The sequence below is a fragment of the Paraburkholderia sp. SOS3 genome, assembly GCF_001922345.1.
Taxonomy (GTDB): domain Bacteria; phylum Pseudomonadota; class Gammaproteobacteria; order Burkholderiales; family Burkholderiaceae; genus Paraburkholderia.
Map to the genome: position 1 here is coordinate 1,319,736 of NZ_CP018812.1, position 57,671 is coordinate 1,377,406.

General features: G+C 63.1%; 40 protein-coding genes (1 of these 40 only partly in view). 18 read left to right on the top strand and 22 right to left on the bottom strand.

Annotated features, from left to right (window positions below):
- Together BTO02_RS25915 and BTO02_RS25920 are read left to right on the top strand one after the other, a co-directional pair.
- A protein-coding gene (locus BTO02_RS25915; protein WP_075161389.1) for an aromatic ring-hydroxylating dioxygenase subunit alpha crosses the window boundary here: on the top strand, positions 1-924 show its 3' portion. It extends 189 nt beyond the left edge of the window; 924 of the gene's 1,113 nt are visible here — the last part of the coding sequence; its start codon lies beyond the left edge, outside the window; it ends in the stop codon at positions 922-924.
- A 105-nt stretch (positions 925-1,029) separates the two neighbouring features.
- The gene (locus tag BTO02_RS25920; protein WP_232243673.1) at positions 1,030-2,469 is read left to right on the top strand and encodes a short-chain fatty acid transporter; all 1,440 of its coding nucleotides are present in this window, start codon (positions 1,030-1,032) and stop codon (positions 2,467-2,469) included.
- Positions 2,470-2,526: 57 nt separating this feature from the next.
- Here the strand turns inward: BTO02_RS25920 and BTO02_RS25925 are convergent, their stop codons facing one another.
- Positions 2,527-3,636, bottom strand: coding sequence for an alkene reductase (locus BTO02_RS25925; protein WP_075160012.1), 1,110 nt, complete (start codon positions 3,634-3,636; stop codon positions 2,527-2,529).
- A gap of 205 nt (positions 3,637-3,841) precedes the next feature.
- Between BTO02_RS25925 and BTO02_RS25930 the strand changes: the two genes are divergently transcribed.
- Positions 3,842-4,873, top strand: a complete 1,032-nt coding sequence (locus BTO02_RS25930) for a LysR family transcriptional regulator (protein WP_232243674.1) — start codon at positions 3,842-3,844, stop codon at positions 4,871-4,873.
- Positions 4,874-4,910: 37 nt separating this feature from the next.
- Here the strand turns inward: BTO02_RS25930 and BTO02_RS25935 are convergent, their stop codons facing one another.
- Together BTO02_RS25935 and BTO02_RS25940 are read right to left on the bottom strand one after the other, a co-directional pair.
- Positions 4,911-6,650 (bottom strand): FAD-dependent oxidoreductase, encoded by a 1,740-nt coding sequence (locus BTO02_RS25935; protein WP_075160013.1) that lies wholly within the window; start codon positions 6,648-6,650, stop codon positions 4,911-4,913.
- A 351-nt stretch (positions 6,651-7,001) separates the two neighbouring features.
- Positions 7,002-8,057, bottom strand: coding sequence for an aldo/keto reductase (locus tag BTO02_RS25940; protein ID WP_075160014.1), 1,056 nt, complete (start codon positions 8,055-8,057; stop codon positions 7,002-7,004).
- Between the two features lie 206 nt (positions 8,058-8,263).
- Between BTO02_RS25940 and BTO02_RS25945 the strand changes: the two genes are divergently transcribed.
- Complete coding sequence (locus BTO02_RS25945) at positions 8,264-9,166, top strand: LysR family transcriptional regulator (protein ID WP_075160015.1); 903 nt, start codon at positions 8,264-8,266, stop codon at positions 9,164-9,166.
- Between the two features lie 62 nt (positions 9,167-9,228).
- Here BTO02_RS25945 and BTO02_RS25950 read toward each other — a convergent pair whose 3' ends face one another.
- Both BTO02_RS25950 and BTO02_RS25955 read right to left on the bottom strand, forming a co-directional pair.
- Positions 9,229-10,299 (bottom strand): SDR family oxidoreductase, encoded by a 1,071-nt coding sequence (locus BTO02_RS25950; protein WP_075160016.1) that lies wholly within the window; start codon positions 10,297-10,299, stop codon positions 9,229-9,231.
- Positions 10,300-10,495: 196 nt separating this feature from the next.
- Positions 10,496-11,362 carry a DMT family transporter gene (locus BTO02_RS25955; protein ID WP_075160017.1) on the bottom strand — a complete coding sequence of 289 codons (867 nt, stop codon included), beginning with the start codon at positions 11,360-11,362 and terminating at the stop codon, positions 10,496-10,498.
- 172 nt (positions 11,363-11,534) lie between these two features.
- Here BTO02_RS25955 and BTO02_RS25960 point away from each other — a divergent pair, with 172 nt between their 5' ends.
- Positions 11,535-13,136 (top strand): methyl-accepting chemotaxis protein, encoded by a 1,602-nt coding sequence (locus tag BTO02_RS25960; protein ID WP_075160018.1) that lies wholly within the window; start codon positions 11,535-11,537, stop codon positions 13,134-13,136.
- Positions 13,137-13,232: 96 nt separating this feature from the next.
- Here BTO02_RS25960 and BTO02_RS25965 read toward each other — a convergent pair whose 3' ends face one another.
- Complete coding sequence (locus BTO02_RS25965) at positions 13,233-14,213, bottom strand: GlxA family transcriptional regulator (RefSeq protein WP_198039321.1); 981 nt, start codon at positions 14,211-14,213, stop codon at positions 13,233-13,235.
- 124 nt (positions 14,214-14,337) lie between these two features.
- Between BTO02_RS25965 and BTO02_RS25970 the strand changes: the two genes are divergently transcribed.
- Entirely contained in the window at positions 14,338-15,018 is a 681-nt protein-coding gene (locus BTO02_RS25970) for a DJ-1/PfpI family protein (RefSeq protein ID WP_075160019.1), read from the top strand.
- 77 nt (positions 15,019-15,095) lie between these two features.
- On the opposite strand, the gene BTO02_RS25975 is transcribed toward BTO02_RS25970, so the two are convergent.
- The 4 genes from BTO02_RS25975 to BTO02_RS25990 all read right to left on the bottom strand — a co-directional run bounded on the left by BTO02_RS25975 (position 15,096) and on the right by BTO02_RS25990 (position 24,357).
- The gene (locus BTO02_RS25975) at positions 15,096-16,592 is read right to left on the bottom strand and encodes an efflux transporter outer membrane subunit (RefSeq protein ID WP_075160020.1); all 1,497 of its coding nucleotides are present in this window, start codon (positions 16,590-16,592) and stop codon (positions 15,096-15,098) included.
- The gene (locus BTO02_RS25980) at positions 16,589-19,942 is read right to left on the bottom strand and encodes an efflux RND transporter permease subunit (RefSeq protein WP_075160021.1); all 3,354 of its coding nucleotides are present in this window, start codon (positions 19,940-19,942) and stop codon (positions 16,589-16,591) included. The genes BTO02_RS25975 and BTO02_RS25980 overlap by 4 nt, the downstream gene beginning before the upstream one ends.
- Positions 19,939-23,058 carry an efflux RND transporter permease subunit gene (locus BTO02_RS25985; protein ID WP_075160022.1) on the bottom strand — a complete coding sequence of 1,040 codons (3,120 nt, stop codon included), beginning with the start codon at positions 23,056-23,058 and terminating at the stop codon, positions 19,939-19,941. The genes BTO02_RS25980 and BTO02_RS25985 overlap by 4 nt, the downstream gene beginning before the upstream one ends.
- Positions 23,059-23,142: 84 nt before the next feature.
- Positions 23,143-24,357, bottom strand: a complete 1,215-nt coding sequence (locus BTO02_RS25990; protein ID WP_075161393.1) for an efflux RND transporter periplasmic adaptor subunit — start codon at positions 24,355-24,357, stop codon at positions 23,143-23,145.
- 1,634 nt (positions 24,358-25,991) lie between these two features.
- Between BTO02_RS25990 and BTO02_RS25995 the strand changes: the two genes are divergently transcribed.
- Positions 25,992-31,814: an ESPR-type extended signal peptide-containing protein gene (locus BTO02_RS25995; RefSeq protein ID WP_075161394.1), complete on the top strand. Its 5,823-nt coding sequence runs from the start codon at positions 25,992-25,994 to the stop codon at positions 31,812-31,814.
- A gap of 169 nt (positions 31,815-31,983) precedes the next feature.
- Positions 31,984-32,403, top strand: coding sequence for an outer membrane protein assembly factor BamE (locus tag BTO02_RS26000; RefSeq protein ID WP_075160023.1), 420 nt, complete (start codon positions 31,984-31,986; stop codon positions 32,401-32,403).
- 87 nt (positions 32,404-32,490) lie between these two features.
- Here BTO02_RS26000 and BTO02_RS26005 read toward each other — a convergent pair whose 3' ends face one another.
- The 6 genes from BTO02_RS26005 to BTO02_RS26030 form a co-directional block, all read right to left on the bottom strand.
- Positions 32,491-32,985 (bottom strand): OmpA family protein, encoded by a 495-nt coding sequence (locus BTO02_RS26005; protein WP_232243675.1) that lies wholly within the window; start codon positions 32,983-32,985, stop codon positions 32,491-32,493.
- 153 nt (positions 32,986-33,138) lie between these two features.
- On the bottom strand, positions 33,139-34,353 hold the full coding sequence (locus BTO02_RS26010) for a diguanylate cyclase domain-containing protein (protein WP_075161396.1): 1,215 nt from the start codon (positions 34,351-34,353) through the stop codon (positions 33,139-33,141).
- 71 nt (positions 34,354-34,424) lie between these two features.
- Positions 34,425-34,931 carry a YfiR family protein gene (locus BTO02_RS26015; protein ID WP_083615382.1) on the bottom strand — a complete coding sequence of 169 codons (507 nt, stop codon included), beginning with the start codon at positions 34,929-34,931 and terminating at the stop codon, positions 34,425-34,427.
- 349 nt (positions 34,932-35,280) lie between these two features.
- Positions 35,281-36,513, bottom strand: a complete 1,233-nt coding sequence (locus BTO02_RS26020; RefSeq protein ID WP_075160024.1) for an NAD(P)/FAD-dependent oxidoreductase — start codon at positions 36,511-36,513, stop codon at positions 35,281-35,283.
- A 15-nt stretch (positions 36,514-36,528) separates the two neighbouring features.
- Positions 36,529-36,837, bottom strand: a complete 309-nt coding sequence (locus tag BTO02_RS26025; protein WP_075160025.1) for a non-heme iron oxygenase ferredoxin subunit — start codon at positions 36,835-36,837, stop codon at positions 36,529-36,531.
- A 56-nt stretch (positions 36,838-36,893) separates the two neighbouring features.
- On the bottom strand, positions 36,894-38,048 hold the full coding sequence (locus BTO02_RS26030; RefSeq protein WP_075160026.1) for a fatty acid desaturase family protein: 1,155 nt from the start codon (positions 38,046-38,048) through the stop codon (positions 36,894-36,896).
- A 101-nt stretch (positions 38,049-38,149) separates the two neighbouring features.
- Here BTO02_RS26030 and BTO02_RS26035 point away from each other — a divergent pair, with 101 nt between their 5' ends.
- On the top strand, positions 38,150-39,211 hold the full coding sequence (locus BTO02_RS26035) for a LacI family DNA-binding transcriptional regulator (protein ID WP_075160027.1): 1,062 nt from the start codon (positions 38,150-38,152) through the stop codon (positions 39,209-39,211).
- Between the two features lie 99 nt (positions 39,212-39,310).
- On the opposite strand, the gene BTO02_RS26040 is transcribed toward BTO02_RS26035, so the two are convergent.
- Entirely contained in the window at positions 39,311-39,637 is a 327-nt protein-coding gene (locus BTO02_RS26040) for an HdeA/HdeB family chaperone (RefSeq protein WP_075160028.1), read from the bottom strand.
- Positions 39,638-39,994: 357 nt separating this feature from the next.
- On the opposite strand from BTO02_RS26040, the gene BTO02_RS26045 reads away from it, so the two are divergent.
- The 4 genes from BTO02_RS26045 (at position 39,995) to BTO02_RS26060 (ending at position 44,290) form a co-directional block, all read left to right on the top strand.
- Positions 39,995-40,414, top strand: a complete 420-nt coding sequence (locus tag BTO02_RS26045) for a FecR family protein (RefSeq protein ID WP_232243676.1) — start codon at positions 39,995-39,997, stop codon at positions 40,412-40,414.
- Positions 40,414-41,037, top strand: a complete 624-nt coding sequence (locus BTO02_RS26050) for an OmpA family protein (protein ID WP_232243677.1) — start codon at positions 40,414-40,416, stop codon at positions 41,035-41,037. Before BTO02_RS26045 ends, BTO02_RS26050 begins: the two co-directional genes overlap by 1 nt.
- Before the next feature lie 136 nt (positions 41,038-41,173).
- On the top strand, positions 41,174-42,628 hold the full coding sequence (locus BTO02_RS26055) for a CHASE2 domain-containing protein (protein WP_232243678.1): 1,455 nt from the start codon (positions 41,174-41,176) through the stop codon (positions 42,626-42,628).
- A gap of 288 nt (positions 42,629-42,916) precedes the next feature.
- Positions 42,917-44,290: an MFS transporter gene (locus BTO02_RS26060; protein WP_075160031.1), complete on the top strand. Its 1,374-nt coding sequence runs from the start codon at positions 42,917-42,919 to the stop codon at positions 44,288-44,290.
- Positions 44,291-44,335: 45 nt separating this feature from the next.
- On the opposite strand, the gene BTO02_RS26065 is transcribed toward BTO02_RS26060, so the two are convergent.
- Positions 44,336-45,193, bottom strand: coding sequence for a DMT family transporter (locus tag BTO02_RS26065; RefSeq protein ID WP_232243679.1), 858 nt, complete (start codon positions 45,191-45,193; stop codon positions 44,336-44,338).
- Between the two features lie 154 nt (positions 45,194-45,347).
- On the opposite strand from BTO02_RS26065, the gene gcvA reads away from it, so the two are divergent.
- Entirely contained in the window at positions 45,348-46,283 is a 936-nt protein-coding gene (gcvA, locus tag BTO02_RS26070) for a transcriptional regulator GcvA (RefSeq protein WP_075160033.1), read from the top strand.
- Here the strand turns inward: gcvA and BTO02_RS26075 are convergent.
- Positions 46,235-47,185 (bottom strand): LysR family transcriptional regulator, encoded by a 951-nt coding sequence (locus BTO02_RS26075; RefSeq protein ID WP_075161399.1) that lies wholly within the window; start codon positions 47,183-47,185, stop codon positions 46,235-46,237. The two genes, gcvA and BTO02_RS26075, sit on opposite strands and share 49 nt — an antisense overlap.
- A gap of 108 nt (positions 47,186-47,293) precedes the next feature.
- Between BTO02_RS26075 and BTO02_RS26080 the strand changes: the two genes are divergently transcribed.
- The 3 genes from BTO02_RS26080 to BTO02_RS26090 all read left to right on the top strand — a co-directional run bounded on the left by BTO02_RS26080 (position 47,294) and on the right by BTO02_RS26090 (position 53,507).
- Entirely contained in the window at positions 47,294-48,805 is a 1,512-nt protein-coding gene (locus BTO02_RS26080) for a CoA-acylating methylmalonate-semialdehyde dehydrogenase (RefSeq protein WP_075160034.1), read from the top strand.
- A gap of 469 nt (positions 48,806-49,274) precedes the next feature.
- On the top strand, positions 49,275-52,310 hold the full coding sequence (locus BTO02_RS26085; protein ID WP_075160035.1) for an enterotoxin A family protein: 3,036 nt from the start codon (positions 49,275-49,277) through the stop codon (positions 52,308-52,310).
- A 96-nt stretch (positions 52,311-52,406) separates the two neighbouring features.
- Positions 52,407-53,507: an NAD(P)H-dependent flavin oxidoreductase gene (locus BTO02_RS26090; protein WP_075160036.1), complete on the top strand. Its 1,101-nt coding sequence runs from the start codon at positions 52,407-52,409 to the stop codon at positions 53,505-53,507.
- A gap of 124 nt (positions 53,508-53,631) precedes the next feature.
- Here the strand turns inward: BTO02_RS26090 and BTO02_RS26095 are convergent, their stop codons facing one another.
- Together BTO02_RS26095 and BTO02_RS26100 are read right to left on the bottom strand one after the other, a co-directional pair.
- A complete protein-coding gene (locus BTO02_RS26095; RefSeq protein ID WP_075161400.1) occupies positions 53,632-53,868 on the bottom strand; it encodes a tautomerase family protein in 237 nt (78 codons plus the stop codon).
- A gap of 105 nt (positions 53,869-53,973) precedes the next feature.
- Complete coding sequence (locus BTO02_RS26100) at positions 53,974-54,684, bottom strand: SDR family NAD(P)-dependent oxidoreductase (RefSeq protein WP_075160037.1); 711 nt, start codon at positions 54,682-54,684, stop codon at positions 53,974-53,976.
- Between the two features lie 380 nt (positions 54,685-55,064).
- Here BTO02_RS26100 and BTO02_RS26105 point away from each other — a divergent pair, with 380 nt between their 5' ends.
- A complete protein-coding gene (locus tag BTO02_RS26105) occupies positions 55,065-56,024 on the top strand; it encodes a LysR family transcriptional regulator (RefSeq protein ID WP_075160038.1) in 960 nt (319 codons plus the stop codon).
- 56 nt (positions 56,025-56,080) lie between these two features.
- On the opposite strand, the gene BTO02_RS26110 is transcribed toward BTO02_RS26105, so the two are convergent.
- A complete protein-coding gene (locus tag BTO02_RS26110) occupies positions 56,081-57,301 on the bottom strand; it encodes a YbfB/YjiJ family MFS transporter (RefSeq protein WP_156883985.1) in 1,221 nt (406 codons plus the stop codon).
- Positions 57,302-57,671: the final 370 nt, after the last annotated feature.

Sequence of the window (57,671 nt, forward strand, 5' to 3'; positions counted from 1 at the left end):
CTGCTCGACGATGGACATCTCGAATGTGCATATCACGGTTTGTGCTACGACACGTCGGGTCGCTGCGTGGCGATTCCGTCCGCACCGGACAAGCCAGTTCCGCCTCAGGCACGGCTCAGTGTCGTGCCGGTTTGCGAGCAGGACGGCGTGGTATGGGTTTGGCCCGGCAATCCCGCCGGCGCGCAGCGATTTGCGCCGCCGCGCACGCCCGAGGTCAGCGCCGCCGACAATCTGTCGATCGGCTCGCCGGGGCCGCTCCATGTGCCGGCGAACTACCTGTTGCTGATCGAGAACCTGCTCGATATCACGCACTTTTATCCGCTGCACGACGGCAATATCGGCGACAAGGAAAACAGCCGGATTCCGGTCGAACTCGAAGAAGGGGATAGCGAGGGACACACATTCGTGCGCACGACGCGCCATGTGCACGGGTATCGGCAACCTCCGTATCTGAAGGAGTGGTTCCTGTACGACACCGTCGAGCGGATTCACACGCACTGCATGGTCAGCCCGGGACTCACGCGCGTCGTGATGCGCGTCGCGCCCGAAGGCGAACTGGGCACCGACAAGGAACGCGGCTATACGCTGCTGCATCTGCATCTGCCCGTCGACGAGCGCAATCTGGTCTGGCGCTGGAACGTGTCGTGCAAAGGGTGGCATACGACGCTCAGCGATCCGAACATGCCGACCGCACGCAAGGTTGCCGAGATGTTCCCGGCCGTGGTCGAGCAGGACCAGTGGGCGCTCGAGCGGCAGCAACAGATGATGGAATATCCCGATGACGGCTACTCGGAACTGTTCCTCAAAACCGACAAGGCCCTGCGGCGGGCGCGCCAGATTCTGATGGCGCTGCAGCGCAAGGAGCGCGAACTGCAGATCGCGCCGGTTGGAGAGACGTCGGCGAAGGTGTCGGAGATGGCATAGATCGAATCCCGACGCGTGGCTGCCACCTGAAAAAGAGCCGGACACTGACGGCATATCGGTCTAGCCTGGCGGCCCTGATAAAGACCCATGGTCAGGAGACACATTGTGGAAACCCATGATACTTCGCCGCTCGCGGTCCGGCCGCAGTCCGCTGCCCGTTCCGAGGGCGACCACAAGACCTTGCTGCAGCGCGCCGTTTCGTCGTGCGTGTATCTCTTCGAGCGCGTCATGCCGGACCCGTTCGTGATCGTGATCCTGCTGACGGTGCTGGTCGCGGCGCTGTCGCTCGCGTTTGCCCCGAAAGGCACGCCCGATACGATTCTGAGCGGCTGGTACAAGGGCATTTTCGGCATCTTCACGTTCGCGTTCCAGATGGTGCTGGTTCTGGTTACCGGTTACGCGCTCGCGAGTGCGCCGCTGATCAAGGCCGGATTGCGCCGTGTGAGCCTGCTGGCGGTCGGGCCGATTTCGGCGGTGCTGCTCGTGTTCGGCGTCGGCGCTGTCGCGACGTTCCTGAACTGGGGCTTCGGGCTCGTCGTCGGCGCGCTGTTGTCGAAGCAGGTCGCAAAACAGGTGCGCGTGGATTTCGCGTGGCTTGTCGCGGCCGCCTACAGTTCGTGGGTGCTGTGGGCGTTCACCGGCATGTCGAGCTCGATTGCGCTGTCGATTGCGTCGCCCGGCAATCCGCTCAATATCGTGGAGCAGCACACGCACGCCGTCGTTCCGTTGGCGCATACCGTGTTCACCGGATGGAATCTGCTCGCGGGCGTGGCCGGGATGGTCCTGATTCCAGTGGTGTTCATCCTGATGCGTCCCGCCGACAAGGACGTGATCGCGGCCGATGCCGGCGTGATCGAGGCCGAGGAGAAGAAGATCGGGCAGGTCGACGACTCGCGTGCGGGAACGTTCGCGGGCATGCTCGAGCGTTCGCGAATCTGCGCACTCGTGTTCGTTCTGGCCGGCGCCGGCTATCTGGCCATGCAGTGGATTCGCCATGGCGTGAATCTCGACATCAACACGGTGATCTTTATCTTTCTGCTTGCGGGGCTGTGTCTGCATGGCAGCCCGCGCCGCTATGTCGGTGCCGTGACCGAAGCGGCGAAAGTGACGGGGCCGATGCTGCTGCAGTACCCGTTCTATGGCGGCATCATGGGGATCATGGGCGCGACCGGGCTCGATGAAGTGGTTGCGCATGCATACATCCACGTCGCGTCGGGCAATACGCTGCCGTTTCTCAGCTATCTCGCCTCAGGCGTCATTACGCTGTTCATTCCGAGCGGCGGCGGCCACTGGGCCGTACAGGGTCCGTTCACGATTCCGGCTGCGATGCAGTTGGGCGCGTCGCTGCCGGGCACGTCGATGGCGATCGCCGCGGGTGAAATGGCGGGCAGCCTGTTGCAGCCGTTCTGGGCGATTCCGGTTGTGGCGATCGCGGGCCTCGGCGTGCAGCGCGTGCTGGGCTTTACGCTCGTGATTTTCCTCACGGCCGGGTCGTTGCTCGGGCTTGTCTATCTGCTCGTGGTGCCGGCGTGGGCCGGTGCGTGAGCGGCATCGCGCAGGCAATCGAGCCAGAAACAGAACGTTGCCTGCGCGGTTTTCCGGTTACGCCGCGAGCGGTTCCTCGTTTATGAACGGGTAGTCGGTATATCCGGCTTCGGTGCCGCCGAAGAACGTCGCACGGTCGTACCGGTTTAGCGGCAGATTCCTGCGCAGCCGCTCCGGCAAATCGGGGTTCGCAATGAAATGCCGCCCGAACGCAACAAGGTCCGCATCGCCCGATTCGACGATCGCTTCGGCGCTCTTGCCGTCGAAGCCGCCTGCCACGATGATCGGCCCATGAAAATGCGCGCGCAGGCTTTGCGCCGCAACGGGCTTCTGATCGCGTGAATCATCTTCGACATTACCCGCGATGCGCGGCTCGATCAGATGCAGATACGCGATGCCGAGCTTGTCCAGTTCGTCTGCCACATAGCTGAAAAGCGCTTTCGGATCGCTATCCGACATGTCGCCCCATGAACCGCTCGGCCCAAGACGGACCGCGACCTTATCGGCACCCCATACTGAAATCGCCGCGCGTGTCGTGTCGAGCAGCAGCCGGGCCCGATTGGCGATTGAACCGCCGTATTCGTCGGTGCGTCGGTTGCTGCCGTCCTGAAGGAACTGGTCGAACAGATAGCCATTCGCGCCGTGCAGTTCGACGCCGTCGAACCCGGCCTTGACGCCGCGCGCTGCGGCCGCGCGGAAGCTTTCGACGATCTGCGCGATTTCCGCCGTTTCCAGCGCGCGGTTTGGCGTATTGGGCGTCCAGCCCGATTCGGTGTACGCAACGCCGCCATGCGGTACTTCGGAAGGGCCGACCGGACGCCCGCCATCGGGTTGCAACTGTGCATTCGACTGACGGCCCGCGTGATACAGCTGAAGAAAGATCGTGCCGCCTTTTGCATGCACCGCTTCGGTGACGGCCTTCCAGCCGGCGATCTGACTGTCGTCGTAGAGGCCCGGAGCGCCGAGATAGCCGTTGCCGCTGGCGGCGGCGATAGTTGCTTCGCCGATCAGCAGCGCGCCCGGCGACGTGCGCTGCGCATAGTATTCGGCCATCAGCGGGCCGGGGCGTGCACCCGGCTGCGCCCGCATGCGCGTGAGCGGAGCAAGGACGACACGGTGAGACAGTTCATACGAACCGATTCTTACGTTCGAAAAGAGCTTTGACATTTGCGTTTCTCCAGATCGTCAATTCGAGGCAGCTTGTTGCGTCGCGGTGACGCTTGAGTGCAAATGTAGTCGTGCGTTCGTGCGGGAAAAATGGTCTGCCGGTACGATCACTGCGGACGTACATGTCCGCAATGGCAATGCGCATATTTGCGGCCGGGGCGACCGGTCCCATCAGCGTCGTAACCATAAAACGGAGTGCCTGTCGATGGACAAGCCCAGGAATGCCGCTTCGATGGACATAGCCGCAAGTGCAGGCGTGGCGGCGAGCGTCGCGCCCAAGCCGAGCGGCGGGCTCGCTGCAAACGCGCGCGCAAGCGGTGCGCTCGATCATATGAGCGGTATGGTCATCTTCACGCGTGCGGCCGAGGCGCTGAGCTTTGCGGAAGCGGGGCGGCAGCTCGGATTGTCGTCGTCGGCTATCGGTAAAGCGGTTGCGCGGCTCGAGGAACGGCTTGGCGTGCGACTCTTTCATCGCAGCACGCGCAGCGTGCGTCTGACGCCGGAAGGCGAACTGTTTCTCGCGCGCTGCGAACGCATCCTGAACGAGGTGGAAGAAGCCGAGTCGGAACTCGCGCTCTCGAGGTCGAAGCCAACGGGGCGGCTGCGCGTCAGCATTCCGCTCGTCGGTACGCTGTTGATGCCCGTGCTGTCTGCGTTCATGCGCCAATATCCCGACGTGTTACTCGATATCGACTTCAGCGATCGCATCGTCGATGTGATCGAAGACGGTTTCGACGTCGTGCTGCGCACCGGAGATGTAGTCGATTCGCAACTGACGATGCGTACGCTCGGCCACTATTCGCACGTAATCGTCGGGTCACCCGCCTATCTCGCGCGGCACGGCGTGCCGGCAGCGCCGGACGAACTGGCGGCGCATGCGTGTCTGCAGCATCGTTTTCCGCGAACGGGGCGCTTGCGGCGCTGGTCGTTTCTCCGCGATGGCGCGGCGCTCGAAGTCGAGCTTCCGTCGACGGCCATCGCCAGTGCGATCGAACCACTGATCGCACTGGCGGAACAAGGCCTCGGGTTGACCAACGTGCCTGATTTCGCCGTGCGCACGCAACTCGCTAGCGGATCGCTCGCGATGGTGCTGTCCGGATTCACGCACGACCGTATTCCGTTTCGCGCGCTTTGGCCTTCGGGACGTATGACGCCGCCTAAGGTGCGCGTGTTCGTCGATTTCCTCAATCAGCATCTGTTTCCGGATGCGGATACGGCGAAAACAGGCTCGACATGAAGCCCCGCTTTTCGCGAATCCTGAAGCACCGCAAATACTAACGCGCGGCCGCCAGAAAGCCGTGAATCTGTGCAACAACGGCCGCGCCTTCTCCGACTGCCGACGCGACGCGCTTGGTCGACCCCGAACGCACATCGCCGATTGCGAACACGCCTTCGACGCTCGTCTGCAACGGCATCGACGGCACGCCGGCGTCGGCCAGATCGGTGCCGGTCAGCACGAAGCCGTTGCTATCGCGCAGCACGCCGCAGCGGCTTAACCAGCCCGTATTCGGTTCCGCGCCGATAAACACGAACAGATGGTGCGTCGTCATGCTGCCTTCGATGCCGCCCGCGCCGCGGTAATGCACGCGTTCGAGACGCGCGGCGCCTTCGAGCGCGGTCAGTTCGATACGCGTATGAACGGTCACATTCGGCAGCGACATCACGCGTTCGGCCAGATAGTGCGACATGCTCTTCGCGAGACTCGCGCTGCGAAGGAACACGTGAATGTGCTCCGCATGCGCGGCGAGAAAGACGATCGCTTGCCCTGCCGAATTGCCGCCGCCGACGAGCAGCACGGGCTCTTTCCGGCACAGCCTCGCCTCGATCGGCGTGGCCCAGTAATAGACGCCGCCGCGCTCGAAGCGCGCGAGCTCATCGACGGCGGGACGCCGGTATTCGGCGCCGCTCGCGATGACGACCGTGCGTGCCGTAATGCGGCGGCCGTCCGCGAGTGCGACGACAGGCGGTTGCCGCTCGCAATCGAGCGCGGTGACTTCGCACGGAATGCCGATGTGCGCGCCGAACTTCTGCGCCTGGTTGAAGGCGCGGGCCGCGAGTGCCTGGCCCGTGATGCCGGTCGGAAAGCCGAGATAGTTTTCGATGCGCGAACTCGTGCCCGCCTGGCCGCCCGGCGCGCGGCAGTCGAGCGCGGCAACCGAGAGGCCCTCCGAAGCGGCATACACGGCCGTCGCGAGCCCCGCCGGCCCGGCGCCGATGATCGCGACGTCGTAGACGTGCGTCGGATCGAACTCCGGAATCAGGCCGAGGCAGGTCGCGAGTTGCCCCTCATCGGGATTGCGCAACACCGTACCGTTCGGGCACACGACAAGCGGAAAATCGTCGGGCTGCGGTGTCAGGCGCTCGAGCAGCGCGATGGCTTCGGCATCCTGAGCGGCATCGAGCGTGGAACTCGGAAATGCGTTGCGCCGCAGGAAGTTCTGCAACGCAAGCAGTTGCGCATCGCTCGACGAACCGACCAGCACGACGCCATGACCGCGCTCCATTACGAGCATGCGGCGCAGAATCAGCGCGCGCATGATTTTTTCGCCGATGTCCGCCTCGCTGATCATCATGTTGCTGAGCCCGTCAGGCCGCAGCAGGATCGCTTCGACGTCGTCGACGGCATGCGCGTCGACGACTGCGGGCTTGTTCGATAGCTGGCTGACGTCGGACGTGAAATCGCCGCGGTGCGTATACGTGTGAATAATCCGCTCGTGACCGAGGCCGTCGCGGCCCATGATCCGCACCCTGCCCGCCAGCAGAACGAACATGCCGGGGCAAGGGCGGCCAGCCTGATAGAGCAGTTCGCCTTTGCTGAAGCGCGATAGGCTGCCGAAGCGGCGCACGCGTTCCACTTCCGCTTCGGCGAGCACCGGAAACATCTGCGCGAAACGCGGATGGGCAAGTACCGAGGGATCTTCGGCAGTCGATGCATCGTCGGCTTCGAACGCGTCGTCGACTGGCTGACCGGGTTCGGAAACATTGCCTGATGTCGAACTGGGCTCGTTGCTCATGGCGAATCGTCCTCTGGCGGTGCGTCGGCGCCGCGATCGATAGAAAGCACTGCGGGGTGCACTGCGGGAAGCACTGCGGGGTGCACTGCAGGAAGCAACGCGGGCGCACCGCGACGCCCTCGCTGGTTTTCAGCTTGCCTTCAATAGCGTAGACGAATCGGTGCGGTGCAGCCGGAAGTTTCCGCTGACGCTTGCTGGGCGGGGGACGATGCGCACGCGGGGACCGCCGCGCTTGCGGGCTACGCGTCCGGTGCGCGGCTCGAATCCCTTATGACGGCGCATACGCGACGTGGTCCGTGGCGTCGGAACGCTGGTTACCGCGCCGGCTGCGTCCCGGCCGCCGAGCCTCGCTTACGCGCGCGTGCGCCCGCCCCACAAATCGGCGGGCCCGAACCGGTCCGCGCCTTGCGTGGCCAGCATCCAGCCCGGGTATTCGGGCGGCAGCGCGCTCGCCTTGTCAATTGCCGCGAGCTCGTCGTCGCTCAGCGTCATCTCGATCGCGGCAAGATTGTCGTCGAGTTGTGCGCGGCGCTTTGCTCCGACGAGAACCGAGGTCACGACGGGGCGGGACAGCAGCCACGCGAGCGCGACGCGAGCCGGGCTGCATTGACGCGCCTGCGCGATCGGCGCGATCGCATCGAGTACATTCCACGCGCGTTCTTTATCGACGATCGGAAAATCGAACGTCGAGCGGCGCGAGCCGTCCGGGTTCTGATTGTGGCGGCTGAATTTACCTGAAAGCAGACCGCCTGCGAGCGGGCTCCAGACGAGCAGGCCAAGCTTTTCGTATTCCATCAGCGGCGCGAGCTCGCGTTCGAGATCGCGGCCTGCCAGCGAGTAATACGCCTGCACGGTCGCGAAGCGCTCGTAGTTCTTCTGGTTCGAAATGCCGAGCGCCGTCGCGATGCGCCACGCGGCCCAGTTCGAGACACCGATATAGCGCACTTTGCCCTGGCGGACCATATCGTCGAGGGCGCGCAGGGTTTCGTCGAGCGGCGTCAGGACGTCCGTCGCATGGATCTGGTAGAGATCGATGTAATCGGTCTGCAAGCGGCGCAGGCTCGCGTCCACGGCATCCATCAGATGGCCGCGCGATGCGCCGACTGCATTGCGGCCCTGACCCATGCGCGTGTATCCCTTCGTTGCGATGACGACGTCGTGCCGCGCCACTTGCAGATTCCGGAATGACTGGCCAAGCGTCGTTTCGCTTTCCCCGAACGAATACACATCGGCGGTATCGAAAAAATTGATACCCGCTTCGATGCTGGCACGCACGAGATCGTCCGCTTGCGCCTGTCCGACGTCGCCGATATGCCGGTACACGCCCTGACCGCTGCTGAACGTCATCGTGCCCAGGCAGAGCTGGGATACCAGCAGGCCCGTATTGCCCAACGGTTTGTATTTCATGTTCGAACTCCGTAAAAATGATCTTGAAGGGTGCTCGAAGCGACCACGCAGAGCCGGCGAGTTCCTCGATGGTCTGCGTAGTACGTCTCGCATGTGATTCATTGTGGACGCTGGTCGAGTACAAATAAATGGAACAATCAGGCATTTAAAATTCCCCCATGAGGAATTAAACTGGGCGTCGCCTTTCGTCTCATGCTAGGGCTAGCATGCTCAATCGACTCGAAATACTGAAGATATTTGCCGCCGCGGCCACATCGCCGACGTTCCGCGAGGCCGCGAAGCGGCTTGGCGTATCGCCGCAAGTCGTCACGCGCGCGGTGCGCGAACTCGAAGAAACGGTTGGCGAAACGCTCTTTCATCGCAGCACGCGGCGTATCCAGATCACCGCGTTCGGACAGTCGTTCGCACAGAATGCGCAGGCCGCGTTATCGGCGGTCGACGGCCTCTTCGCGCCTCATGTCGTTCGCGCCGACGAAGCGGTCGGCATCGTTCGCATTACCGCGTCGTCCATGATCGGGCGTCGTTTCGTATTGCCGGTCCTCGTCGGCTTGACGAAGCGATATCCGGGCCTCGTGCCCGATCTCAGGTTGTCGGATGTGCCTGCGCCTGTCGTCGACGAGCAGATCGATATCGGCGTGCGCGTCGGCGCGATCGGCGATAACCGCTTCGTAGCGCGTATGGTCGCGTCGTTGCCGATGTGGGTGGTCGGCTCGCCGTCGCTGATCGAAAGCGTAGGTGAGCCGAAGAGCCTCAAGGAACTCGAGTCGATGCCGATGACGTGTCTGATCGACCGTGCGAGCGGGCGCCCGTGGCCGTTGATATTTCGCGGGGAGCGGCAGGTTCAGCCGGCATCGCCGGCTTTCGTGACCGACGACACCGAAGCCGAGATCGAAGCGGCCTGTGCGGGGTTAGGCTTCAGCCAATCGGCGGAGTATCTGCTGCGCCCGTATATCGAAGCGGGACAGCTGGTGCGCGTGCTGTCCCGCTTCGAACCGGAGCCGTGGAAATTGCACGTCTACCGGCCGCAGCGCGGGCCGGTTCCTCGACGCATCCGGGTCGTCTACGACGAACTGGTCGAGAAGCTTGGGGATGCGTCACCGCGCGCATAGTGCCTTGTACGTCGCGGTGCAAGCCGCACCAGCACATGCGCGCGACGGCGATCACCGTGCATTCAACGCGGAATGATCTGCTCCGCCTTCAGTCGATCGAACAGCGCAAAGAACGCATCGGGCGTGCTTTGATAATCGAGAAAGCCTGCCTTGCGGCTTTTGCTCATGTCCGTCAGTACTTCCATCGGCCGGCCGAGATCGGCGTCCGTGTGCCACCACGAAACCAGCGCGTTCACGTCGGGCTCCTTCAACTGATGGCGCGCCGCGATCTCTTTCCATTGCTTGCCGGCGTCCTGCATCCGGCTTTCGAGCGGGCGCGTCCGACCGTCGAACGGTGCGGGCGCGATGCCGAAGTAGTCGGCAATGCGCGACCACATCCATTTCCAGCGGAACACATCGCCGTTCACGACGTTGAAGTCTTCGTTGCGCGCATTCGGCGACGTCGCCGCCCATTCGAGATGCCGCGCAAGCAACCGCGCGTCGGTCATATCGGTGAGGCTCTCCCATTGGGCGGCGGAGCCGGGGAACACGAACGGCTGGCCCGTCTGCTTGCACAGCGTGGCATAGACGGCGAGCGTCACGCCCATATTCATCGCATTGCCGAGCGCGAAGCCGATGATCGTGTGCGGGCGATGCACGCTCCAGCCGAAGCCATACTGCCGCGCGGCTTCGAACACGCGGTCTTCCTGCTCGTAGTAGAAGTTATCGACGGGCTGCCGGCCCTGTTCTTCACGAAACGGCGTGAGCGGCACATTGCCTTGCGCATACGCTTCAAAGGGCCCGAGGTAGTGCTTGAGCCCCGTGACGAGCGCCGCATGCCCGAGTGTGCCGGTCGGGCCGAGCGCGTCGAGCACATGTTTGACCATGGCCCCGTTGACGCGAATATTCTCGCGCTCGGTGGCCTGCCGCGACCACGCGGTAAAGAACACATGACTGAACTGACGGCCGCGCAATGCGTCGGCAACGGATTGCTGCGAAGTGAGATCGGCGCTGACGGAATCGATGCCGCCTTGCGGTGGCGTGCGTCCGCGCGAAAGGCCCGTTACGTGCCAGTCGCCGCATGCGAGCAGATGTTGCGCGAGATTGCCGCCGACAATGCCGGTCGCGCCGATGATCAATGCCTGTTTTTCCATGGAGAATCCTTTAGCGAATGTCGACGCGCTTCTGGAACCGGCGTATACGGTCCGGCCGACAGAGGCCTGTCCGTGCAGCACGTCGCCGATGTCGTCAGCTTCAACGGAAGAAACCGCCAATCATAGTCTCTTCATCGGCTCCGAGCAGCGGACCCGACATCATCGCGTCGATCTGCGCCGTCGCGCAGGCGCCGTTTCATTGGCGCCGTCTCAACGATGCAAGCACGACCGCGCCGCATATCAGCACGCCACCAAGCGCGGTCCTCAAAGCAGGCGTCTCGCCGATCAGCAGCCATGCCAGCGCGATGCCGTACACGGGCTCGAGACCGAACACGACGCTCGTCGTTTGCGCGTTGAGATGCTTGAGGCTCGCAATGACGAGACCTTGCCCGAGCGCCGTAAAGACGACGCCAAGCACGATCAGATAAAGCCAGTCGCTGGCCGATATGGGGTTTTGCGCCTGCAGCGCGAAAGGCACGATACATATCGCGGCGATGGCCTGCTGATAGAACGACACGCAGGCCGACGGATAGCGCGCCGTGTATTGGCGGCTCAACAACGCCAGCACCGCATAAGCCAGGGCGGAGAGTATTCCCCACAGTACGCCTTGCGTCAGGTGATTGCTGAAATCGAGGCTCGGTGTGACGAGCGCCAAACCCAGCGTCACGACCAGCGCCGTCATGATGTCGTCGCGCCGGATCCGTTCGCCGAATACGAGGGGCTCGAGAAAAGTCGTGAATAACGGAAAAGTCGAAAACGACAATAAGCCGATCGCGACTGTCGAGACCTGAATGGAGTGGAAAAAACTGAACCAGTGCAGTGCGAGGATGACGCCGGAAAGTGCCAGTGCGGCGGCGTCCTTGAGCGTGGCGAGCCGCAGGCTTTTTCTGGCGACCCACGCGAACAGCAGCAGCGCGAGGCTGCCGAATACGGTCCGGCCGGCCGTCAATTGCGCGGCGCTGACAGTCAGTAATTTGGCGAAAAGGCCGGCGCAGCCGGCCAGCAATACGGCGAAATGAATCTGCGCCAGCCCGAGCGTGTGATTTCTTTCGTATTTATGCATCGGGCAAGGATACCGCAGTTACCCGGTAATCGGACTTGCCCTTACGTTGCCATTGCGCAGTGGGTTTCGCCTCAATTGCCAATTGACGCGATATTCTGTCTAATATTCGCCGCGAAGGAGTCTGATTTATTTTGGTTTTATAACCCAAACAACAGCCCTCGATAAAAAAACGATGAACCCACTGCTACCGCTCAGAATCCAGGTGAGCCGCCACGCGCGCATGCTCGCTGGATATTTCCCTGCTGCATTTTCACGCGACGAATCGGACGGCATCGATATTCGCGGCACCATTACGCCGAGGCTGCTGAACGGCAACACGGTGCTGAATCTGAATTACAGCGACGTCGACCGTTTTACGTCGAATACCGGGTCGACAGCCACGCTTTTCGTCGCGCGAGGCGAAGACCTCGTGCGCGTAACGACGTCCGTCAAATTGCAAAGCGGCGAGCGAGCCGTGGGTACCGAGCTCGATCGTTCGCATCCCGCTTACAGGCTGCTGCTTGGCGGGCAGTCCTATACCGGTTACGCGACCTTATTCGGCAAGCAATACATGACGCAGTACGAGCCCATCGTCGATAGCGCGGGGCAGGTGATCGGCGCGCTGTATGTCGGCTTCGATGTCAGCAAGGCCTGGACATTATCGACGAGCGCCAGGCTCGCTTTGCTGACCTTCGTTGCGGCTACGGTCGTTCTGTCGGGCTATGGGTGGCTCGTGCGTGCGTCGATGCTTGCCGACTCTGCAAACGACGCGTTGCACGCGTGGAACCTGTCGCAAGCCGGCGCCATGGAAGGCTTTGCGCTTATCGGCGCACTGCTGGTCAGCGTGCTGGTGTATGTCGCGATGCGGCGCGGCCTTGGCGTGCAACTGCTCGAAGCGAAGGCCGCCGCTGAGAAACTGGCGGCCGGCGACCTCACCGCGCAGGTGCATGTCAGCAGGCGCGACGATCTCGGCCAGTTGATGCAGGCGATCAACGGCATCAGCGTCGGCTTGGCGTCGGTGGTCGGCAATGTGCGACGCGCGTCCGATACGATCGCGCTCGCCGCCCGCGAAATCGCGGCCGGCAACGCCGATCTGTCCGCGCGTACCGAAGCGCAGGCGGGTTCGCTCGAAGAGACCGCCTCGGCGATCAGCCAGTTGACGTCGATGGTCCGCACGAATGCCGAACATGCGTCGAATGCAAACGAGCATGTGGCGTCGGTGTCGGGTCTTGCGGTGAAAGGCGGCGACGTGGTCGGCGAAGTGGTCAATACGATGTCGCTGATCCGCGGCAGTTCGAAGAAGATCGTCGACATCATCGGCGTGATCGACGGCATCGCGTTTCAAACCAATATTCTTGCGTTGAATGCGGCCGTCGAAGCTGCGCGCGCCGGTGAAGAAGGGCGCGGCTTTGCGGTGGTAGCCGGCGAAGTGCGCGGCCTCGCGCAGCGCAGCGCGGCCGCGGCGAAGGAAATCAAGGCGTTGATCGGCGACTCGGTCGGCAGTGTCGATGCGGGCGGCGCGCTCGTCGACGAGGCCGGCCGCAATATGAGCGAGATTGTCACGGCTGTCGAAAATGTCGTGAGTCTGATGAATGAGATTACGCGGGCCAGCAACGAACAAAGTTCGGGTATCAGCGAAGTGAACCGTGCGATCGTTCAGATGGATGAAATGACGCAACAGAATGTTGCGCTGGTCGAAGAGGCCGCGGCTGCGGCGGCCAGCATGCGCGAACAGGCGCGCTCGCTCGAAGACGCGGTGCGCGTGTTTCGGCTCGCCGGAGACGCACCGCGCTGACGGTGCGAGCAAACGGAGCAAACGGAGCAAACGGAGCAAGCGGGAACAAGCGGGAGCAAATGCAACAGAACGAGCAAGCGCGGCGGCTGCGCCGCTTCAGGAAAATCGCTCGCGGTACACCTGCGGCGCCACGCCCAATAGACGAATAAAACTGCGCCGCATCGTCTCTTCACTGCCGAATCCGCAGCGCGTGGCGATCCGCTTCGCGGGCCACGACGTTTCGCCGAGCATGCGCTGCGCTGCTTCGACGCGAAGCTGTTCGACCGTTCGCGCAGGCGTGCGGCCCGTCTCCGCCTTGTAGTGGCGCATAAAGCTGCGCTCGCTCATATGCAGGCGCTTCGCGAGCAGCGGCACGGAAAGATCCGACGCGATATGCGATGTCATCCACGCATGCAATTCGCCGAAGCGGTCATCGGCTCTTTGCATCGACAGCATCGCGCTGAACTGCGACTGGCCGCCCGGCCGCTTCAGAAACACGACGAGTTCGCGCGCGACATCGAGCGCCATTGAACGACCGTGGTCTTCTTCGACGAGCGCGAGCGCAAGGTCGATGCCGGCCGTGACGCCGGCCGAGGTCCAGATATCGCCGTCGCGGATAAAGATCGGATCGGTCTCGACGCGCAGTTGCGGATAACGCTGCGCAAGCTCGTCGCAGCGCGCCCAATGCGTGACGACGCGACGCCCATCGAGCAAGCCGGCCTCGGCAAGCAGAAACGCGCCCGAACATACCGACGCGATACGCGTGGAACGTGCCGCTTGCCGTTGAGTCCACCGGACGAGGCGCGTATCTTCCGAGGCCGCGATTACGCCGCGGCCGCCCGGAATGACCAGCGTATGAACCTCGCCTTTGACAGTGCGTATCGAATCGGCCATCAGCGCGACGCCCGACGACGACGCGATCGGGCCGCGTTCGGCCGCGACGACTCCAGGCGCGTACGGCACGGCGAGCCCGCGTTGCGCCGCGAGTTCGTTGGCGGACGCGAATACCTGCAGCGGGCCGCAGACGTCGAGCAGTTGCACATTCTCAAACGCGAGCAGCAGAACAGAGCGGGCTTGACTGGACACCGTTGTGGACATGGTTGGCAGAAACCGTGGGTTAAATGGCAATTTTGCCAAAGACTACCTGCATAGAATCGTTATGTCCACCTCGCAGGTTCCTGCTTGCGGGTGAGCATCGTTCCCACATTTCACGAGGTATTCCATGACGCTGCAAATCGGCTTTCTGCTGTTTCCGCAAGTCCAGCAACTCGATCTGACAGGCCCGCACGAGGTGCTTGCGTCGGTGCCCGGCACTGCGACGCATCTGATCTGGAAAACGCGCGAACCGGTGGTATCGAGCAACGGGCTCGTGCTGACGCCCACCGTCACGTACGACGATTGTCCGCCGCTCGACGTGATCTGCGTTCCCGGCGGGACCGGTGTGACACCGCTTCTGCAGGATGCGCAGACTATTGCGTTCGTTCAGAAGCAGGCGGCGCTCGCGCGCTATGTCACGTCGGTCTGCACCGGCGCGTTGCTGCTCGGCGCGGCTGGGCTGCTGCGCGGGCGGCGCGCCACGACGCATTGGGGATTTCATGCGCTGCTCGAACCGCTCGGCGCGATTCCGACGCAAGGCCGCGTCGTGCGCGACGGCAATCTGATGACGGGCGGAGGCGTGACCGCCGGCATCGACTTTGGCTTGACGCTGGCTGCGGAACTCGCGGGGCTGCAGGAAGCGCACGCCATTCAGCTCGAACTCGAATATGCGCCAGCGCCGCCGTTCAATGCGGGCGATCCGCAGACCGCGCCGCGCGAAGTGGTCGAACTCGTGAAGCAACGCTCGGCGCAGAGCTTTGCCGCCCGAAGCCGCGCGATCGAGGAGATTGCGCGCGCCGGGGTGTGACGGTTGATGATTGCGCCGGCACGCGCTGCCGCCGATCGCTTCGTGTGTTTTTCAGATATGGAGCCGCGGCGGCGGGGCTATTGATGTGCCGCCGCGCTCGCGCTAGCCGGCGGCAGCACTTGCTGCGGATGCAGCGGATCATGCAACTCGCCCGACCATCCGCCGCCCAGATCGCCGATGAGCGCCGCCGCATCGAGCAATCTCTGCTGCTGCACACTCAACGCGGTCTGCTGATCGTTGAGTTGCGTCGTTTGTGCGGTGGCGACCGTGGTGTAGTCGACGGTACCGGCCTGATATTCATTCTGCGCGATCTCTGTGCCGCGGATCGCGTCTCGCACGGCGGCATCGAGTGCCTGCGCCTGGTCCGCGAGAATGCGCAAGCCGGACAGATCGTTTTCGACGTCTTCGAACGCAGTCAGCACGGTGCCGCGATAGTTCGCGACCGCCGCATCGTAGCCGGCCCGCGCGGCCGCCACCTGTCCGCTGCGCAGGCCGCCGTCGAAGATCGTCTCGCTCGCGTTCGCGCCGAGCGACCACACGTAGTTGCTGATATGCAGCAAGCCGTTCAACGGCGATTGCGTGAAGCCATCGAGCGCGGACAGCGAAATGTTCGGATAGTACGCGGCGATCGCCACGCCAATCGATGCGTTGGCGGCCGCCATCTGACGTTCCGCTGTCGCGATATCGGGCCGCCGCTGCAGAATGGTCGACGGCACGCCCGCGGGGATGTCGGGCAGCGTGGGCAGTGCGGTGCTGTACGCAATGACCAGCTCTCCGGGGTTCTTGCCGACTAGCACGGCAATCGCGTGCTGAAACTGCGCACGCGACACGCCAAGCGCAATCAGGTTCGCCTGCGCGTTTTCGAGCTGCGTGCGCGCCTGCACGAGATTCGATGGCGGCACGGTGCCCGCGCGATCCTGTTCGTTGACCACGCGCAGAAATTCGCTGAATGCTTCGACGGTTTGCGTGAGCAGGTCGATATTCGCATCGGTAATGCGAATATCGATGACCGCATTAGCGAGCGCAATCTGCTCCGATAGCGTTGCATTCGCAAGTGTCGCTTCGCTTGCCTGCGCGGTTGCGGAATTCTGTTCGATCGAGCGGCGCACCTGGCCCCACAGATCGAGGTCCCAGCTCGCGCTGCCTTCGAGCGAACCGCCGTTGTTGATCCGCGCACCACCTGCTTGCGGCAGGAACGACGAACTGCCGAACGTGCTGGTCGGACTGCGCTCGCGCGTAAGCGAGCCCTGCGCGGCGAGTGTCGGGAAAAGCCCCGCGCGCGCGATGCGCACTTCGGCGAGCGCCTGCTGATAGTTTGCGTAGCTTTGGCGCACGGACTGGTTCGATACCGCGACCTGCGGTTCGAGTTCGTCGAGCAGCGGATCGTTGAAAGCGGTCCACCAGTCGCCTTTCGGACCTTCGGCCGCGGTAGGTTGCGCCTGCGTCCAGCCCGGCAATTCGGACCATGTCGCCGGCACGGCAACCTGTGGCTTCCGGTAGTCGGGACCGACCATGCAGCCGCTCGTCAACGCGACGAGCGAGAACGCGAGTAGCGTGCGGGTCATGTTCATCATTGCGCGCCCGTATCCGGTGCGTCCGGGGTATCGGTGATGGTAGGAGACCGGCGGTTCCACGGCAGCCGCGCGGACCAGCGCGCTACCTTCGAACGCACGCGATCGAGATAGAGGTAAATCACGGGCGTCGTGTACAGCGTGAACACCTGGCTTAGCAGCAGGCCGCCCATCACCGTGACGCCGAGCGGCTGCCGCAGCGAGGCGCCCTGGCCGATGCCGATCGCGAGCGGCAGCGCGCCGAGCACGGCCGCCGCGGTCGTCATCATGATCGGGCGCAGACGCACGACGGCGGCTTCGTGAATGGCCGCACGCGCATCCATTTTCTCGTTGCGCTGCAACTGAATCGCCACGTCGACCATCATGATGCCGTTCTTCTTCACGATACCGATCAGCAGAATAATGCCGATCATCGCGATCACCGAAAACGGTGTGCCGAAAATCAGCAGCGCAAGCGTCGCGCCAATGCCGGCGGACGGCAAGGTCGAAAGAATGGTGAGCGGGTGGATCGTGTTTTCGTACAGCACGCCGAGCACGATATACACGACGAGCAGGGCGGCGAGAATCAGCAGCGGTACGGTGCCCATCGACTGCGCATACGCTTGCGCAGCGCCCGCGAATGCGCCATGCACGGACGCGGGCATGCCGATATCGCGCGACGCCTGTTCGATCGCCGCATCGGCCGCGCTCAGCGATCCGCCGGCCGGCAGGTTGAACGAAATCGTGCCGGCCACGAGACCGCTCTGATGGTTGATCTGGGTGGCGGTATGGCTGCTGGTCCAGTTGATCATTGCCGAAAGCGGCACCATCGTTTCGGCTGCCGTACTATCGGCGCTGCCGGTGGAGCTCCCTCCCTTGCTGTTGGCGATGCTGTTGGTCTGCGCGTTCGCCTGGGCATTCGAATTGAGCGCATTGGTTGCCGCAACCGCGCTGGCTGCAGCAGCAATCACGACCGGTTGCGTCACGCCGCTTACGGTGCCGCCCTGCATTTGCGTCTGCTGCGTGCCGTTCGCATTGCCGGCGGCGGTGCTCATATAAATGCCGCTCAACGACTGCGGATACTGCCAGTACTCGGGCGCCACCTCCATCACGACAAAGTACTGATTGAGCGGGTTGAAGATCGTCGATACCGTGCGCTGCCCGAATGCGTCGTAAAGCACGTTGTCGATCTGGTTCGCGACGAAACCGTAACGCATCGCGGTGCTGCGGTTCACTTGCACATACGCCTGCAGGCCGTTTTGCTGCAGATCCGAATTGACGTCGACGATCTGACTGCGGTGTTTGCCGAGCGCGGCGACGAGTTTCGGCACCCATTTGAACAGCGCATCGGGATCGTCGCTCGTCAGCGTGTACTGGTATTCGGCCGCCGATTGCCGTCCCCCGATGCGCAAGTCCTGCTGCGCCTGCAGGAACAGTTGCGCGCCGGACACGGCATTGAGCTTCGGCCGCAGCTGGTTCACCACTTGCGTTGCCGATAGATGCCGCTGCGAAATCGGCTTCAGTTCGATAAACACGTTGGCCGTGTTCAACGCGCGCCCACCGGTGAAGCCGGCCACCGACTGAACGGCCGGGTCCTTTTGCACGATGGCTTGCAGTTGTGCGAGCTTCTTTTGCATCGCGTCGAAAGAGATGCTCTGGTCCGCGATGATCTGCCCGATCAGAATGCCCGTGTCCTGCTCGGGAAAGAACGTCGCGGAAAGAAAGCGAAACAGGAACACGTTGGCGACGAGCAGCGCGATCAGCGAAAGGCCGATCAGCAGCGCATGATCGAGCGCACGGTCGAGCGAGCGGCTATACGCGTCGCGGAAACGCGCGAAGCCGTGGTCGATCCAGCGCGCCACGCGTGCCGCATGCGAATTCGCAGGGCCGGCCCGTTCGCGCTTCAGTACATACGCGCACATCGTGGGCGTGATCGTCAGCGAGATGACGAGCGACAGCAGGATCGCGATCGACAACGTCACGGCGAACTCGTGGAACAGCAGGCCGACGATGCCCGGCATCAGCAGAATCGGCAAAAACACGGCGATCAGCGACAGGCTCATCGATATGACGGTGAAGCCGACTTCGCCGGCGCCGCGTATCGCCGCTTCCTTCGGGTCGAGCCCCGCTTCGATATGGCGCACGATATTTTCGAGCACGACCACCGCATCGTCGACCACGAAGCCGGTGCCGATCGTCAGCGCCATCAGCGACAGATTGTCGATGCTGTAGCCGAGCAGATACATCGGGCCGAACGTGCCGACAATCGAAAGCGGCAGCGCGACCGCGGGAATCAGCGTCGCACGCGGCGACAGCAGGAAGATAAACACTACGCCGACCACGAGCAGCACCGCGATAAACAGGGTGCGCTCGGTATCGGACGTCGAGGCCCGCACCGATTCCGAGCGGTCGATCGCGACATTGACGTGAATCGAACTCGGCATCGCCGCTTCGATGGCGGGCAGCCGTGCCTGGATCTGACTGACCGTCTTCACCACGTTGCTGCCCGGCAGCGGATAGACGATCACGAGCACCGCGGATTTGCCGTTATAAAGGCCTGCATTGCGGATGTTCTCATTCGAGTCGATCACGCTTGCAACGTCGCGTAAGAATACGGGCGCGCCTTGCCGGTAGGCGATCACGATATCGCGATACGGCGCTGCGTTGCTGATCTGGTCGTTCGACAGGACCTCGAAGCGCTGGCCGTTCTGGTCGATATGGCCTTTCGCGCTATCCGCATTGGCCGCGCCGACGGCGGCGCGCACGTCTTCGAGGCCGATTCCGTAGCTATTGAGCTTGCCCGGTTGCAGTTCGACGCGCACCGACGGCAGGGCGCCGCCGCCGAGCGTGATCTGGCCGACGCCATCCACTTGCGACAACTGCTGTTGAATGACCGAATCGGCGGAATCGTAAAGTTGCGCTTTGGTCAGCGTGTCCGACGTGAGCGCGAGCACCATGACCGGCGCGCTCGCGGGGTTGTACTGCCGATAAGTCGGATTCGCGCGCAAGGTGGTCGGCAGATCGGCGCGCGCGGCCTGGATCGCCGCTTCGACATCGCGCGCGGCGCCGTTGATATCGCGGTTCAGGCCGAACACGACGACGATCATCGACGTGCCGACATAACTCATCGACGTCAGTTCGGCGACATCGGCAATCGTGCCGAGCCGGCGCTCGAGCGGTTCGGCGACCGTCGAAGCCATCGTTTCGGGGCTTGCGCCGGCCATTTGCGCCTGAACGACGATTACCGGGTACGCGACATTGGGCAGCGGTGCGACCGGCAGCCGGAAATACGCGAGAAAACCGGCCAGCAGAATCGCGACTGCCAGCAGGCTGGTCGCGACGGGCCGCCGGATAAACAGCGCCGGGATGTTCACGGCGTGCTCCGCTGCGCGCCGTGTTCGTCGCGCTCACGGCGCTTGCGCGAGAAACGCTGCGCGAGCCGGTCGAAAAACAGATAGATGACGGGTGTCGTGAAGAGCGTCAGCACCTGGCTCAACGTCAGGCCGCCGATGATCGCGAGGCCGAGCGGGCGGCGCAGTTCGGAGCCGGTGCCGGTGCCGAGCAGCATCGGCAGGGCGCCCAGCATGGCGGCGAGCGTGGTCATCAGGATCGGGCGGAAGCGCAGCAGCGACGCTTCGAAAATCGCTTCACGCGGCGATTTGCCATGCACGCGCTCCGCTTCGAGCGCGAAGTCGACCATCATGATCGCGTTCTTCTTCACGATGCCGATCAGCAGCACGATGCCGATAATGCCGATCACGTCGAGGTCGCTGCCCGCGATCATCAGCGCGAGCAGCGCGCCGATGCCGGCCGACGGCAGCGTCGACAGGATCGTGACCGGGTGGATATAACTTTCGTACAGCACGCCGAGCACGATATACACGGCCGCGAGCGCGGCGATCAGCAGATACACCTCGCTTGACAGCGAATCTTCGAATGCTTGCGCCGCGCCCTGGAACGTCGATGTGATCGACGGCGGCAGATGGACCGCATTCTCCGCGTCGCGAATCGCGCGCACGGCGGCGCTCAGCGACGCATCTTTCGCGAGATTGAACGAGATCGTCACCGACGGGAACTGCGCGAGGTGGCTCACCACGAGTGGCGTGCGCACGATGCGCAGCTTCGCGATGCCGGAGAGTTGGACCTGGCCGCTGCTGCCGGTCTGACTCGGCAGATAGAGGTTGCCGAGCGCTTGCACATCGGCCATCGCTTCGGGTTTTGCGACGAGAATGACGCGGTACTGGTCGGACTGCTGGAAGATCGTCGAGACGATGCGCTGGCCTAGTGCATCGTAAAGCGCGTTGTCGATCGTCGCGGCGGTGATGCCGTAGCGCGCCGCAAGCTGGCGGTTCACGTCGACGTAAATACCGAGGCCGTCCACGTTGAGGTCGCTTGCGACGTCGGTGATCGACGGAATCTTCTTCATGCGATCGATCAGCGCCGGCACGTATTGCTGGAACGCCTGCTGGTTCGGACCGCGCAGCACGAAGTTGTACTGGTTCTTCGTCACCGTCGTGTCGAGCGTGAGGTCCTGCTCGGGCTGCAGATAGAGCCGGATGCCCGGCACCTTTTCCGCTTCCTGCTGGATGCGGCGGCCGATTTCCCCGGCCGTCAGCGACCGGTCGTCGCGGGGGCGCAGGTTGATCAGAAAGCGCCCGTTGTTCAGCGTCGTGTTGGTGCCGTCGATGCCGACGTACGAGGTCAGCGACACGACATCCGGATCCTTGAGGATCGCTTGCGCAAGGTCGTTTTGCCTTTTGACCATCGCCGAATACGACACCGAGTTGTCGGCCACGCTGATGCCTTGCAATACGCCGACGTCCTGCACCGGGAACAGACCCTTGGGGATCACGATGTAGAGGATCAGCGTCAGCGCTACGGTGCCGAGCGCGACGAACAGCGTCAGCGTCTGGTGATCGAGCACCCAGCGCAGGCCGCGTTCGTATGCGGCAAGCGTTTTGTCGAATAGCCCTTCGCTGATGCGCTCGAAGCGGCTCGGGTGCCGTTCGGCCTGGGCGCGCAGAATGCGCGCGCACATCATCGGCACGACCGTCAGCGAGACGACAGCCGACAGTACGATGGTCACAGCGAGGGTGATGGCGAATTCGCTGAAGAGGCGGCCGATCACGCCGCCCATAAACAGCAGCGGAATCAGCACCGCGATCAGCGATACCGTCAGCGACAGAATCGTAAAGCCGATTTGTCCGGCGCCCTTCAAAGCCGCTTCGAGCGGTCCCATCCCTTCTTCGAGATACCGGACGATATTCTCGATCATCACGATCGAGTCGTCGACGACGAAGCCGGTGGCGATGATCAGCGCCATCAGCGACAGATTGTCGATCGAGTAGTTGAGCTGGTACATCACCGCGAGCGTGCCGATCAACGAGACCGGTACCGAGATGCTCGGGATGATGGTCGCGGGCACGTTGCGCAGGAACACGAAAATCACCGCGACGACGAGCACGATCGCGAGAAGCAGCTCGAACGCCGCGTCGCGCACCGACGAGCGGATCACGCCGGTGCTGTCCGCCACCACCGTCACTTTCATGCCGGCCGGCAGCGTCGATTCGAGTTTCGGCAACTGCTGCATGATCTGGTTCACGGTGCGGATCACGTTCGCGCCGGGCTGCCGTTGCACGTTGATTACGATCGCCGGCGTTCTGTTGAACCACGCGCCGCGCTCGACGTCCTGCGGCGCCTGGCTCGCGCGCGCGACATCGCGCAGATACACGGGCGCGCCGTTCTGATATGCGATCACCGAGTTCAAATAGTCTTCGGGGTCGACGATCTGATCGTTGCCGTTGATCGTGTAGTCGAGCTCGGGGCCGTCGAAGTTGCCTTTCGGCTGGCTCACGTTGATGTTCGCGAGCAGCGTGCGCAGGTCGTCGATATTGAGGCCGTAGCCCGCGAGTTTCTGCGGATCGGCTTCGACGCGCACGGCCGGCACATTGCCGCCCGCGGTGGCGACGAGGCCGACGCCCGGCACTTCGGAAATCTTCGTCGCGAGCCGGTTGTTCGCCGCGTCCTGCAACTGCGTGAGCGACATCGACTTCGACGTGACCGCGAGCGTGAGGATCGGCTGGTCGGCGGGATTGACCTTCGCATACGTGGGCGGCGCGGGCAGGCCAGCGGGCAGGAAGCTGTTGGCCGCGTTGATCGCCTGCTGCACGTTCTGCTGCGCGACGTCGAGATTCAGCGAAAGGTCGAACTGCAGCGTGATGATCGAGGCGCCTTCGGAGCTGTACGAGATCATCTGCTGCAGGCCCGGTATCTGGCCGAGCTGCACTTCGAGCGGCGCGGTCACCGTGGTCGCCATCACGTGCGGGCTCGCGCCGGGATAGAAGGTCTGCACCTGGATCGTCGGATAGTCGACCGACGGCAGCGACGAGACCGGCAGGAACTTCATCGCGACGAGACCGACGAGCACGAGCGCGATCATGAGCAGCGATGTCGCTACCGGTCTCAGGATAAACAGGCGGGAGAAATTCATCGGCGCGGGATGGGCGGCTTATGGTCGGCGTCTAAAGTGCTTGGCGGTCGTTCGCCGGGCGCGGGTCGGTCACGCATCGGCGCCTCACGAATCCTGCACTTGCGCGTTCGCATCCGATGCAGCCGGTGCTGCGCTCCCGCCGCTTGCCGGTGCTGCACGCGCGGGCGCCGGCGTGATATGCGCGCCGTCGGACAATCGGTCGAGCCCGTCGGTAACGACGCGCTGGCCTGCGGCCAGTCCCGAAGCGATGGCGGTGTACGCACCGTTGGTCGGCCCGATCGTGACCTTACGCACCGACACGGTGTTGTTGGCGTTCACCACATAGACATAGTCGCCGGGCGCGCCGGTTTGCACAGCCGGTGTCGGCACGAGCACCGCGTTCTGCAGCGTATCGACGAGCAGCGTCACGTTGACGAACTCGTTGGGGAAGAGCGCCTCGTCGTCGTTCGGCAGGCTCGCGCGCAGCGTGACGGTGCCGGTCGCGGTGGCCATCTGGTTGTTGATCGTGTAGAGCTCGCCCGTCGCGAGCTTCTTCGAGTTGTCGCTGCTATAGACGGTGACGGGCAGCTTCGCGCCGGTATTGAAGCGGCGCAGCACGTGATCCAGCGAGTTTTGCGGCACGGTGAATTCGACGGTGGTCGGTTTCATCTGCGTAATCACGGCGATGCCGGGCTGGCTCGACGCGGTGACGTAGTTGCCCGGATCGATGAGCCGCAGGCCGATGCGGCCCGAGATCGGCGCGGTGATATGGCAGTAGATGAGGTCGAGATCGAATTGCGCGATGTTCGCGAGGTCCGCCTTGACGGCGGCTTCGTCCTGCTGCACGAGGAACTGCTGGTCGACGTAAGTCTGCTCGGCGATCGACTTGTGCTCGTTCAGTTGCGTGAAGCGCGCGAGATCGGCGCGGGCCTGGGCCAGCGTCGCCTTGTCTTTGGCGAGCTGTGCCTGAGCCTGCTGCTTGCTGATCTCGAACTGGCGCGGGTCGATCTGCGCAAGGAACTGGCCTTTTTCGACGTCCTGGCCTTCGCGATAGCCGACGGCGGTCAGGTAGCCGCTCAATTGCGGCAGTACGGTGACGGTTGCGACCGGCGTAATCGTCCCGAGCGCGCTCAGCGTTTCCGGCATCGGGCCCACGGTGGCCGTTGCGACCGTTACGACTTGCGGGGTCGCCGCGCGCGCTGGTTTCTTGCCGCGCAGCACGTGCAGCACCGCGAGGGCGATCAGCACGATCACGATGATGGCAATAACCAGCAGGCCGCGGCGCCGCGGTTTCTGTTGCGGGGTTGTCACAGCATTCATCGCTACCTCGCGCGTATTGTTTTCGAGCGTGACCTGCACGGTAGCCGTAACCGTGACCACGGCTGGGACCGCTGGCCGAGCCGCGGCGCGGGTGCCCTATCGCATTGGCCGCCGCCGGGCGGATAGCTATGCTGCATACACCTTCTCATCGATTGGTTTCCCCGTTCTTAACGAGCGCCCCGTCCAACCAGGATCGAGAATTAAAACGAGCTTTCGAGTAGTGTGCCGGCCTGAACGCACATGCATAGGATCGCGTGATGTACGACTCGTACACCTTACGATCTGCTATCAGTCAGTTCGGGATCGGCGTGACCCAACACTTTAACTGGTCCGATGAGGAAGACGCAGATTTGATGTAACGCGCGGTAATCGCAACGTGACGTCGGATCGGTGCGACGCAAAGCGTAGCGGAAGAAGGGCGGGTTGCCACGCTGCATTGGACTACCACTGTTCCGCATGCTTTGTCGTTTGTACTGCGATCCAGGCGGGCAGTGGAACCGATCTCTCGCCAGATCCGCGTCGAATTGTTCCTTCTATGAAAAGGGACACTCCTGAATGCGTTGCGCGACGATTTTTCGGATTCATTCGATATATGAATGCGAGGTATAGCGAAGTATTGGAGAAAGGCATGCCGCTGACCTTTCCTTTCAATCATGTTATGTGTGTCAAATTAATGTGACATTTCACCGAACCTTTGACGAAAAGATTCATAAAGTTCATGGGAAAAGGTGACCGACGTTACTGCGTGTCATTCATCCTGTTTCCGCCTTGATTTATAAAAAACTCTCTGTAGACAAATAACTTTGCTTATGCGACAGTTCCAGCGAGCACTGAATCCTGCCTTCGTTACAAGCGCTATGCCGGCAGTCGCGACCGCCTACAGGATGGTTGTGCGGGCATTTAGCAGACGTGCTCGGGGTTGTTTCCGAAAGAGAGCGCTGTTGCATGGGCGTGCCACGCGCGCCGTCGTGCAACGTGCATGTCGACATCTAATGGCTGCGTAAAGACGGCCTGAAGAGGAAACGGTAACCATGAGCACTCGAAGTGCGCCGGGGATCGAAGAGCATCCAGCAGAACAGCCAGACGATTCCCCCGATCGGCTGTTGCCTCCACAAATCGTGTTCGTACGCATCTCGCGCCACGATGGTCCTTCATAAGTTTTCTCCGGCCGGATAAATCGCCCGGCTATTGCATCCCTGCCTCTAGCGTTGTCGCCTGAATGCTTCATTTGGCTATTCCGCGCCAAATGAAAAGGCTTCGCTCGGCCTGACGATTTAAATAAGTCAATTCGCTGGTTGAAATTACGTGGTGGTCCGGCGACTGAATGAGATGCCGTATCGACTGCAAGCAGGAATGCAAATAACGATTATCTAAAACGAGACGGATCAATGTCCACTGGCTAATCCAGCATCGGACGACTATCGGCAACAACCGGAAACCGGAGAGCAGACCGCGTAGCGCTTTACGTGGCGATTCGTCACGTCCGCGCGATCTGCACGCGAAGCCGATCGAGGGTCGTGCGGCGCGCTGGCTGTCGTATCGATTGTGGACACCCGTTGCCGTTCGCAGGCGCGCAGCGTTTCGACATATCGCTGGCGTTGAAGTCGATTTTCTGTCCGGTGGAGAGGAACAACATGAACAAGGTGTGTCGCACTATCTATAACAAAGCGCTTGGCGCCTTTATTGCGGTATCCGAACATGAGTGCGCGTTGGGCAAGGACAAAGGCGCGGCTGCGTCGAGCGCGTACGGTCTATCCGATGCGAGGACAGGAAACCCTTCCGTCGCTATATCTCTTGCTGCGAAACGCGGTACGCGCACGACATCCGCGGGCGTCGACCGGATGCAACGGTTGCCGCTGGTCCGCTGGCTGGCCGTCGCCGGGTGTGTCCTGGTTTCACCGGCCGTGTTCGCGGGGACATGCGTTCAGCTGGACGCGATCGGTACCAATACGGCGACCGGAAGCGGCGCTTCCGGCACCGCCACATGCGGTTCGTTTTCGATCGCGATCGGGGCGGGCAGCGGTGCGACGGCCAACAACTTCGGCGTGGCCGTCGGAGACGCCGCGACTTCCACGGGCACCAACTCCGTTGCAATAGGCCGGCAGACCGTCGCGACCGGTGCGCAGAGTTCGGCACTAGGCCAAGCCGCAAAGGCGGCCGGAGCAGGCGCGACGGCATTGGGTGCGGCGGCGCAGGCGTCGGGCGCAGGCTCCGTTGCACTCGGTAGTGCCGATTCGACCGCCGAGGGCGGCGCGGCGGCGCCCGTTGCGGCCGCCGCGCCCAATGCGTCGGGGATTCGCGCGATCGCCATCGGGGCAGGCTCGAGCGCTGCGGGAACTTCGTCGATTGCCGAGGGCGACGGCGCGTCGGCGGCCAACACGGCCAATGCGATCGCGATCGGCACGACCGCGCAGAGTTCCGGCACGGCTGCCGTTGCGATTGGCCAGTCCGCAAGCGCTTCGCAGGCCCAGGCAGCGGCCTTGGGCTTTCAGGCGTCGGCCGCGGGGATCGGGTCGGTCGCGATCGGCAATCAGTCGCAGGTGCGCGCCGGCGCCGACGCCGGCGTCGCGCTCGGCAGCGGCGCGGTGTCGAATGGCCCGTCGGCGGTCGCGATCGGCGTCAACAGCGGCGCGAGCAATACAGGCGCCATTGCCATCGGTGTCGGCGGCACGGCCGGCGTTCCCGGCTCAGGCACCCAGGCCACGGGTAATGCATCGATCGCGTTCGGCGAAGCTTCGCTTGCCGCTGCCGATCAGGCGGTCGCGATCGGCCTGAGCAGCGCCGCGAGCGGTGTGTCGTCGATCGCGTTCGGCGTGTCGTCGGTGGCGACCCAGCAGTTCGGCGTGGCGCTCGGGAATCTCGCGAGTTCGACAGGCGTTTCCGCCTCCGCGCTCGGACCGGGCGCGACCGCGTCGGCGAACAACTCAACGGCGGTCGGCATCGACGCCGTGGCAACGGGCGACTCGAGCGTCGCCGTTGGCGATAGCGCCGTTGCGGGGTCGGCTACCGCAGTCGCGATCGGGCAGAACGCGTCGGCATCCGGTGGTTCGGCGGTCTCGATCGGCGTGGCCAATACCGCGGTAGGCAACGGCGCGGTCGCAATCGGCGATCCGAACTTCGCCAGCGGCACAGGCGCGTTCGCCGGCGGCGCGAATAACATCGCCAATAGCGACGGCACGGCAACCGCGACTGCCGTGAACGCGGCCAATGGCGCGGTCGCGATCGGTAACAGCAACGTCGCGGTCGGCCAGGGATCGGTCGCGCTCGGCAACACGTCGATCGCGGGCGCGGCGGGCCAGGCCGGCAACGTCGCCATTGGCGACAGTGCAAACGCGACCGCCGCGGCCGGCGACGTGGCGCTGGGCTCCGGCTCGCAGACGGCGGCATCGCACACGGGCGCGTTCGTGATCGCCGGCAGCGCGACGCCGGCGGCGGGCACCGCGGGGACCAGCGTGGTGTCGGTAGGCAGCGCGGGCGCCGAGCGGCAGATCCAGAATGTCGGCGCGGGCGTGCTGTCCGCTGCGTCGACCGATGCGGTGAACGGCTCGCAACTGTTCGCAACGAACACGGCGGTGACCAACCTCAGCAACACCGTCGCGGCTGACGCGCTCCACTACCTGAGCGTCAACGACGGCGGTACGCAGAGCGCGAACTTCGCCAATGACGGCGCGACCGGCGCGAACTCGATTGCGCTCGGCCCGGCGGCGGCGTCACTCGGCGTCAATAGCGTGGCGATCGGCAATGGCGCGGCGAATCAGAGCAACGCCTCGAGCCAGGTCGCGCTCGGCGCGTCGGCGGCTACCAGCGCATTCGGTTCGATTGCCGTGGGCGGCAACGCTTCAGCGCTGTTCCAGAGCGGCATCGCGATCGGCCAGGCGGCGTCGGCGAACAACGGGTACACGGTGGCCATCGGATCAGGGCCGGCGGGCTCGCCGGGCGCGGTGGCGTCGAGCGGCGATGCGATCGCGATCGGCAGCGGCGGCGGCGGCCCGCTTGGCAACCCGGCGCAAGCGACCGCTGCCCGGACGATCGCCATCGGCTCGAACGCCGTTGCAGCCCAGTCGAACGCGATCGCGATCGGCTTTAACGCCGTGACCGGCGGCGCCACCTCCGTCGCGATCGGCGATGCGGCACAGACCGGTGCGAACGGCACGAACGTTTCGCTGGGCTTCGGGAATCTGGCCAATGCCGCGACGGCCGCCGGCGGCGCGGTCGCGATCGGGCGGACCAGCACCGCCACCGGCGACGGCGCGCTGGCGATCGGCGCGTTGAACAGCGCTTTCGGTAACGGGGCGGTCGCGCTCGGCGATCCGAGCTTCGCCAGCGGCAATGGCGCGTTCACCGGCGGTGCGAACAACATTGCGAATGCGGACGGGACAGCCACGGCGACTGCAGCCAATGAAGCCAATGGCGCAGTTGCCATCGGTAACAGCAACGTCGCGGTCGGCCAGGGATCGGTCGCGCTCGGCAACACGTCGATCGCAGGCGCGGCGGGCCAGGCCGGCAACGTCGCGATCGGCGACGGCGCGAACGCCACGGCCGCGGCCGGCGACGTGGCGCTGGGCTCGGGCTCGCAGACGGCGGCTTCGCACACAGGCGCGTTCGTGATCGCCGGCAGCGCGACGCCCGCGGCCGGGACCGCCGGCACCAGCGTGGTGTCGGTGGGCGGCGCGGGCGCCGAGCGGCAGATCCAGAATGTCGGCGCGGGTGTGCTCTCGGCCGCTTCGACCGATGCCGTGAACGGCTCGCAACTGTTCGCAACGAACACGGCCGTGACCAACCTCGGCAACACGATCGCGGCTGACGCGCTCCACTACGTGAGCATCAACGATGGCGGGACGCAGGGCGCGAACTTCAACAACGATGGCGCGACGGCACAGGGCGCGATTGCCGTGGGGGTGGGTGCCCAGGCGAGCGGAAACAATTCCATCGCGCAAGGTGTCGGTGCGACCGCTACGCTGGACGGTGCGATTGCGCTCGGCGACACCGCCAACGCCAGCGCGGGCAGCGCGATCGCAATCGGCCGCACCGCTACGGCGAGCGGTACCAACGGTACGGCAATCGGCGTCGCGGCCAATGCCGCGATCAATGCGACGGCGCTTGGCAACTCGGCTAATGCCAGCGTCGGCAATGCGGTGGCGGTCGGTGCCGCCGCGACGGCTTCTGGTCTGCGCTCGATTGCGGTCGGCACGAACGCCACGTCCGCCGGTGTGGAATCGCTCGCCGAAGGCTTTCAGGCGACCGCCAGCGCCGATGGCGCAACGGCGCTCGGCAGAACCTCGTCGGTCCAGGCCGGCGCTACGAACGGCGTAGCGATCGGCACCGGCGCAACGGTCAGCGCGGCCAACTCGGTGGCGCTCGGCGCCAACTCGACTACCACTGCGAATCTGGCGCTTGCCGCATTCAATCCCGGAACCGGCACGATAGCCGGGGCAACGCCGGTTGGCGAAGTCTCGGTCGGCTCGGCGGGCGCGGAACGCCGCGTCACGAACGTGGCCGCGGGCGCGGCGGCGACGGATGCCGTCAACGTGAGCCAGTTGCAGGCGGTCAGTTCGCAGGTCAACCAGGTGACGCAGGATGCGCTGTTGTGGGATCCGACGGCCAACGGCGGCGCAGGCGCGTTCAGCGCCAGTCACGCAGGCACCGGCCCGAATAACATCACCAACGTGGCCGATGGTGCAATCAACGCGACGAGCACCGATGCCGTCAACGGCTCGCAGCTGTTCGCGACAAACCAGAACGTCACGAACGTGTCGAACGAAGTCAATGACATCGTGAATAACGGCGTGGGCATCAAGTACTTCCACGCGAATTCCACGCTCGCGGATAGCCAGGCGCAAGGCACGGACAGCGTCGCAATCGGCCCGGCCGCGGTCTCGGCCGGGGCGAGCAGCCTCGCTGCCGGCAATGGCGCGCAGTCGCAGGCGGACAACTCGCTTGCGCTGGGCGCCCAATCTACCGCCTCGGTCGCCGGCGGCGTAGCCATTGGTTCGGGCTCCGTATCGGATCGCGCGATCGCGCCCGGCATCGGCAGTATCACGATCGGTACATCGGCCGTGCCGTTCAACACGGCCAACGGCACGCTGCTCGGCGCCGTTTCGTTCGGCAGCGCGGCCGGCAACACGTTCCGGCAACTCACGAATGTCGCTGACGGTACGTCCCAGCACGACGCGGTGACGGTCGAACAGCTGGCCAATTCGCTCTCGTCGTTTGCGACGACCACGCAGAAGTACTTCCATGCGAATTCGGCCGCGGCCGATTCGCTGGCCGTCGGCGCGGAGTCGGTTGCGGTCGGTCCGCAGACGGTGGTCAATGGCGACAGCGGCGTCGGTATCGGCAACGGCGCGACCGTGCAGCAACTCGCGCCGGGCGGCGTGGCGATCGGCGAGCAGGCGAACTCGGGTCAGGTCGATGCGATCGCGGTGGGCAGCGGCGCGAATGCGAACGCGGCCGAATCGATCGCGCAAGGCGCGAATTCGAGCGTCACGAACGTAGGCGGCATTGCGATCGGCTCGGGCTCGAGCAGCAGCGCTGTCGACGCGGTCGCACTCGGCGCGGGCGCGAACGCGTCCTTCGCGAATAGCGTCGCGATCGGCGCCGGCTCGCAGACGACGGTCGGCGCGTTGACGAACTACATCGCGTACGGCTTGAGCGCGCCGCAATCGTCGGTCGGCGAAGTCAACGTGGGTAACCGGCAAATCACCGGATTAGCGGCGGGCAAGGCGGGCACCGATGCCGTCAACGTATCGCAGCTCGATGCGGTCGCCAGTCAGCTCACGCAGCTCATCAGCAACAGTAACAGCACGGGCGGCGGTGGCGGCTTCTCGACGAACCCGACGGGCAGCGGCGCATCGACGGGCCCTTCCTCGACGGGTTCGAACTCTTCCGCCGGCGGAACAGGTTCGTCCGCAACCGGGGCGGGCAGCACGGCGGTCGGCAACAACTCGCAATCGAGCGGCAGCAATTCGACGGCGGTCGGTACCGGCGCGACGTCATCGGGTAACGGGTCGGTCGCGATCGGCAGCGATAGTAGCGACGGCGGCCGCAACGATGTCGTGTCGGTGGGCAGTGCGACGAACTCGCGGCAGGTGGTCAATGTGGCGGCGGGCACCGCGCCAACCGATGCCGTCAACGTGCAGCAGCTGAACCAGACGCTGCAACAGGCGAACGGCTACACGGATAACCAGATCGCTGGCCTGCGCAATCAGATCGACACCGACCGGCGCGATGCGGACGGCGGTACTGCCGCTGCAATGGCCATTGCCGCTCTGCCGCAGCCGTCGGGGCCGGGCATGAGCATGGTGTCGCTCGGCGGCAGCGTCTATCGCGGACAAACCGGCCAGGCGCTCGGCGTCTCGACTATCTCGGAGAACAATCACTGGGTCTATAAGGCGGCGGTGTCGACCAATAGTCGCGGCACGTATGGCGGTGCGGTCGCTGCCGGATACCAGTGGTAGCGGCAGGCGCGATTCATTGTGCGATTCAGCGTGCTTCCTCGCAGTTGCCGGGCAGACCTCGCAAGCGAACACCGTGCAGGCCTGCCTGTTCCCGACAATACGCTTTATGCGTCAAGGCCCGAATTCAACGCCCAAATTCAACGCCCAAATTCAAGGCTCACACGAAAACATGAAGATCAAATCGATATTGGCGACTACCCTTACGCTCGCTAGCGTACTTGTCCTCTCGGGCTGCCTCTTTTATCCGCCGTCGGATGGTTCGTTTCCCGATCCGGACCGGGCATGGACCAAAGACGGCTCGTTTCCGAATATGGACAATCTGCGCATGGTCGCGCCGGGTCAAACGAAGAGCCAGGTCAATCAGCTGATCGGGCCGCCGCATTTCAACGAAGCGGTGTTCCACGTGCGCGAATGGAACTATCTGCTGCATCTTCGCAGTGGCGATCAGACGATGGTCTGTCAGTTCCAGATCCGGTTCGATAGTCATAGCCGCGTGACGGCGACGCGCTGGCGCGATCAGGCATGCGCGGATCTCGTTGGCGCGAAAACGGCGGATGGAGAAGATGCGCCGTCACCGTCTGCGCAGTAGCGCGGTTTTATGCACGGCGCTCAGGTTGATGCCGATGGCGCATGTCGCGCCCGTCGGCATTGACTGAGCGCCTCGGACCATCGCGCTTCAATGTGTCGAAATAACGATCGCCACGCGGCGGTTTTGTGCGCGGCCTTCGGCAGTACCGTTGTCGGCAACCGGATGCGATTTGCCCGCGCCGATCGGCGTCAGTCCATTTCGCGCCATACCGGCAACGACGAGCTCATCGGCGACCGCCTTCGCTCGTTGCTCGGACAACAATTCATTATGTGCATCGCTGCCCGTCGAATCGGTGTAACCGTACACGCGCACTGTCGAAATGCCAACCTTGAGCAACGTCGACGCCACCCGTGTGATGACGTCCTGCGCGGCCGGCTGAAGTTCGAATTTGTCGGTCTCGAACAGAACCTTGTCATTGATGCCGAACTCCCAGCCTTCGTCGGTTTCGTGAAAGCCGGCCTGCTTGAGTGCCGTGATCTGCGCCGCGGTCAAACCGTGTTTGGGCGGTGTGTTCTGGCATCCGGCCAGCAGCATGAGCATCGACAGGAAGCTCGCTGCGACGAGCACCGGAAAATGCCGCAAATACCAATTCGTGAGCGTCCTGCTTTCATTTCTTGTTGTTCCAGCCGAGCATTCCACTTCAATCCCCAATTTGCGTGTGTGAGCAACCGTTGCGCCTTCCGTCCAGTGCAACGTCCAGGGCGCGCGCCGGTTTGCCGCTTTATAGACGTAGCGTCAACGTGCCATCTGCCATGCCTGTTCGCCGGTGCGCTTGGCTGCGTACATCGCGATATCGGCGCTGCGCAGCAAGCCTGCGACATCGTGCGCATGCGAAGGAAACATCGCGATGCCGATGCTTACCGACGTCGTGACCCGATGTCCGCCTGGTAATGTTATCGGCTCGAGCATCGATTCGCTTAATGCCTGCGCAATGACGATCGCGTCGTCTTCGTCGTCGAGGCCCGGCAACAGGGCTGCGAATTCGTCCCCGCCGAGGCGCGCGACCAGATCGTGCTTGCGCAGCGTTGCGCGCAGGCGCGAGGCGATCGTGACGAGCACCGCGTCGCCGGCGTCGTGGCCCAATGCGTCGTTGATTTCCTTGAAGCGGTCGCTGTCGATGTAGAGCACGCCCACGGCCGTGCCCAATGCGCGCGCGTCGCGGATCGTCTGTTCGAGCCGCGCCTCGAAGTGCGCGCGGTTCGGCAAGCCGGTCAGCGGATCGTGATTCGCCTGGTGACTAAGCGTCGCATTCTGCTCGCGCAGCGACTGTTGCCAGCCCTCGAATTCATCGAGCAATGCATTGAAGTCGTTGCCGAGTTCCTGCAGTTCCATGATCGGCGTCGCGGCCACGCGGCGATCGAAAGCCCGGTCGCGACGCACCGCGTGCGCCACTTCGGCGAGCGCGCGCAGCGGTTCGACGATGTCGCGATGCATGTGCCGCGCGATCAGCGTGCCGGCGCCGACGATAATGGCCAGGCACGCGAGCACGCCGCCGATGCCGCCGATCAGAAAGATCGCGAACTGATGTCCGCGCCCGCGTACGCGAATCTTCGCGAGCACCATGCCGTTATGCATCACCGGTACGATCGCGCCGCCGGGCAGCGCAAGGTCCGCAATGCGGTGCACGCTGCGCGCGAGCGGCCCGTCGCCCGGCCGCTCCCAGAACGCAAACGTCGCACCGTGACTGTCGATCACGCGGACTTCGGCGATGTCTTCGTTGCCCGCGATCTGCGCAATCGCATCTTCCGCGGCGGGCGCATCGTTGAACACGACGGCGGCCTCGACCGTGTACGCGATCGAGCGCGCGAGCAGCATCAGATTGTCGTTCGCATAGGCGCGCAGCACGGTCCACGAGACCAGCACGAGGCACACCGCCGCGAGCGAGACCGCGGAAAATGCGAGGCGAACGTAGGTTCGGCGCAACAAGCGCTCGAGCGAAGGGCGTCGCATGACGGCGTTTCGCGCGCGCACATGGCCGCGGGATCCGGCAACGCGGCCTGCAAGACGCCGGACGATGCGCTTCATGGCATGCTCCGTTTGCGCGCGAGCTCGAGCACTTTCGGGCTCACGCGCACGCCGCTGCGCGCCACGCTATCGAGGTTCATATCGAACGTCACGCGATTTGCATCGGTCGAGAGGCAAAACATCGCACCGAGCGTGCAGGTGCTGTCGCTTTCGGCGATCGTGAGAAGGGCATAGCCGGCCCGCTTCGCGTCGACCCGGCGGCGCTCGGCATCGGACAGCGCGCCGATGTATAGCGCATCGCATGCGGTGCCCAGCGTCGGATCGTCAGCCGTTGTTTTGCGGGTCGCGATGGCCGGCCCGGACGGCGCAGCGAGTTTGTCGATGCCGTCGAGCGAGAACCGCGTATTGCCGACCGTGCACAAACGCACCGGCGTGCGCGGCTGCGGCCAGTGCGTGAAACTGACGATGCCGAGCACGACCTGCTGGACAGCGGTGTTCAGGGTGGCCGGCGGCGCATCGGGAGCCGGAGCCTGTGCGCCGCTCGAAATCGCGAAGATGGACATAAGTATGCTGCCGGCCCACACGCCGATCCTGCAACTAAGCTTCGCGCGCACGAGCGTGGTCTGGTTCTCTCTCTGCACAATATCTCGTCGTGGCCTTGACGCCGCATCCGTCAGGCAGCAAAACAAAAGGTCGTATTGCACGAGGAACGCTCCGATGTCCGACTCGGTACGGAGGTCAGCGTGATAACGATTCGGAACGCATGCTTCAGCGGATAAGGCGCGGTCGAATGTCCGGCGGTCGATCTGGATATGCGATGCGGTTACGGTCGGCGCAATTCTGCCACGCAATCGCCCACGGCAAAAGCAGGCCAAATACAAACGTCGCCGAGTGGTTTGTATGCGGAGTGGTTTAAAGAAGGCTCTTGAGTTTAACTGCGCTGTCGGCAAGCGTTTCGGGCGCGATCGTGTTGCCGCTGTCGACGAGCATGCGTGCGAGCCTCATCTCTCTCGCGAGGCCGCCGAGCGGACCATATCCGCTCGCGCCGACAAGACGCAGATTCACGTCGAAATGGAAGTGGATTTCCGCATCGCCGTCGAGCGCACGAGTCGTGCAGCTGACGCCGAGCGCCGGTTCACCCGCCACCTGCAGTTGATGATCGTACTGATCGGACCAGAACCACGGCAACGCGCGGTAGGGTTCCGCGGCGCCGAGCATATTGCGCGCGGCGACGCGCGCCTGCGTTTCGGCGTTATGCCATGTTTCCTGACGGATCGGCTGTGCCGTATAGCGGCTTGGGAAAAGTGCGACGTCGCCAGCCGCAAACACGCCGCGCGCCGACGTTTCGAGCGATGCATCGACGACAATGCCGCGATTCACCGCAAGGCCCGCTGCCCGCGCCAGTTCGTCGGCCGGTTCGATGCCGATGCCGACGATCACTGTGTCGGCTGTCAGCACGCCGCCATCCGTCAATGTCACGCCAAGTGCGCCGTCGCCTTGCCGATCGATCGACGTGGGCATCGTGTTGACGTGAATGCGTACGCCATTGCGCTCGTGCAGCGCGTGCACGCGTGCCGCGATCGAAGCGGGCACGCAGCGGCCGAGCAGACGCGGCGCCCCTTCGAGCACCGCCACTTCGCAGCCGCGCTTGCGCGCCGACGCGGCAACCTCGAGCCCGATAAAACCGCCGCCGACGAGCACGATGCGCGCTTCGGGCACGAAGCGCCGCGCGATCGTCGCGGCGTCGTCGAGTGTGCGCAGCGCGATGACGCCGTCGAGTTCGGCGCCCGGTATCGTCAGCCGCCGGGGGCGGCCGCCGGTTGCGAGCAGTAGCGCCTCGTACGCGAATGTGCGGCCGTCGCCGATCTGCAGCGTGCGCGCTTGCGGGTCGAACGATTGCACGCTGCCGACGATATGATCGATCCGGTCGTCGCGCCACGCGTCGGAAGTTCGCAACTGGCACTGTTGCGCTTCGCGTTCGCCCGTGAGCAAGCCCTTCGAAAGCGGCGGCCGCTCGTACGGCAAATGCGGTTCCGCGCCGATCATCGCAATGGCGCCGTTCCAGCCGGCCTGACGCAGTGTTTGCGCAGCGCGCCCGCCGACATGCCCGGCCCCGACGATGGCCATCAAACGTTCGGATGTCATTGCTCGGATCCTGCTTCAAACCTCGATGAAAATGCGTCCGCCTTCGACTTTCGCCGCATACGTCTTCAGTTTTTCGCATACCGGTGCGCAAAGCGGGCGGCCATCGCGGACGTCGAAACGGCCATTGTGCTTCGGGCACTCGATCACGTGGCCCATCACGAGTCCGTCGGCCAGATGCACGTGTTCGTGCGTGCAAAGGCCGTCGGTTGCAAAGACGTTGTCTGCGATCCGGTAGATCGCGAAGGTGCGCCCAGCGTGATCGAAGCGCGTGACGTCTTCGTCTTCGATATCGTCGAATGCTGCTGCGTCGAGCCACTGTGTCATTGCTTGTCTCTCCGGTTAGGGTTCTCTGTGATGGGGCTATCTGCGGCCGGATCGGTTCACGCACGCGCGGCCGCTTCGGGCACGGGTCTCGCGATCGAATACGATGGATCGTGCGTTTGGCGTACGAGCGCCGGAATGATCTCCGCGTAAGCGGCAATCGTGCTGCCATAGGGCGGCGGCATATCGGCCTTCACGACATCGTGCAGGCGCGGCAGCGCATGGAACGGCACCATCGGAAACATGTGGTGCTCGACGTGATAGTTCATGTTCCAGTAAAGAAAGCGGAACACCGGGTTCATTCGCACGGTGCGGCAGTTGCGTCGATGATCGAGCACGTTCTCGGGCAAGCCCGCGTGCTGCGTCAAGCCGAAGTACAGATAGAGCCATCCGCCGTAGAGACTCGGCAAGCCGATATAAAGCAGCGGCAGCACCGAACGGAAACAGACGCACGCGGCGATCACGACCAGATAGATCGATACGGCGATGCGTGCTTCGCGAATCACCTTCGGCCATTCGGACTCGGGCACGAAGGTCTTTTCTTCTTCGCCGACGCGGCCGAACGCAGCGCCGATCATTTTCGGCAATTCGTGCGCGACATGCCTGATTGCGAAGATGCCGAGCGCGAGACCCAGCCAGTCAGTCGGTTTTTGCGCGGCGATTTCGGGGTCGCGCCCGACGATCAGCGTATCGGTATGGTGGCGCGCATGACTGTAGCGCCATACGGTGGCGCGCCGGAATATCTGGAACGAAGCGATCTGATAAAGCACGTCGTTCATCCAGCGTGTTTTGAATGCGGTGCCGTGCCCGCATTCATGCCAGCGCGAATCGGCCGGGCTGCAATAAAGCGTGCCGTACAGCCAGAACGCGGGAATCGCCCACAGCGAATGCGCGTGCCAGGCGAACCACGCGACGACGCCGCTTGCGACGATCGCCGCATACCAGATCGCCGTATCGCGAATCGCGCGTGCGTCGCTGCGCTGCATCAATTGCTTCATGACCGGGCGCGGCACTGCGCACTTGTACCAGGTCGCGTTGACGAGGCCGGCGGCGCGCGCTTGTTCTCCCGCGCCGCCGATCAGCCGGTAGGCGGCGCGCTGCGCGGCACGCGAAGCTTCGTGCGCGGGCGTTGGCGTATTGATGTCGGCCACCTGTGTCTCCTTGATCTTTTTTGCGTTGCACACCGAAAAGCGCGCAAGGCGTGTGATCAACATAGCTGACGGCCGTTTAACGCTCAACAGGAAGGTTGACGAAATTTCGTCATTCTTCTAGCGTACGGGAAAGCTTCAGACGGGACGGCAGCCACGGAGGAAGCGTGTCGATCGAAACCCCACCGCGCTGGCGCAAGCGCACCGCGCGCTTCGTCGAGATTGCAGAGCGGGCCGGCGTCAGCACGGCGAGCGTCGATCGCGTGCTCAACGAACGCGGCAGCGTATCGGCGAAAACGCGCGAACGCGTCGTCGCTGCGGCTCGCGAGCTTGCGCTGCCAAGGCTGTTGCCCGATACGCAGCACGGCCTGATTCATATCGACGTGCTTCTACCCGACAGCGACGCCCCGTTTTTTTGCCGACTGCGTGACGCCGTGCAACGCGCGATGCAGATGCTTGACAGACGTGTCGTGGTGCATCGCACGCTGATGTCGGCCGCGGACGAAGCGGATTTGCCGCAAACGCTCGCGCACTCCGGTTACCGGCGTGCCGCGCTGATCGTCACGACGCACGACACGCCGCAGGTGCGCGACGCGCTCACCGCCGCGATTGCGCGCGGTGAAGCAGTGGTCACGATGGTGACCGATGTCGGCGGCATCGAGCGGTTACGTTATGCGGGTATCGATAATCTGCGCGCCGGGCGCACAGCCGGTTACTTCATCGGACGGTTCGCGCGCCAACCGGGCAGGGTGCTGCTGCTGCCTGCGCGTATGGACTATCGCGCACATGTCGAGCGTATCGAAGGTTGCCGCGCGCAGCTCGCCGAACGCTTTGCGCATCTGACCTGCGAAATCGGCGAGGAGCCGACCCTCGATCACGACGATCGCAGCTTCCGCGCGGTGAGCGCCGCCTTAAAGCGCGGCGGCCTCGTCGGCATCTACAACACCGGCTACGGCTCGGCCGGCATCGCTGCGGCGCTGCGCAAGTCCGGCGCGTCGGGCAGTGTCGTCTGGGTGGGGCACGAGATGCTCGATCAGCATCGCGCGTTGATCGACGCAGGCGTGATGGATATCGTGATCGACCAGGATCCGGACGGGCAGGTGATCTCGGCGCTGCAGCACGTATTGCATGCGTGCGGCGTCTTGAACGAAATGCCGCACGACGAGCCTGTCGAGTTCCGCGTGTTCTGTTCGGCGAATGTGAGGGCGACCGGTTATCTGGGCGATTGACGCATCATGCAGCCGGCGTTGCCGTCGCAGCGCCGACGTCGCTCTATATTCACACCAATCGGCCTTTACCGTGCTGAAGGCAGCATTGCGCCGTGCGGCCTAGTGATGATCGAACAGCTTGAGCTGACCGCTCTTGTACATCGCGCGCACCTTCGTATGCAGCGACGCTTTCGGCGACTTCTGGCACTCGCCGACGAGCGCCGCGATCGGGGTGGCGGTATCCACCGTCATCGTGTCGGTCTCCGTAATGCCGAGCTTGTCGACGCCGGCCAGATAGTAGACGACCGCCGGCCGATAGGCTTCGTCGACCGCGAGGAAGTCCTCGCATTTCATCTTCATCGGATTGGTTTTTTGCGGAGTTTGCGCCGATGCAGGAATGGCGATAACTGCACCGACAAGGCACGCGACCATCACTTTGCGGTTCATTTCTTTCTCCGGACACGGGGGGGGCGACCTGCATCGGGCAGTATTGTCCGCAGAGCCGATAAAACAATTGGACTTTGGTCTTATATCGCGTCAGTCTTATCGCGCACGCATAGAGCAGTGCTTAACGGCACGGCCTTCGTATTGCGTGCGGGATCAGGCAATCATCTGCAGAAAAAATGCCGATCCGGGCGGCGTTATGGGTGCTATCGCACAGAGTGACCCGATCACGCGTCCCAGTAGTCGAAGCAGGGAGCAAAGTACAACGTACAGAAAACGTTTGACTTGCCATCACGGTGGTCGCCTATGTGCAACAGCGGACAAGCCATTCGGTATGCGCTGTTTCTTGCGTGTCTATGCGTGCCTGTCTCTCGAGCGTGCGCGGCCGATGCGATCGGCTATGTCAAGACCGTCAAGGGCAGCGCACGCATCGAGCGGAGCGGACAAAGCCTGAACGCGGCCGTCGGCAGCGAAATTTATAGCGGCGATCGCATCGTGACGGGCCCGGACTCGTTTGTCGGCATCACCCTGCACGACAATACGCTGCTTGCCGAGGGTGCCAATTCGACGCTCGAACTCGGCAACTTTGCGTTCGATACGACGACTTACGAAGGCGCGCTCGACGCGACCATCAAGCGCGGCTCGCTCGCGGTAGTCGACGGCAAGATCGCGAAGACCCATCCCAATGCGGTTCGTTACAGCACGCCGACCACGACACTCGGCGTGCGCGGCACGGAGTTCATTATCGAAGTGGGCGGTGACGCGGAGAGTGCGCGGTGATGGCCGCGATGCGTGGCTGCCCTGGGTTCGGGCGCCTGTCCGTCGCGGTATTCGGCGTACCGGTTTTATTGTGCGCATGCAGCACGCCGCGCGACAGGATCACGCTATTGCCGGACCCGGATGGTCGCGTGGGAGCGGTCGTCGTGAAGAGCGCGACGCAATCGCAGGTGCTCGACAAGCCCTATGCGAGCGTCGACGTCGCGCGAGGCGGCGCGATCGCACAAAGCATGGACAGCGCTTCGGCGGTGCAGGCACACTATGGCCAACTGCTTGCCGCACAGCCTCCGCGCCCCGTCACGTTCACGATCAATTTCCTGTTCGATTCGGCTACCCAGCTGGCGCCAGAATCGTCGGCCACCGTCGTGAAGCTCAAGGCCACGCTCAAAGACTGGCCGGCGCCTCATCTGACGGTTGTCGGCCATACCGATCTCGTGGGTAGCGATACCTTCAACGACAAGCTGTCGTTGCGGCGCGCGCAAACGGTTGCGGCATTTCTGGTCAAGGCGGGCATTCCCGCCAGACAGATCGAGACGGCAGCCCGCGGCAAGCGCGAGCCGCTCGTGCCTACCGCGGACGGCGTGCCGAATCAGGCGAACCGGCGCGTCGTCATCACGATTCAATAGGCTCGCCGCGTGCTGCCGCGCATTGAATCGCCGCGCATTGAATCGATATAGGTCTGCGCTCGCTGACATGAAGCTCTTTCGCAACGCCTCGATCGAATGTCTGAAAAAGTTGCCGAGGGCGTACAAGGGGCGCCCCATGGCGTTCGCGGTGCTCCTCGGTCTCAGCGTGCTCAACCTTTGCAGCGAGTGGCCGCACGGCATTACCCGCCCCGCGTGGCTGGACGCCTACGACAGCGTCTTGCCCGATTCGTTTGGAAGACCGCGGCAACTTCTCTTCGACCATTTCCAGCGCTGGTTTCCGCGCGTTCCCGCGAGCGAGCCCGTCACGATCGTCGCGATCGACGACAGAACACTTGCCGCCGTTGGCCAATGGCCGTGGCCGCGCAACAGGCTGGCGACGCTGATCGATGCGATCGCTGCGCAAAGACCGCGGGCGATTGGGCTCGACATCTATATGCCGGAGGCCGATCAGACGTCGCCCGATAAAGTGGCCGACAATCTGCCGCCGTCGGCCGCGTCGCTGATTACCGGTTTGCGCGCGCTGCCGAGTCACGAAGCGATTCTTGCGCGATCGCTGCGGGCGGCGCCGTCCGTACTCGGTGCGGCGGCGTCCGACCATGCGTCGGACGATACGAGCACCGATATGCGCAGCGCGCCGATTCTCGTGCACGGCGGAAACGCGCTGGGTAGCGTGCAGAGGTTCGACTATGTACTTGCGAGCTTGCCGGAGCTGCAGGCGGCCGCGCACGGTCAGGCGATGCTCAATGTGGCGCTCGAGCAGGGCACGGTGCGGCGCATTCCGCTCGTCATGGGGCTGGGCAACAAGCTCGTGCCCAGCTTGCCGATCGAAATGTTGCGCGTCGCGACGAGATCGCCGATGGTCGAAGTTTTCGCGAGCGCATCGGGCGTCAAGGCAGTGGGCGTGGCCGATGTGCAGGTGCCCACGCAACCGGACGGCGAAATCTGGCTGCATTTCGCATCGATCCGCTCGACGCAGAACCGCTACGTGTCCGCACGCGACGTGCTGCAAGGCAAAGTGGATGCCGATCGTATGCGCAACAAGCTCGTGCTGGTCGGCCTGACCGGAACGGGCCTTCCCGATGTGCGCGCGACGCCGCTCGGCGAGCAGGTGCCGGGCATCGAGATCCAGGCTCAGATCATCGAGACGATTTTCGATGGGCGGTTCCTGCAGCGTCCGGCGTGGATCAAATGGGGCGAAAGCGCATTCATCCTGGCGTTCGGGCTGCTCATCATCTGGTACTTCCCGCGTACCGACTCGCGCCTCGCGGCCTTTATTCGAAGGGTGCCCAAGGCATCGGCGATCCTCGGCATCGCGCTCAATCTGCTGTCGCTGCTCAGTTGCGTGCTGCTGTTCCGGTATTTCGGGTTGCTGGTCGATGCAGCTTCGATTTTCATTATCGGGTCTGCAGTGATGGGCTCATTCTTTTCGACCGCAATACTCGACGACGATGCGAGAACCAGACGCGACGCGGCGCAGACGCAGATGGGCGAACGCGACAAGCGCAGTGCGGGGAAAGTACGCGATGGCGCGCTCGCGCGCTGGAAACGCATCCGTCGAGCTTCGAAGTGAATCGGCATATCATTCGTGACTGTCCACTCGCCAGCGCGATCGAAACCGCGCAACAGCAAAACAGCAAAACAGCAAAACAGCAAAACAGCATAAAAACGGCAAACGCTGCTTGTGGCCCCTGGTAAATGTCCTGGTGAGCCGTTCATTGGAATTCGGTTTTCTGCGAATTACAGTTCAACGAACCTTTTTAGCCGACCTGAGTTCGATACCTCGGTTTTTGCCCCAATGCCGGTCGCCCTCTTCAGGGTGCATATTGGTGTCCGAACTGCCACCATCTAGGGGATGTCAATGGCTGCCACGCATTCGGGGGCTACGCCCCTGTCCGAAGAGGAAGCCCGGCGCCAGTTGCGTCGTGCGGTAGTTGCCAGCACGATCGGCACGACGATCGAGTGGTACGACTTCTTTCTCTATAGCACGGTAACGGGTCTCGTCTTCGCGAAGCTGTATTTTCCGCAGTCCGACCCGCTGGTCGGCACACTGCAGGCCTTTCTGATCTACGCGGTCGGCTTTATCGCGAGGCCTGTCGGCGCGGCCATCTTCGGTCATTACGGCGATCGCATCGGACGCAAGGCGACACTCGTCGTTACCCTGCTGCTGATGGGTTTCGCGACCTTCCTTGTTGCGTTCGTCCCGACTTATGAGTCGATCGGCATCTGGGGCGCCATTCTTCTCACGGTGTTGCGGTTCGTTCAGGGCGTCGGTGTCGGCGGAGAGTGGGGCGGCTCGGTGCTGATGTCGATGGAATGGGCGCGCACCGATTCGCATCGCGGCTTTATTGCGTCGTGGCCGCAGTTCGGCGTGCCGGCAGGGCTTTTCGTCGCGAATCTCGCGGTGCTCGCAACGAGTGAGATGTCCGGCAGCAGCTTTCTGACCTGGGGATGGCGCATTCCGTTTGCGTTCAGCATCGTGCTGGTCGCGATCGGCCTGTATATACGCTTGAGCATTCTCGAGACGCCGACTTTCGCGCGGCTGCTTGCCGAGCAGAAGATCGAGAAGACGCCGACGCTCGAAGTATTGCGCCGCCAGCCGAAGGACATTCTGCTGTCCGCATTCGCGCGGATGGCCGAGCAGGCGCCGTTCTATATCTACACCGCCTTCGTGTTCACGTACGGCGTAACGACGCTCGGTTTGTCGCGCAATCTTTTGCTGACGGCGGTGCTCGTCGCCTCGATGTGCGAGTTCGTCACGATACCGTTGTTCGGGCATATTTCCGATGTGATCGGGCGGCGCAAGATGTACATCATCGGCTCCGTCGCAGTGGGCCTATACGGATTCATCTACTTCACGCTGCTCGACATGCGCAACCCGGTGTGGGTTTTTATCGCCATTGTGCTGTCGCTCGTGCCGCACGCGATGATGTACGGGCCGCAGGCCGCTTTTATCGCAGAGTCGTTTACCGGGCGCTTGCGTTACAGCGGCGCGTCGCTCGGCTACCAGCTCGCATCGATTATTGCGGGTGGCCCCGCGCCGCTGATCGCCACTGCGCTGTTTGCGTACTACCACTCGGGTATGGCGATCGCACTCTATGTGCTTGCTTGCGGAGTGATCAGCGTGATCGCCGCCTCGCTGCTCGGAGACTACACGAACAAAGACATCTCGCGAGAATACGACGAGGCGCCGACGTCCTTCGGAGAGCACGGACATGCGCCGCGCGCCAGGTGACCGGTCCGCTTCGCCATAAGCGGCGAAGCGGGCGATCTTCGACATTTATGTCAATTTCAGCGTAATGACGCCAAGCAGGATGACGAGCGCCGCGACCGGGCGGCTATAGCCGTGGCGCTCCTTCAGAACGAACACTGAAATCGCGGTGCCGAAGAGGATCGCCGATTCGCGCAACGCAGCGACCATGGCGATCGGCGCACGCGTCATTGCCCATAGCACGAGCGCATACGCTGCCACTGTACAGGCGCCGCCGATCGACATCAGATACCAGCGTTCGCGAAAATGCGCTTGCGCGGCGACTCTGTGACGCGCAAGCGCCCAGATCAGAACCGGCGGCGCGGCCAGCGCGAACATCCACATCGTGTATGAAGCGGAGTGGCCGGAGAGCCGTGCGCCCGTGCCGTCGATAAGCGTATAGATCGCGATCATGACCGCATTGATCAGCGCGAGACGGGTCGTGCGGGCCGGGTTGCGGCCGCTGCCGTGATTGACGAGCAGCAAGCCGAGAATGCCGCCGCAGATCAACACCACGCCGAACCATTCGCCCGCGGTAAGCCGTTCGCCGATCAGCGGCAGGCTTGCAATCGCAACGAGCAATGGCGGCGCGCCGCGCATCAGCGGGTACGCGTGACTCATATCGCCGCCGCGATAGGCCGCCCCGATCAGCAGGAAATAGACGATATGAACAAGGGCGGACGCGACGATGTACGGCCAGCTGGCGGCATTGGGCAATGGAAGGAACGGCACCGCGATGGCGCAAATCACACCGGCGCTGCCGGTGACAAAGACAATATCGAGAATTTTGTCCGGGCTCGCTTTCACGAGCGCATTCCAGCTTGCATGCAGAATCGCCGCGAAGAGAACGACCAGCATCACGCCTGTAGACATCACGCCTGTAGACATTGTTTAAGCCCCTCTGTATGTTTAGCAGCTTAACTATCTTGATCTGGCGTGACAAACGAGATAAATTGGGTATTCGCGTTAATAAAACTAACGTGAGCGCGGCGCCATGAAGCCGGCCACGAAGCTAACTCCAAGGCCAACTACAAAGCGGACAATGAAGCGAACCTTGCCTCCTCTCAATGCACTGCGCGCCTTCGAGGCGGCGGGCCGGCTCGGCAGCTTCAAGGAGGCCGCGGCGGAATTGCACGTCACGCATGGCGCGGTGAGCCAGCATGTACGTGCGCTTGAAGAATGGCTCGACGCGCCGCTGTTCGAACGGCGCAACCGGCGCGTCGTGCTCACGCCGGCGGCCAAGGCGTATCTCGACGAAATCGGGCCGCTGTTCGAACAGCTCGCGCAGGCTACATCGCGATACGGCATTCCCGCAGCCATTTCACGAACGCTGTCGGTGAATGCCGTCGCAACTTTCACACTGCGCTGGCTCGTGCCGAGACTCGCGAAATTTCATCTCGAACATCCAGGCGTGGAAGTGAAGGTCGACACGTCGAACGAGCCTTTGGAAAGTTTGAAAGAGACGTACGACGTGATCATTCGCGGCGGCCCCGATACCTTTTACGGCTATTCGATGCGCGTGTTTCTTTCCGAGGAGCGTGTGCCCGTTTGCAGCCCGGCCATGCTCGAGCGTCTGCCGGCTCGGGTGCCCGACGACTTGCGCGAGCATACGCTGCTGCATACGTCGAGCTTGCCGCGGCTTTGGCCGGACTGGCTTGCAAAAGCGAACGTTGCCACGCTGAGTCCCGCGGCGACGCTGACGTTCGATCATTTTTATCTGACGTTGCAGGCCGCAATCGATGGTGCCGGCATCGCGATGGGACCGGTCGCGCTCGTCGCGGACGATCTTGCGGCCGGGCGTCTCGTCTTGCCGTTCGATGGGCCGCGTCTGCCGTCGCGCAGCTATTGCAGTTACGTGCCGCAGGAAAAAGCCGCCGACGACCTCGTGAAGCTGTTCTGTGCGTGGCTCGAACGCGAAGGGCAGCACACTCAGGCACGCTCGAGCGGAAAGCCCTCGGCAAACGTCTCCCTCAAATAGGCCACAAAAACCGCGACCGCCCTCGGCACGTTCGGCGCGTACGGACGCACCACGTACAGTTGCTCGGCAAATGCGCCGAGCGGCCGCCAGTCCGGCATCACGATTTCGAGCTTGCCCGCCTGCACGGCGCCTTGCGCGGTGAAATCGGGCACGAGCGCGATACCGAGATCGTCGAGCGCCGCATCGCGCAGCGCTTCGCTATTGTTCGCCGAAAACGCGCCGTTCACCGATACGCTCACCGGCCCAGCCTGCGCCTTTCGTGCCGCGCGATGCTCGAAGGTCCAGACGCCCGAGGCGCTTGCGCGCGGATAAAAGAGGCAATCGTGCGCGGCGAGCTCGGCGGGCTCGGCAGGCCGGCCGCGCCGTTTCAGATACGCGCGCGTCGCCACGAGCACCGAATGCGTTTCGCAAAGTTTCCACGCAACATGCGTTTCCGGCACCTGTGCGCTATGCCGTATTGCCAGATCGAATCCTTCGGTCGCGATCGAACTGAGGCGGTCCGATACTTCGAGTTGCACTTTGACCTGCGGATTCGCGCGCAGAAAACGCGACATGCGCGGCACGAGCTGCTGGCGCACGAAGGCGACCGGCGCGGTAACGCGAACGAGCCCGCGCGCGACGCCGGCCATTTCGCGTACCGTCGAAAACATATTGGCGATTTCGTCGTAGCGCGGCCGCGTGCTTTCGACGAGCCGTTGCCCCGCTTCCGTGAACCTCACGCTGCGCGTGGTGCGCTGCACGAGCGGCACGCCGGCCGCGCGTTCGAGTTCGGCGATGCGCTGGCTCATCGCCGCCTTGCTGACGCCGAGACGCGCGGCCGCGGCCGTGTACGAACCCTGCTCGGCCAGCACCGTCAGCCAGTGCAGGTGCACCCATAGCCCTTCGATCTTTTGCGTGTCCATCGATGGATTGTTCACCATACAAAACAATAATTTCAATGTTACCGCCTTTGCTTGGGCGGCGGGCGTTCATACACTGTGCAGGTAGCGATTTTCGACCAAGGAACGGACATGCAAGCCTATACAGACACAGCCGACGTCACCCACTACATCAACGGCAAACCGGTGCGCGGCGCGGGTGAGCGCACGCAGCCGATCTTCAATCCGGCGACCGGAGAGCGCCCGCGCAAGCTGTTGCTCGGCGAAGCGGCGGACGTCGATGCCGCCGTCGCGTGCGCGAAAGCCGCGTTCCCGAAGTGGGGCAATACGCCTCCGATTCGCCGCGCACGCGTAATGCTGCGTTTTCTCGAACTGATGAACCGGCATAGCGACGAACTGGCCGCCATCATTACCGCGGAGCACGGCAAGGTATTTTCCGACGCGCAAGGCGAAGTCGCGCGCGGCATCGACGTGATCGAGTTCGCATGCGGCATCCCGCAACTGCTCAAAGGCGATTACACGGAACAGGTGTCGACCGATATCGACAACTGGACCGTGCGTCAGCCGCTCGGTGTGGTGGCCGGCATTACGCCGTTCAACTTCCCGTGCATGGTGCCGTGCTGGATGTTCCCCGTTGCGATTGCGGCCGGCAACGCGTTCATCCTGAAGCCGAGCGAGCGCGATCCGTCGGCAGCGCTGTTCATGGCGAAGCTGCTCAAGGAAGCGGGCCTGCCCGATGGCGTTTTCAACGTCGTGCAAGGCGACAAGGTAGTCGTCGATGCGCTGCTTGCGCATCCGGACGTGAAGGCAATCAGCTTCGTCGGCTCGACGCCGATTGCGAATTACATCTATGAAACGGGCGCCAAGCACGGCAAGCGCGTGCAGGCGCTCGGCGGCGCGAAGAATCACCTCGTGGTGATGCCCGATGCGGATCTCGACAAGACCGTCGATGCCTTGATCGGCGCAGGCTACGGTTCGGCCGGCGAGCGTTGCATGGCCGTTTCCGTCGCGGTGCTGGTGGGCGACGTGGCGGACAAAATCATCCCGCGCCTTGCAGAGCGTGCGCGCGAACTGATCGTCAAGAACGGCATGGAGCCCGATGCGGAAATGGGCCCGATCGTCACGCGCCAGGCGCTCGAGCGCATCGAAGGGTATATCGCGCTTGGCGTCGAAGAGGGCGCGAAGCTGGTCGTCGACGGCCGCGGGTTCAAGGTGAAGGGCCACGAAGACGGCTTCTTCACCGGCGGCACGCTGTTCGACAATGTGACGCCTGACATGCGCATCTATAAGGAAGAAATCTTCGGGCCGGTGCTTGCATGTGTGCGCGTGAACGATTTCTCCGAAGCGGTCGATCTGATCAACGCGCATGAATTCGGCAACGGCGTCGCGTGCTTTACGCGCGACGGACATGTCGCACGCGAATTCGCGCGGCGCATCGAAGTGGGCATGGTGGGCATCAACGTGCCGATTCCGGTGCCGATGGCATGGCATGGCTTTGGCGGCTGGAAACGCAGCCTGTTCGGCGATATGCATGCTTATGGCGAAGAGGGTGTGCGTTTCTATACGAAGCAGAAGTCGATCATGCAGCGCTGGCCCGACAGCATCGAGAAGGGCGCCGAGTTCGCCATGCCGACTGCGAAGTAACGCCTGCTGGAAGTTGCCGACCAGGAACACGCCGCGTGCAATCACGCGGCGTTTTTATTTTGGGCGCTCGCTCGGCGCTCCGGGCTTAGTGAGTTTTTCTCTGTACTACCTCATGCAGCGTGCGTAGTGCTCCAATGCGGACTTCAACGGATGTTGATGTGCTCGAGCGAGGAGTTCAGCGATGCTGATTCAAAGCGCAGGTAGTCGTCCAAATGCAGCCGTCGATACTCGGACTGACGAGCCGGATTGCCGGGTATTACGCGGCACGAGCGGTACGAGCACGAAAGCGCCATCGCGCACGAAGCGCGGACCCGTACTAACCAAAGACGCGGGTTTCAAGCCATTTCGGGAGTTTCGCGGCGGGGACGCGCTGAGATCTTCCGCGTGGTCTTACTATCGCTTCGATCAGGCTGACTACGCAGCTAAAACGGGGCCGAAGGGTATCTGCCAGGGATGGATTCGTCTTGCGTTGAGCAGGCTCGACGATTCCGAAACTGCGGACTTGACCGATGCGGTGCGGCACATACAAGGCGATGTGAACCATCGCGGCAGCTTTATTTCCGAAGACACGATTACGCGCGCCCGCAACCTGCAAAAATCTGCCGCACCGCTGCAACTGCGCAACTACCGTCCGGCGTCCTCGCTGCAGATGAGCGGAACGCGTGGGTCGCACGTTCGCCAGCTGTTCGAATCCGCACGCCAGAATCTGAGCGAAGGAGGCGTCGCGCATATCGGATTGGGTTTGAATCCGCGGGGCACGGATACGGGTACGACGGGACACGTATTGATGTTGCAGCGGCTGCCCCGCGGGCAGTTTGCCCTGTTTGATCCGAATAACGGTGTGATCACCTATTCGAGCCGACGCAATATGGAAGCGGGGCTGCGCCGATATCTCGACGAAGCCTTCCAGGACACGGGCATGCAGCTTACGCCGGATTTCGTGCAGTACTACGCACGTTCGCTGCCGGCACCCGGCACAACGGTTTCGCAGACGCCGGTAGAGGCGCCCGATCGGCCTCAGGCTCGGCCTGAACCCCCGCTCACCGCGTCCGCACAACCCGAATCTCGGGCCCGCGATGCACTCGAAATGCATGCGGACCAGTCGAACAGCCTGTCGAGCGGCATGTTGGCGGGAGCGGCCGGTCAACCGGACGCAATGTCGGGAATGGACCGCGGCCTTGCGACCGTTGCGTTGCGCGATATGTCGCAGGGGCATTCGTCGAATCTGACCGATGCAACGGAAAACATCAGACGCAGGCTGACGGACCCGGCGCGAAGAGCGGTAACGCTCGATGAAGTTTCCGATATGCAGCACAGCAATGGCAACGGCATTGTCGAGCCCTTGCCCGGTTATACGAGGCGCCGGGGCTCGGTCGGTATATTGGCCGCTGCAAATGTGGTCGCCGACCTGCGACAGCATTTCGGCAGCCTGCACGCGACCGACAATACGGGCACCGGATATCCGACGGAACTGGCCGTGATCAATCTCGCAATGCGCCCAGGCGTTGGCGGCGGTGCGACCGGCACGCGGGCCGATGGCGTACCGGTCGTCGTGCAGCGGATGCGCCAGATGGACGATTTCGAGGGCGATAGCTACGAGCTCTACGAACCGGGCTCGGGCGTCTACCGCTATCGCAGCTTCGGCGAAATGGCGGACGCGCTGCGTGGCGTCTTCGATGTCGGCTTCTCCGAGCTGGGCGGCGTCGATCATGCGGACACGACTTACTACGCGAATCTGGCGACGCCGATGGCCGCGGCCGGCGGTTCGCCACCGGAGAGCGCGTCCTCCGCGTTTGCGAATTTCGATCTTGGTGAACTCGAGCGGAGGCTCGGCATCATCGACGCGCGTCCAGGCGTGACGCCAAGGCCGGATCTGCCGCCGCCACCGGTCGTGATCGAGCCGAGAGCGGACCTGAAACGTTGGGCTTCGACGCCGATGGTGCTAAAGCCGGACGGATTGTTCCGGCCGTCGACGATGTCGCCTGCGCAGCTCAAGGCGCATGGCGGCTTCGATAGCGAGAAGACACGCGTCAACGACATCGATCTTGGCGTACACAATCTCGATATCGCGTCGAATCCGCATCTTGTCGACAGCGCCGGATATCTCGGCACGTTCCGCAAGGAGAAGACCGCGCTCGAACGGATGCCGGGCACCGCTGCAAACGGCTATATCTATTTCGTGGCGCCGACGCCGAACATGGTGGACGTTGCGGGGAGTCTCGGCCATCAGATGCACGCGCCGTGGGATGGCGAAGTCGCGGCGATGGGATGGATCGACTATCCGCAAATCCGCGGATGGCGCGAGGTCAAGGATGGCGTGCCGGGCAAATACGTCGCTAACCCCGACTACCGATGGGACGTCTATGACCAGACCAGCATGGCCGGCGCACAGCCGCAATTGTCGCGTTTGCCGATCGATAACAACATCTGGAATCAAACGGGCTTCAACGCGTTCGTATCGGGTGGCGGCGCGGGCGGCGAGCCAAGGAAATTCAACGAGAATCCGAATGTCGCCCACGTGCTCTTCTACGATGCCGCGTGGGAAAAGGTCCGCGAACTGAACCGCCGCCAGGCGGCGGGTCTCGATTACCGCGGGCCGTTGCGTCTGCATGCATACGGTAGCGCCGACGCATCGAAAACCGGTATCTACATCGATCCGGATAACAAGGTGCAAGTCAACACGATGTACTCGCCGTCGTCGACGGCCGAAGGTACCCGCCACGATTTCAGCTTTGCCGACGACGGCCGCTTTCATTTGCGCGACGACTACAACAAGGTTCTGCGCGTCGGCTCCGACGGCTATCTCGAGCTGGGTGATGCACCGTCCGACCCGGCCTCGCTGAACGGCGTATTCGAATACGACGGAAAACACCTGATTCACCAGGAAGATATGAAATTGCTGACGACCGGTTTGTCGGCGTTCACGCCGTTCGTCGATAGCGAAAACCATGGCGCGCGCAGCGAATGGCATTTGCGCGCGCCGGACGGAAAAGACGTCAATCCGCCTCGCGTCAACGTCCATACGTTTCGCAATCATGCAAGCGGTAGCCCGCAACAGCTTCACGCGTTTTACATGGACCCGGACACTGCCTTGCCGACAGGCGCGACGCGCTTCATTACCCGGATACCCGATAACCCGTTCACCGGCAGGTTCCTCGATAACGTCGACCGGATCACGCCCGAGATAGCACGCGACACGGCGTCATGGTTGCGCAAGAGAAACGCGGCATTGCTGTTCGACGATGGCTTTTACGCGACATCGAACCGCCCCGATGTCATGGAAGTGCGCAGGCTCGACGGAATACCGGTATGGCAAGCCGAAGGCGTCGACGTCGATCCGGATCACATCAGCCCGGTGCAATACAAGACACTGCTGCCGCTATCGTCGAGTTACCGGATGCCGGATGAAACCAGGCGTCTCGTCGAGGCGCGGGAGCAGCGGCGCGATCGTGTGGCTTCCATGCTGACGCCGGCGCCAACGGTCGCTGCGCAACGCTCGATTTGAACCGGTCGTTCAAATGAGTTTTTACTTGCGGCATGGTTGACCCTTTAGCGCCGGAAAGAGATCATTGCGCATAGACTGCTTCGTTAAAGGAATGACATGAAAACGCGCTCCGGGAATCAATCTCTTTTAAAGATGCTAAGCATCTCGAAACCGATTATTCAGGCGCCCATGGCCGGTGTCAGTACGCCGGCATTGGCGGCGGCCGTATCGAATGCAGGCGGTTTGGGGTCGCTCGGCGTGGGCGCGATGAAAGCCGATGCAGCGCGCGAGGCGATCAGGCAAACACGAGCGCGTACGCAAGCGCCGTTCAACGTCAACGTCTTTACGCATGAACCGGCGGTGGGCAATGCGACGGTCGAGAAAGCCTGGCTAGACTGGCTCGCACCGTACTTCAGCAACTACGGAGCGAACGCGCCCGAGCAGCTCGGCGAGATCTACACGAGCTTCGTGGAAGATCAGGCGATGCTCGAGGTCTTTCTCGAAGAGAAGCCCGCTGTCGTGAGTTTTCACTTCGGGTTGCCGTCGGGCAGGATTATCAGCGCGCTAAAAGACGCCGGCATAGTTCTGTTTGCATCGGCGACCAATCTGAGCGAGGCGTGCGCGGCCGTCAATGCAGGCGTCGATGCACTGGTCGCGCAAGGTGTCGAAGCGGGCGGCCATCGCGGCATGTTCAACCCCGGCGAGTTCGACGAAGCGCTCGGCACATTCGCGCTCACGCGTCTGCTGGTGGAGAAATTCGATCTGCCCATCATCGCCGCAGGCGGCATCATGGATGGCGCGGGCATTGCGGCTGCGCTGGCGCTCGGCGCGCAGGCGGCGCAACTCGGCACCGCTTTCGTGGCGAGCCCCGAAACCTCGATCGATAGCGGCTATCGCGCCGCGCTTCTCAGCGAGCAGGCGCAACACACCGTGCTGACGTCGGCAATTTCCGGCCGGCCGGCACGCAGCATGATGAACCGCTTCACCGAGCTGGGTCTCGACGCGAACGCGCCGGCGACGCCTCGGTATCCGATCGCCTACGATGCCGGCAAGGCGCTGCACGCCGCGGCGAAGGCGAAAGGCGACTTCGGTTACGGCGCACATTGGGCCGGCCAGGCCGCGGCGCTTGCACGCTCGCTGCCGGCCGCGGAACTGATGGCCGTGCTCGACGCGGAGCTCAAGGACGCGATTCGCGGGTTGCAGCAGTACGGCGGTTGAGGCCTGGCGCTTTTGCAGTCGCAACGAGGAAAGTAAACGAAAGGCTCGATCGAAGGCAGCGCGTCAAGGCGCTCGAGGCGCCTTGACGGTGCCCTTCATAGGGGCTTGACGCCTTGAGCGCTGCTCACGCAGATTTCGCTTTCTTGAGCGCGCGGAATTCGTCTACAGGCAAACCGCCCCAGCCCCAGTTTTCTTTTTCGACTTCCTGAATCACGACAAACGTGGCTTCCATCGGTTTGTTCAGCACGTTCAGCAGCACTTCGCTGACGCCCTTGATCAGCCTCGCTTTTTCTTCGGCCGTGACGGCGTCTTTGCCGGGCGCCGATCCTTCGCGGGTTACCTGAATGGTCACGATAGGCATGGATATCTCCGTGATATGACGCATGACATGCATAGATGCGCACAAACAGGCGCCGTTGCCGGCGCCCTGCTTGCGACGTGTCCAAGCCGTCGCCTGACTGACTGTTCAATGGCCCGCGCTCTGGCCGCCATCGACGTGCAGGATCTCGCCGGTGACGAACGGCGCGTTGTCGAGGTACAGCACCGCGTTGACGATATCACTCATTTCGCCCATATGGCCAAGCGGATGCAGCGCACCGAGCGCGTCGTGCGTTTCCACTGCGTGCATCGGCGACTTGATGATGCCGGGCGACACTGCGTTGACGCGAATGCCGGTCTTCGCATATTCGATGGCGAGCGACTTCGTGGCGGCGTTCAGGCCGCCCTTGGTCAGCGAGGCGAGCACGGACGGCACGCCCGACACCGCATGGTCGGCAAGCGACGTCGTGATCTGAACGACGTGGCCGCTTTTGTTCTTTTCCATCTGCTCGATCGCGAATTGCGTGACATGGAAGAAGCCGCTCACGTTGACGTTCAGGACCGCCGCGTAATCTTCAGTCGTATATTGGGTGAACGGTTTCGCGATGAAGATGCCCGCGTTATTGACGAGCGTGTCGATGCGCCCGAAGTTGGAGATCGCCGCATCGATCACGCGCTTTGCGACCTCGCGATCGCCGATGTCGCCGGCAATCGTCACGATGCCGGGATCGTCGGAGGGCCTGATCGATCGTGCCGTTGCGACAACGGCGTAGCCTTGCTCGCGGAAACCCTTGACGATTTCAGCACCGATGCCTTGCGATGCACCTGTGACGACTGCGACTTTCTTCGGGTTGCTCATGATGTACCTCGTGAAGTTGATTGATCTGCATCGAGCCAGCGGCATCGATTGATTGACAGAGTAGGTAATGTCGTGAGGTTTGCGCATACCCGCGATGAACAAAGAGACTTAACTTCACGGAACAAATGGATGTCGAATGGTGCTCGGAAATCGCATCAAATGCCGGGAGGCCTGCAAACAGGCGTTCAGAAGGGGTGCCGCGACGGATCGAGCCAACGCGGCGCATTATTGATTCCGTGTAACAACGCTTATTACATGCGGACACGCATGCGAGGGCTATGGGCTTACACTGCAGGCGGGGCGAAACTGAGGCAGCATTTCGCGGCGACATCAAGCCGTGAATTTCTCGAACAAGTGCACTAAGAACCGAAGGCGTCTGTATGGACACGCTCCGCAATATGAAGATCTTCGTCGAGGTTGCAGAAGCGGGTAGCTTCACGGCAGCGGCCCAGCAACTCGACACGACAACGGGCTATGTGTCGAGATCGGTCTCCGAACTGGAGGCGCATCTGCGCACGCGCTTGCTGAATCGCACGACGCGACGAATCGCGCTGACCGAGGCCGGCGAGCGCTATCTAAGCAGGTGCCTCGCGATTCTGGAGTCCGTGACGCAGGCGGAACTCGAAGCGTCGGAAGCGCATGCGAGGCCCGCCGGCACGTTAAAGGTGCATGCGATGTCGAGCATCGGGCAAAACTATGTCGTGCCCGCGGTTGCTGCGTTTCAGGAGCGCTTTCCCGCGGTAACCGTGGATCTCGTGCTGTCGCAGAATGTGCCCGATCTGCTCGAAGACGGGTTCGACGTCGCGCTGCGCGTCTCGCCCGGTGCGCTGCCCGATTCGAACTACATCTCGCATCAGTTGGGAACGGTGCGCAGCGTGCTGTGCGCGTCGCCGTCGTACCTCGACGTGCATGGCGTGCCGGAATCGGTCGAAGACCTGTCGCATCACATGTGTTTGCAGGTCGCGATACCGATCTTTCCGGCGGACCGCTGGACCCTGATCGGCCCCGACGGGGCGCGCGAATTTCCTCTGCCGAATACGCGTTTCAGGGTGAATTTGCCGGATGCGATGGCCGCAGCGCTTCATGAGGGGATGGGCATCGGCGCACTGCCGGCGCTGACGGTGCGCTCGGCGTTTCGTCATCGAACGCTGGTGCGTGTGCTGCCGGAATACTATCTGCAGGAACTCAATATCTATGTCGTCTATGCGTCGCGTCAGTATCTCGACGCGAAGATCAAGGCATGGGTCGAGTTCGCGAAGGAATGGATTGCCGATGCGTTGCAGGAGGACTCGGTTGCGTTCAGGAAGCCCGCGCAAGCGGGCAAGCCGGACGAGGGTTGAGTCGTTCGCTCGCGCCGTCGCGTCGCTTGCATCGCGAATGCCGTGAATCGCGTCGGTTACTTGCAGGCCAGAGCGGCAGCCGCGATCAGCGCGGCACCCGCGGCCATCAGCGGCTGTTCGAACGAATGCGTGCGCGCGAACAGCGCGGTCGATACGAGCGGCCCGAGAATCTGTCCGACGCCGTACGCCGCCGTCATCGTCGCCATGATGTTGAAACGCACCGTCGAGGCGATTTGCCTTGCGACCGGCATGGCGATCGTGACAGTGCCGACGAAGGTGCCGCCTACCAGCAACGCGCTCGCCAGAAACGTCGTCGCGGATTCGGCGAACACCGGCAGCATCACGCCGGCCGCCTGTACGAGCAGGTTCAATGCCATCGAGCGGCGGCTGCCGAATCTGTGATTGAGCCAATGCCACAAGAAGCACGAGGGCACCGCGCCGAGGCCGAATGCGGCCCAGATATGAACGGGGTTGATGCCGGGCACCGCGTTTTTGACGAGCAGGGGCAGATACGTGGCGGTCACGATATAGCCGAAGCCCGCGAGGCCATACAGGGCGACGAGCACATACGCGTTGGGCGCTGAACGTTGGTGTGCGCCGTTTCTCGCGCCGGCGTCGGCGATCGCCTTTGCCTCTCGATCGTTCCCGGATTCCGCGTCTTCTGCGTCGGCGTTTTCGCCTTTGTCTTCGTCTTGGTCTTCGTCGCGGCGCGCCCCGAGGCGCGGCCATGCCATCGCGGACAGCAACAGCGTCGCCGCAGCGAGCAATGCCCACAGCGCAGCGCTATTGAAGTGCTCCGCCGCGCCGATCGCAATGATTTCCGCGGAGACGACAATGCCGAGTCCAACGCCCGCAAACAGCACCGGCGCACCGTGATGGTGACCGACCACATGCAGCAGCCAGATCGAAGCGGCGACGAGCGAGACCGCGCTGACGACCCCGGCAATGAATCTCACCGCGGCGATCAGAGACGGTGAGAGGGGCAGCGAAAGCACAGCGAGACATGCAATCGTGCCGATCATCGACAACTGGCACAGCCGGGCCGCATGTCCATGCTTGAAGCGGCTCATCAAAATTGCGCCGAGCAGATAGCCCGCGTAATTCGCCGACGCCGCAACCGAGCCCGCCGTCACGTCGATCACTCCATCGCGAACCATCAGCGGGTACATGCCGGTAAACGAAAAGCGGCCGAAGCCCATGCCTATTGCGAGCACCAGTGCGCCGGCGACGGCTTCGAGCGTACGTGCGCCGCGCGCACGACCCATTGTGTTTTCCATCGGAATGCCTTTGTCGAGTGTGGCCCGGAAGAGTCCGCCCTTGTGCGGCGCGACTGCGTGCGCAAGCTGGCGCGCGCGGCTAGCGCAGCAACAGCGCGTGATCGAGCGAACTAGCACTCTAAGAGGCGCGGCATCATTGAAACAGTCTGTTTGGGGTAAACGGATTGTTTACTGGACGAGCGTAGCCGGCGTTTTTCGTTGGGCGCAAAGAATGGCGACATGTCATGTAAGCGGCACCTGAAGCGCTTACCGATCGCGGTACGGCATTCGGGCGCGCGCCAAAGTGTGGCTTGAATGCGCGGCTGAAATGGGCCGCGTCTGTGGATCGCCAGCGGTTTGTTCGAAAGATGCCGGAAGACGTGCCGGCGAA

Bases quoted from the DNA above. Each gene is read 5' to 3' on its own strand.
- BTO02_RS25925 (WP_075160012.1), bottom strand. From the start codon at position 3,636: ATGTCAAAGCTCTTTTCGAACGTAAGAATCGGTTCGTATGAACTGTCT.
- BTO02_RS25930 (WP_232243674.1), top strand. From the start codon at position 3,842: ATGGACAAGCCCAGGAATGCCGCTTCGATGGACATAGCCGCAAGTGCA.
- BTO02_RS25935 (WP_075160013.1), bottom strand. From the start codon at position 6,650: ATGAGCAACGAGCCCAGTTCGACATCAGGCAATGTTTCCGAACCCGGT.
- BTO02_RS25940 (WP_075160014.1), bottom strand. From the start codon at position 8,057: ATGAAATACAAACCGTTGGGCAATACGGGCCTGCTGGTATCCCAGCTC.
- BTO02_RS25945 (WP_075160015.1), top strand. From the start codon at position 8,264: ATGCTCAATCGACTCGAAATACTGAAGATATTTGCCGCCGCGGCCACA.
- BTO02_RS25950 (WP_075160016.1), bottom strand. From the start codon at position 10,299: ATGGAAAAACAGGCATTGATCATCGGCGCGACCGGCATTGTCGGCGGC.
- BTO02_RS25955 (WP_075160017.1), bottom strand. From the start codon at position 11,362: ATGCATAAATACGAAAGAAATCACACGCTCGGGCTGGCGCAGATTCAT.
- BTO02_RS25960 (WP_075160018.1), top strand. From the start codon at position 11,535: ATGAACCCACTGCTACCGCTCAGAATCCAGGTGAGCCGCCACGCGCGC.
- BTO02_RS25965 (WP_198039321.1), bottom strand. From the start codon at position 14,213: ATGTCCACAACGGTGTCCAGTCAAGCCCGCTCTGTTCTGCTGCTCGCG.
- BTO02_RS25970 (WP_075160019.1), top strand. From the start codon at position 14,338: ATGACGCTGCAAATCGGCTTTCTGCTGTTTCCGCAAGTCCAGCAACTC.
- BTO02_RS25975 (WP_075160020.1), bottom strand. From the start codon at position 16,592: ATGATGAACATGACCCGCACGCTACTCGCGTTCTCGCTCGTCGCGTTG.
- BTO02_RS25985 (WP_075160022.1), bottom strand. From the start codon at position 23,058: ATGAATTTCTCCCGCCTGTTTATCCTGAGACCGGTAGCGACATCGCTG.
- BTO02_RS25990 (WP_075161393.1), bottom strand. From the start codon at position 24,357: ATGAATGCTGTGACAACCCCGCAACAGAAACCGCGGCGCCGCGGCCTG.
- BTO02_RS25995 (WP_075161394.1), top strand. From the start codon at position 25,992: ATGAACAAGGTGTGTCGCACTATCTATAACAAAGCGCTTGGCGCCTTT.
- BTO02_RS26000 (WP_075160023.1), top strand. From the start codon at position 31,984: ATGAAGATCAAATCGATATTGGCGACTACCCTTACGCTCGCTAGCGTA.
- BTO02_RS26010 (WP_075161396.1), bottom strand. From the start codon at position 34,353: ATGCGACGCCCTTCGCTCGAGCGCTTGTTGCGCCGAACCTACGTTCGC.
- BTO02_RS26015 (WP_083615382.1), bottom strand. From the start codon at position 34,931: ATGTCCATCTTCGCGATTTCGAGCGGCGCACAGGCTCCGGCTCCCGAT.
- BTO02_RS26020 (WP_075160024.1), bottom strand. From the start codon at position 36,513: ATGACATCCGAACGTTTGATGGCCATCGTCGGGGCCGGGCATGTCGGC.
- BTO02_RS26025 (WP_075160025.1), bottom strand. From the start codon at position 36,837: ATGACACAGTGGCTCGACGCAGCAGCATTCGACGATATCGAAGACGAA.
- BTO02_RS26030 (WP_075160026.1), bottom strand. From the start codon at position 38,048: ATGTTGATCACACGCCTTGCGCGCTTTTCGGTGTGCAACGCAAAAAAG.
- BTO02_RS26040 (WP_075160028.1), bottom strand. From the start codon at position 39,637: ATGAACCGCAAAGTGATGGTCGCGTGCCTTGTCGGTGCAGTTATCGCC.
- BTO02_RS26050 (WP_232243677.1), top strand. From the start codon at position 40,414: ATGGCCGCGATGCGTGGCTGCCCTGGGTTCGGGCGCCTGTCCGTCGCG.
- BTO02_RS26055 (WP_232243678.1), top strand. From the start codon at position 41,174: ATGGCGTTCGCGGTGCTCCTCGGTCTCAGCGTGCTCAACCTTTGCAGC.
- BTO02_RS26060 (WP_075160031.1), top strand. From the start codon at position 42,917: ATGGCTGCCACGCATTCGGGGGCTACGCCCCTGTCCGAAGAGGAAGCC.
- BTO02_RS26065 (WP_232243679.1), bottom strand. From the start codon at position 45,193: ATGTCTACAGGCGTGATGTCTACAGGCGTGATGCTGGTCGTTCTCTTC.
- gcvA (WP_075160033.1), top strand. From the start codon at position 45,348: ATGAAGCGAACCTTGCCTCCTCTCAATGCACTGCGCGCCTTCGAGGCG.
- BTO02_RS26075 (WP_075161399.1), bottom strand. From the start codon at position 47,185: ATGGACACGCAAAAGATCGAAGGGCTATGGGTGCACCTGCACTGGCTG.
- BTO02_RS26080 (WP_075160034.1), top strand. From the start codon at position 47,294: ATGCAAGCCTATACAGACACAGCCGACGTCACCCACTACATCAACGGC.
- BTO02_RS26090 (WP_075160036.1), top strand. From the start codon at position 52,407: ATGAAAACGCGCTCCGGGAATCAATCTCTTTTAAAGATGCTAAGCATC.
- BTO02_RS26095 (WP_075161400.1), bottom strand. From the start codon at position 53,868: ATGCCTATCGTGACCATTCAGGTAACCCGCGAAGGATCGGCGCCCGGC.
- BTO02_RS26100 (WP_075160037.1), bottom strand. From the start codon at position 54,684: ATGAGCAACCCGAAGAAAGTCGCAGTCGTCACAGGTGCATCGCAAGGC.
- BTO02_RS26105 (WP_075160038.1), top strand. From the start codon at position 55,065: ATGGACACGCTCCGCAATATGAAGATCTTCGTCGAGGTTGCAGAAGCG.
- BTO02_RS26110 (WP_156883985.1), bottom strand. From the start codon at position 57,301: ATGGAAAACACAATGGGTCGTGCGCGCGGCGCACGTACGCTCGAAGCC.